General features: G+C 27.2%; 54 protein-coding genes (2 of these 54 cut by a window edge). 51 read left to right on the top strand and 3 right to left on the bottom strand.

The window, feature by feature from the left end; all coding sequences use genetic code 11:
• From RWJ08_RS01295 to RWJ08_RS01265, 7 genes are all read left to right on the top strand, one after another.
• Positions 1–634, top strand: the 3' portion of a protein-coding gene (locus RWJ08_RS01295) for a cyclodeaminase/cyclohydrolase family protein (RefSeq protein WP_009372798.1). The gene continues 5 nt to the left of window position 1, outside the view; 634 of the gene's 639 nt are visible here — the last part of the coding sequence; its start codon lies off the left edge, out of view; it ends in the stop codon at positions 632–634.
• Positions 635–644: 10 nt separating this feature from the next.
• Entirely contained in the window at positions 645–1,496 is an 852-nt protein-coding gene (locus tag RWJ08_RS01290; protein WP_009372587.1) for a bifunctional 5,10-methylenetetrahydrofolate dehydrogenase/5,10-methenyltetrahydrofolate cyclohydrolase, read from the top strand.
• Between the two features lies 1 nt (position 1,497).
• Positions 1,498–2,775 (top strand): folylpolyglutamate synthase/dihydrofolate synthase family protein, encoded by a 1,278-nt coding sequence (locus RWJ08_RS01285; RefSeq protein WP_313960811.1) that lies wholly within the window; start codon positions 1,498–1,500, stop codon positions 2,773–2,775.
• Positions 2,775–3,317: a 5-formyltetrahydrofolate cyclo-ligase gene (locus RWJ08_RS01280; protein ID WP_293439851.1), complete on the top strand. Its 543-nt coding sequence runs from the start codon at positions 2,775–2,777 to the stop codon at positions 3,315–3,317. Before RWJ08_RS01285 ends, RWJ08_RS01280 begins: the two co-directional genes overlap by 1 nt.
• A gap of 109 nt (positions 3,318–3,426) precedes the next feature.
• Positions 3,427–4,311: a DegV family protein gene (locus RWJ08_RS01275; protein ID WP_313960810.1), complete on the top strand. Its 885-nt coding sequence runs from the start codon at positions 3,427–3,429 to the stop codon at positions 4,309–4,311.
• A 33-nt stretch (positions 4,312–4,344) separates the two neighbouring features.
• Positions 4,345–4,728, top strand: coding sequence for a CidA/LrgA family protein (locus tag RWJ08_RS01270; RefSeq protein WP_313960809.1), 384 nt, complete (start codon positions 4,345–4,347; stop codon positions 4,726–4,728).
• Positions 4,712–5,401, top strand: coding sequence for an LrgB family protein (locus tag RWJ08_RS01265; protein WP_313960808.1), 690 nt, complete (start codon positions 4,712–4,714; stop codon positions 5,399–5,401). The genes RWJ08_RS01270 and RWJ08_RS01265 overlap by 17 nt, the downstream gene beginning before the upstream one ends.
• Before the next feature lie 130 nt (positions 5,402–5,531).
• On the opposite strand, the gene RWJ08_RS01260 is transcribed toward RWJ08_RS01265, so the two are convergent.
• On the bottom strand, positions 5,532–6,743 hold the full coding sequence (locus RWJ08_RS01260) for a nucleotidyltransferase family protein (protein ID WP_313960807.1): 1,212 nt from the start codon (positions 6,741–6,743) through the stop codon (positions 5,532–5,534).
• 231 nt (positions 6,744–6,974) lie between these two features.
• Here RWJ08_RS01260 and RWJ08_RS01255 point away from each other — a divergent pair, with 231 nt between their 5' ends.
• The 27 genes from RWJ08_RS01255 (at position 6,975) to RWJ08_RS01125 (ending at position 38,327) form a co-directional block, all read left to right on the top strand.
• Complete coding sequence (locus RWJ08_RS01255; RefSeq protein WP_293439846.1) at positions 6,975–7,406, top strand: macro domain-containing protein; 432 nt, start codon at positions 6,975–6,977, stop codon at positions 7,404–7,406.
• 56 nt (positions 7,407–7,462) lie between these two features.
• Positions 7,463–8,191: a hypothetical protein gene (locus RWJ08_RS01250; RefSeq protein WP_009372728.1), complete on the top strand. Its 729-nt coding sequence runs from the start codon at positions 7,463–7,465 to the stop codon at positions 8,189–8,191.
• A 46-nt stretch (positions 8,192–8,237) separates the two neighbouring features.
• Positions 8,238–9,743, top strand: a complete 1,506-nt coding sequence (gene murJ, locus RWJ08_RS01245) for a murein biosynthesis integral membrane protein MurJ (protein ID WP_313960806.1) — start codon at positions 8,238–8,240, stop codon at positions 9,741–9,743.
• Between the two features lie 25 nt (positions 9,744–9,768).
• On the top strand, positions 9,769–10,281 hold the full coding sequence (locus RWJ08_RS01240; protein WP_313960805.1) for a hypothetical protein: 513 nt from the start codon (positions 9,769–9,771) through the stop codon (positions 10,279–10,281).
• A gap of 307 nt (positions 10,282–10,588) precedes the next feature.
• A complete protein-coding gene (gene aspS, locus RWJ08_RS01235; protein ID WP_313960804.1) occupies positions 10,589–12,361 on the top strand; it encodes an aspartate--tRNA ligase in 1,773 nt (590 codons plus the stop codon).
• The gene (locus RWJ08_RS01230) at positions 12,351–13,064 is read left to right on the top strand and encodes a tRNA threonylcarbamoyladenosine dehydratase (RefSeq protein WP_269722241.1); all 714 of its coding nucleotides are present in this window, start codon (positions 12,351–12,353) and stop codon (positions 13,062–13,064) included. The genes aspS and RWJ08_RS01230 overlap by 11 nt, the downstream gene beginning before the upstream one ends.
• Positions 13,052–13,480, top strand: a complete 429-nt coding sequence (locus tag RWJ08_RS01225) for a SoxR reducing system RseC family protein (protein WP_293439844.1) — start codon at positions 13,052–13,054, stop codon at positions 13,478–13,480. Before RWJ08_RS01230 ends, RWJ08_RS01225 begins: the two co-directional genes overlap by 13 nt.
• Positions 13,481–13,529: 49 nt before the next feature.
• Positions 13,530–13,832 (top strand): SdpI family protein, encoded by a 303-nt coding sequence (locus tag RWJ08_RS01220; RefSeq protein WP_313960803.1) that lies wholly within the window; start codon positions 13,530–13,532, stop codon positions 13,830–13,832.
• A gap of 396 nt (positions 13,833–14,228) precedes the next feature.
• On the top strand, positions 14,229–18,299 hold the full coding sequence (locus RWJ08_RS01215; protein WP_313960802.1) for an FMN-binding protein: 4,071 nt from the start codon (positions 14,229–14,231) through the stop codon (positions 18,297–18,299).
• 53 nt (positions 18,300–18,352) lie between these two features.
• Positions 18,353–19,033: a hypothetical protein gene (locus RWJ08_RS01210; RefSeq protein WP_313960801.1), complete on the top strand. Its 681-nt coding sequence runs from the start codon at positions 18,353–18,355 to the stop codon at positions 19,031–19,033.
• 345 nt (positions 19,034–19,378) lie between these two features.
• A complete protein-coding gene (locus RWJ08_RS01205) occupies positions 19,379–20,626 on the top strand; it encodes an FTR1 family protein (protein WP_313960800.1) in 1,248 nt (415 codons plus the stop codon).
• Positions 20,627–20,669: 43 nt separating this feature from the next.
• A complete protein-coding gene (locus tag RWJ08_RS01200; RefSeq protein ID WP_009372429.1) occupies positions 20,670–21,392 on the top strand; it encodes an iron transporter in 723 nt (240 codons plus the stop codon).
• 108 nt (positions 21,393–21,500) lie between these two features.
• Entirely contained in the window at positions 21,501–22,829 is a 1,329-nt protein-coding gene (locus RWJ08_RS01195; protein WP_313960799.1) for a Fe-S-containing protein, read from the top strand.
• Position 22,830: 1 nt separating this feature from the next.
• Complete coding sequence (locus RWJ08_RS01190; RefSeq protein WP_313960798.1) at positions 22,831–24,111, top strand: ABC transporter permease; 1,281 nt, start codon at positions 22,831–22,833, stop codon at positions 24,109–24,111.
• A gap of 7 nt (positions 24,112–24,118) precedes the next feature.
• Positions 24,119–25,318, top strand: a complete 1,200-nt coding sequence (locus RWJ08_RS01185) for an FtsX-like permease family protein (RefSeq protein ID WP_313960797.1) — start codon at positions 24,119–24,121, stop codon at positions 25,316–25,318.
• A gap of 3 nt (positions 25,319–25,321) precedes the next feature.
• Complete coding sequence (locus RWJ08_RS01180) at positions 25,322–25,999, top strand: ABC transporter ATP-binding protein (protein WP_009354227.1); 678 nt, start codon at positions 25,322–25,324, stop codon at positions 25,997–25,999.
• A gap of 33 nt (positions 26,000–26,032) precedes the next feature.
• Complete coding sequence (locus tag RWJ08_RS01175) at positions 26,033–26,434, top strand: FMN-binding protein (RefSeq protein WP_293439837.1); 402 nt, start codon at positions 26,033–26,035, stop codon at positions 26,432–26,434.
• A gap of 17 nt (positions 26,435–26,451) precedes the next feature.
• Complete coding sequence (locus RWJ08_RS01170; RefSeq protein ID WP_313960796.1) at positions 26,452–26,910, top strand: DUF4418 family protein; 459 nt, start codon at positions 26,452–26,454, stop codon at positions 26,908–26,910.
• Between the two features lie 23 nt (positions 26,911–26,933).
• Positions 26,934–28,142, top strand: coding sequence for an ABC transporter permease (locus RWJ08_RS01165; protein WP_293439835.1), 1,209 nt, complete (start codon positions 26,934–26,936; stop codon positions 28,140–28,142).
• Positions 28,135–28,815: an ABC transporter ATP-binding protein gene (locus tag RWJ08_RS01160; RefSeq protein WP_293439834.1), complete on the top strand. Its 681-nt coding sequence runs from the start codon at positions 28,135–28,137 to the stop codon at positions 28,813–28,815. The genes RWJ08_RS01165 and RWJ08_RS01160 overlap by 8 nt, the downstream gene beginning before the upstream one ends.
• A 179-nt stretch (positions 28,816–28,994) precedes the next feature.
• Positions 28,995–29,270 carry an HPr family phosphocarrier protein gene (locus RWJ08_RS01155; RefSeq protein ID WP_009372558.1) on the top strand — a complete coding sequence of 92 codons (276 nt, stop codon included), beginning with the start codon at positions 28,995–28,997 and terminating at the stop codon, positions 29,268–29,270.
• A 513-nt stretch (positions 29,271–29,783) separates the two neighbouring features.
• Positions 29,784–30,269 carry an NAD(P)H-dependent oxidoreductase subunit E gene (locus tag RWJ08_RS01150; RefSeq protein ID WP_009372536.1) on the top strand — a complete coding sequence of 162 codons (486 nt, stop codon included), beginning with the start codon at positions 29,784–29,786 and terminating at the stop codon, positions 30,267–30,269.
• A 10-nt stretch (positions 30,270–30,279) separates the two neighbouring features.
• Positions 30,280–31,875 carry an NADH-quinone oxidoreductase subunit F gene (locus RWJ08_RS01145; RefSeq protein ID WP_293439833.1) on the top strand — a complete coding sequence of 532 codons (1,596 nt, stop codon included), beginning with the start codon at positions 30,280–30,282 and terminating at the stop codon, positions 31,873–31,875.
• Between the two features lie 25 nt (positions 31,876–31,900).
• A complete protein-coding gene (gene fdhF / locus RWJ08_RS01140; protein ID WP_313961002.1) occupies positions 31,901–34,654 on the top strand; it encodes a formate dehydrogenase subunit alpha in 2,754 nt (917 codons plus the stop codon).
• A gap of 148 nt (positions 34,655–34,802) precedes the next feature.
• The gene (locus RWJ08_RS01135; RefSeq protein WP_009372593.1) at positions 34,803–35,486 is read left to right on the top strand and encodes a response regulator transcription factor; all 684 of its coding nucleotides are present in this window, start codon (positions 34,803–34,805) and stop codon (positions 35,484–35,486) included.
• Positions 35,471–36,949, top strand: coding sequence for a HAMP domain-containing sensor histidine kinase (locus tag RWJ08_RS01130; protein ID WP_009372499.1), 1,479 nt, complete (start codon positions 35,471–35,473; stop codon positions 36,947–36,949). The genes RWJ08_RS01135 and RWJ08_RS01130 overlap by 16 nt, the downstream gene beginning before the upstream one ends.
• Positions 36,939–38,327, top strand: coding sequence for a hypothetical protein (locus tag RWJ08_RS01125; RefSeq protein WP_293439830.1), 1,389 nt, complete (start codon positions 36,939–36,941; stop codon positions 38,325–38,327). Before RWJ08_RS01130 ends, RWJ08_RS01125 begins: the two co-directional genes overlap by 11 nt.
• A gap of 36 nt (positions 38,328–38,363) precedes the next feature.
• Here the strand turns inward: RWJ08_RS01125 and RWJ08_RS01120 are convergent, their stop codons facing one another.
• Positions 38,364–39,296, bottom strand: coding sequence for a selenium metabolism-associated LysR family transcriptional regulator (locus RWJ08_RS01120; protein WP_313960795.1), 933 nt, complete (start codon positions 39,294–39,296; stop codon positions 38,364–38,366).
• Positions 39,297–39,528: 232 nt separating this feature from the next.
• Here RWJ08_RS01120 and glyA point away from each other — a divergent pair, with 232 nt between their 5' ends.
• Positions 39,529–40,767: a serine hydroxymethyltransferase gene (gene glyA / locus RWJ08_RS01115; protein ID WP_313960794.1), complete on the top strand. Its 1,239-nt coding sequence runs from the start codon at positions 39,529–39,531 to the stop codon at positions 40,765–40,767.
• A 57-nt stretch (positions 40,768–40,824) separates the two neighbouring features.
• Here the strand turns inward: glyA and RWJ08_RS01110 are convergent, their stop codons facing one another.
• Complete coding sequence (locus RWJ08_RS01110; RefSeq protein ID WP_313960793.1) at positions 40,825–42,585, bottom strand: glycerophosphodiester phosphodiesterase; 1,761 nt, start codon at positions 42,583–42,585, stop codon at positions 40,825–40,827.
• A 406-nt stretch (positions 42,586–42,991) separates the two neighbouring features.
• On the opposite strand from RWJ08_RS01110, the gene RWJ08_RS01105 reads away from it, so the two are divergent.
• The 16 genes from RWJ08_RS01105 to RWJ08_RS01030 form a co-directional block, all read left to right on the top strand.
• Positions 42,992–43,669 (top strand): phosphoribosylaminoimidazolesuccinocarboxamide synthase, encoded by a 678-nt coding sequence (locus RWJ08_RS01105; RefSeq protein WP_313960792.1) that lies wholly within the window; start codon positions 42,992–42,994, stop codon positions 43,667–43,669.
• Positions 43,670–43,729: 60 nt separating this feature from the next.
• A complete protein-coding gene (purE, locus tag RWJ08_RS01100) occupies positions 43,730–44,209 on the top strand; it encodes a 5-(carboxyamino)imidazole ribonucleotide mutase (protein ID WP_009372825.1) in 480 nt (159 codons plus the stop codon).
• A 15-nt stretch (positions 44,210–44,224) separates the two neighbouring features.
• The gene (gene purM, locus RWJ08_RS01095) at positions 44,225–45,250 is read left to right on the top strand and encodes a phosphoribosylformylglycinamidine cyclo-ligase (RefSeq protein WP_313960791.1); all 1,026 of its coding nucleotides are present in this window, start codon (positions 44,225–44,227) and stop codon (positions 45,248–45,250) included.
• A gap of 17 nt (positions 45,251–45,267) precedes the next feature.
• Positions 45,268–48,936: a phosphoribosylformylglycinamidine synthase gene (locus RWJ08_RS01090; protein WP_313960790.1), complete on the top strand. Its 3,669-nt coding sequence runs from the start codon at positions 45,268–45,270 to the stop codon at positions 48,934–48,936.
• Position 48,937: 1 nt separating this feature from the next.
• Entirely contained in the window at positions 48,938–49,645 is a 708-nt protein-coding gene (gene purC / locus RWJ08_RS01085) for a phosphoribosylaminoimidazolesuccinocarboxamide synthase (protein WP_313960789.1), read from the top strand.
• Positions 49,632–51,077 (top strand): amidophosphoribosyltransferase, encoded by a 1,446-nt coding sequence (gene purF, locus RWJ08_RS01080; RefSeq protein WP_313960788.1) that lies wholly within the window; start codon positions 49,632–49,634, stop codon positions 51,075–51,077. The genes purC and purF overlap by 14 nt, the downstream gene beginning before the upstream one ends.
• Before the next feature lie 18 nt (positions 51,078–51,095).
• Positions 51,096–51,719, top strand: coding sequence for a phosphoribosylglycinamide formyltransferase (gene purN, locus RWJ08_RS01075; protein ID WP_313960787.1), 624 nt, complete (start codon positions 51,096–51,098; stop codon positions 51,717–51,719).
• A gap of 1 nt (position 51,720) precedes the next feature.
• A complete protein-coding gene (gene purH / locus RWJ08_RS01070; RefSeq protein ID WP_313960786.1) occupies positions 51,721–53,250 on the top strand; it encodes a bifunctional phosphoribosylaminoimidazolecarboxamide formyltransferase/IMP cyclohydrolase in 1,530 nt (509 codons plus the stop codon).
• Positions 53,251–53,259: 9 nt separating this feature from the next.
• Positions 53,260–54,501 carry a phosphoribosylamine--glycine ligase gene (gene purD / locus RWJ08_RS01065; RefSeq protein ID WP_293440881.1) on the top strand — a complete coding sequence of 414 codons (1,242 nt, stop codon included), beginning with the start codon at positions 53,260–53,262 and terminating at the stop codon, positions 54,499–54,501.
• Between the two features lie 133 nt (positions 54,502–54,634).
• Positions 54,635–54,919, top strand: coding sequence for a 30S ribosomal protein S6 (rpsF, locus tag RWJ08_RS01060; RefSeq protein ID WP_009372299.1), 285 nt, complete (start codon positions 54,635–54,637; stop codon positions 54,917–54,919).
• 12 nt (positions 54,920–54,931) lie between these two features.
• The gene (locus tag RWJ08_RS01055; RefSeq protein ID WP_009372453.1) at positions 54,932–55,384 is read left to right on the top strand and encodes a single-stranded DNA-binding protein; all 453 of its coding nucleotides are present in this window, start codon (positions 54,932–54,934) and stop codon (positions 55,382–55,384) included.
• 20 nt (positions 55,385–55,404) lie between these two features.
• Positions 55,405–55,629, top strand: a complete 225-nt coding sequence (gene rpsR, locus RWJ08_RS01050) for a 30S ribosomal protein S18 (RefSeq protein ID WP_004833472.1) — start codon at positions 55,405–55,407, stop codon at positions 55,627–55,629.
• Positions 55,630–55,700: 71 nt separating this feature from the next.
• Positions 55,701–56,120 carry a hypothetical protein gene (locus RWJ08_RS01045; protein WP_313960785.1) on the top strand — a complete coding sequence of 140 codons (420 nt, stop codon included), beginning with the start codon at positions 55,701–55,703 and terminating at the stop codon, positions 56,118–56,120.
• A 406-nt stretch (positions 56,121–56,526) separates the two neighbouring features.
• Positions 56,527–57,066, top strand: a complete 540-nt coding sequence (gene rsmD, locus RWJ08_RS01040; RefSeq protein ID WP_293440871.1) for a 16S rRNA (guanine(966)-N(2))-methyltransferase RsmD — start codon at positions 56,527–56,529, stop codon at positions 57,064–57,066.
• A gap of 5 nt (positions 57,067–57,071) precedes the next feature.
• Complete coding sequence (gene coaD / locus RWJ08_RS01035) at positions 57,072–57,551, top strand: pantetheine-phosphate adenylyltransferase (RefSeq protein WP_293440869.1); 480 nt, start codon at positions 57,072–57,074, stop codon at positions 57,549–57,551.
• On the top strand, positions 57,551–57,671 hold the 5' end (the start) of the coding sequence (locus tag RWJ08_RS01030; protein ID WP_009354249.1) for a hypothetical protein. The gene runs 353 nt beyond the window's last position; only the first 121 of its 474 coding nucleotides appear in the window; its start codon is at positions 57,551–57,553; the stop codon falls past the right edge of the window. The genes coaD and RWJ08_RS01030 overlap by 1 nt, the downstream gene beginning before the upstream one ends.

The raw sequence follows: 57,671 nt of genomic DNA, 5'->3' as shown, positions 1-57,671 counted from the left end.
ACAAAAAATGTGTGATAAAACCATAAATTTATTTATTCAAGAATTATCAGATAAACAACCAGTACCAGGGGGCGGAGGAGCATCCGCCCTTGTAGGTGCTTTGGGAGTTGCCCTTTTAAATATGGATGCAATTTATACTACTGGTAATGAAAAATTTAAAGATGTTGAAGAAGAAATTAAAGAACAAATTAAAAAGTATAATGAATTAATTACTTCCTTAAAAGAATTAGTTCAAGGAGACGCGGATGCTTTTTATCCACTTTCTCAATGTTATAAGATGCCAAGAAATACTGACGAAGAAAAAAGATTAAAGAGAGAGGCTTTAGAAGTAAATCTTTATAATGCTGCTATGATTCCATTACAAATAATGGAAAAATCTTATGAGGCACTTTGTCTAGTAGATAGACTTATAAGAATTGGAAACAAAAATCTTATTGGAGATGTTGCAACTGGAGCTGTATTTTTAGAATCCGCTCTTAAAGGAGCAAGTCTTAGTGTCTTTGCGAACACTTCTTCAATGAAAAATGAAGATAATATTAAGATGATAAATGAAAAATCCATGAAATTATTAAAAGACGGAACGAATCTTGCTAACAAGGCGTTTGAAGAAATATTTAATGGATTTTTAAAATAAGGAGACTATTATGACAACAATAATGAAAGGTAAAGAAGTAGCAATTGCTTTAAAGGAAAAGATTAAAGCAGGAGTTGCTGAACTTAAAGAAAAAGGAAAAGTTACTACTTGTGGTTTTATTAGAGTTGGAGATAGAAGTGATTCTATAGGTTATGAAAACGCAGCAATTAAAGTTTTATCTTCTTTAGGAATTGAATGTGTTCAATTTCACTATCCAGAAGATATTACTGAAGCTAATTTTATTTCTGAACTAGAAAAAATTGGAAACGATGATAGTGTTGATGGTTTTTTACTTTTAAGACCATTACCTGCACATATTGACGATGATTTGGTTGGAATGAAAATTAATCCTAAAAAAGATATTGATGGAGTAAGTCCATATAATATTGGAGAAGTTTTCTATCCGAAAGAAGATAGTTTCATTCCTTGTACTGCTGCTGCTGTTATAAAAATGTTAGAATTTTATGATTTAGATTTAAGTGGTAAAAATGCAGTTGTATTAGGGCGTAGTAATGTTATCGGCAAACCTGTTGCAATGTTATTATTGGCAAAGAATGCAACAGTTACAGTATGTCATAGTAGAACTCAAAATTTAAAAGAAGTATGTAAAAATGCAGATGTTTTAGTTTCAGCTATTGGAAAAGCTCATTTTGTTACAAAAGAATTTGTAAAAGAAGGAGCTATAGTAGTTGACGTTGGAACAAATTATGATGAAAATGGAAAGGTAACTGGTGATGTTCATTTTGATGAAGTTTCTGAAATTGCAAGTTATATTAATCCAGTACCAGGCGGTATTGGATCAATAACTACTTCAGTTTTAGCAGAAAAATGTTTAATTGCCGCTAGAAAAAAGGTAAAATAATATGGATTATGAAACTGCAATGATTAAACTCAGAGGAGAAGTTTGCAGTGGAGTTAAATTAGGTTTACAAAATATAAAAAATCTTATGGAAAAATTAGGAAATCCACAAGATAAATTAAAAATTATTCATATTGCAGGAACCAATGGTAAGGGTTCCTGCACTTCTTTTGTAAATTCTGTTTTAGTTTCACAAGGGTATAAAGTTGGGATGTTTACTTCTCCATCTATTTACAATTTTGAAGAAAGAATTAGAATAAATAATAAAAATATTCCAGAAGATAAATTAATAGAATTAATGAATGAGGTAAGAGAAATTGCAAATACTCTTGAAGTTTTTCCGGCCGATTTTGAACTTGTAACGGCTTTAGCATTTTTGTATTTTTACAGAGAAGATTGTGATTTTGCTATTATGGAAGTAGGATTAGGTGGAAGACTTGATGCTACAAATGTAATAAACAAACCTTTAATTACATTAATTACATCTATAAGTTTTGATCATCAACAATTTTTAGGAAATACTATAAAAGAAATATCTCTTGAAAAAGCAGGAATAATTAAAGATGGTGTCCCTCTAGTTCTATATTCCCAAGATACTGAAATTATGGATAATATAATAGGAGTTGCGAAATCTAAGAATTCTAAAGTTATAGTAAATGATTTATCTAAAATTAAAGTATTGGAAAATAAAAAATCAGGGCAAGTTATTGACTATAAAGATTTTAAAAACTTAAAAATAAATTTACTTGGATCACATCAAGTTAAAAATGCTACAATTTCTCTTGAGCTACTTTTAGAGCTTAGAAAAATGGGTTTTGATATTTCAAATGAAAGTATATATAATGGATTTTCAACAGTTGATTGGCCTTGTAGATTTGAACTTGTTTCTAAAAATCCAGATTTTATTTTAGATGGAGCACATAATATTGACGGTATAGAAAAATTTATTTCAAATATGAATTTTTACTATAAAAATAATAAAAAAATTGCAATTTTTGGAGTGTTAGCTGATAAAGATTATAATGAAATGCTAAAGAAAATTATTCCATGTTTTGATGTTTTTCTAACTGTAAGGCCAGATTCAGAAAGAGCAATGGAAGCATTGGAATTAAAGGAGAGAATTGAAGTCCTAACTGAAAAAAAAGTTTATAGTTTTGAAAACTATCAAGATGCTATTGATAAAGCCTTTGAAATTTCAAATAAAGAAGATGTAATTTCAGCATTTGGATCTTTATATTTTGTGGGGGAAGTTCGCAAACTTTTGGGAGTGAGTGATTATTAATGGATAAAAAAATTATAAGAAAACAAATTCAAGAAAAATTAAAAAAAATATCTGAAGAAGATAGAAAAATATTTGAAGAAATTTTATATAAAAAATTGTATGAAAATGGAAATTTTAAAAATGCTAAATGCGTAGCATTAACAATTCCATTTGGAACGGAGATAAACACATACCCTATAATTGAAAAATTATTAAAAGAGGGTAAAACAGTATGTTCACCAATATGCGAAAAAGAAACTAGAAAAATGACTTTTTATAAAATAGATTCTTTGAATGAATTAATTGAGGGTTATTATGGAATTAAAACACCTCCTGAAATTGAAAAAAACATTGTTGAAAAAAATGATATTGATTTAATATTAGTACCTGGAGTAGGATTTGATAAAAATAATTATAGAATTGGCTTTGGTGGGGGATATTATGATAGATATTTAAAAGATTATAAAGGACATACTATAGCTTTGGCATTTAAAGAACAAATTGTAGAGAAAGTTCCGAAAAACGAATTTGATTTGCCCGTGGATTTGGTAATTACAAATTAAATATTAATTTTCAAAAATAGTTTTATTTTAAAACTATTTTTTTCTTGCAAAAAATTCCAAAATAGTATATTATATAGACTAGGTAAGTTTTTTAAAAATGGAGGTAGATATGATAAAGTTATTTTCTGATATGGGAGCTGATATTCCAGTAGAAATTGCAAAAAAATATAAAATCCAAATTTTTAATATGGTAGTTACTGATGGAGAAAATGAATATATTTTAAATCATGATATAGATAAATATAAATTATTTGAGAATATGGCTAAAGGAGTTAATTATAAAACATCCCAGGTATCATATAAAGATTTTTATGATACATTTAAAAAAGAAGTATTAGAAAAAAATGAAATTATTTATATTTCCTTATCTTCAGGCCTTTCCGGAACTTATAATACTGCTAATATGGTAAAAAATGACTTATTAGATGAATTTCCAGAAGCTAAAATTCACATAATAGACAGTTTAGGAGCTAGCTTTGGATATGGAATTCTTGATATAAAAGTTGCTAAAATGATTGAAAACAATGAAGGTATAGAAGAAATATTAAAATATATAGATTTTTATAAAAAACACATTAATTACATTTTTACTGTTGATGATTTAACTTATCTTTATAGAGGAGGAAGATTAAATAAAGCTAAATTTATAATAGGCAATTTATTAAATATTTGCCCTATATTAGATGTTTCGAAAGATGAGGGGAAACTTAATTTTTTTGATAAAGTCAGAGGTCATAAGGCATTTAAAAAGAAACTTGTAGATATAATTAGTAACAGATCAAATGTTTTAGATAAACAAACTCTTGTTATTTTTCATGGAGATTGTGAAGATAAGGCAAATGAGTTAAAAGAATTATTGATGAGTGAATTTAATAATGACGATATTTTAATTAGTGGAGTAGATGCTGTTATTGGATGTCATACAGGGCCAACAGTAGTAGCAATGGTTTATCTTGATGAATTATATGGGAAATATGATAAGTTTGAAATTTAAGGGTTAGAGATAACCCTTAAATTATTTTAGGAGATGATTTTTATTAAACATATTTATGAATTTTTAGTTATTTTAATTTTTTTATTTTTTGGAACTATTTTAGAGGTTATTTTTAAATCTCCTATACCAGCAACGATTTTATCAATGTTATTCTTAGTTACTTTGTTATATTTTAAAGTAATTAATTTAAAGAAAATAGAAAAAGTTTCAGAATTCTTACTTGAAAGTATTACACTTTTTATGACACCATTAGTTATTGGAGTTATAGATAAATTTCATTATTTTAATGGGAAATTTTTACAAATTTTCTTAATCTTATTTGTAAGTGTAGTTGTATCTATGATTATCACGGCTTTTGCTACAACTTTTTTTGTAAAGATTTTTGTAAAAGGAGATAAAAATGGAATTAATAATTAACAATCCACTTTTTGGTATTTTTTTAACTATAATAACATTTGTAATAGGGTATGAAATTCAATTAAAATTAGGATTAAAATTTTTAAGTCCAATGGTTACATCTTCTATTTTAATTATTTTAGTTCTTGTTGTTCTTAATATACCATATTCAAATTATAGGCAAGGAGCCGATATATTAATTTTTTTTGTTGCACCGGCAACTGTAGTACTAGCGGTACCATTATATAAAAATTTAGATATAATAAAAAAATATTTTCTTCCAATATTGTTTGGATGTCTAGTTGGAATAAGCGTTGGAGCAATTGTTGGAATATTTTTATGCAATGTTTTTGGAATAAGTAAAGAGATTTTGCTTTCTATGTTACCAAAATCTGTTACATCTGCTATAGGTTATGAAATTTCAAAGAAAATTGGAGCAATTATGGAAATTTCTATGGTATTTATAGTTATCTGTGGAATTATAGGTTATAGTGTAGGAGAATTAATTTTTAAGATTTTTAAAATAAATGATAAAGTTGCAAGAGGAGTTGCACTTGGTTCTTGCAGTCATGTTCTAGGAACTGCAAAAGCAATGGAACTTGGAGAAATCGAAGGCTCTATTGCTACAGTATCAATTTCAATTTCAGGAATTTTAGCAGTAATTTTAATTCCTGTAATATTAAATTTTATTTAGCAAAAAGCTGATAAAGAATACAATAGTAGTCTTTATCAGCTTATTTTTAATGTTTAATTATTGGAAATTACTAGATAAATATCATACATTTATGATTGTATTATTTTATACAAGACAACTATTATTATATTTATTCATGCAAAAAAGATATAAACTCAGTTTCATTTTTGGTATTTGTGAATAGCTTATAAAGTTTTCTTGAATTTTGTTCAATTTCAAATTTGTTTTTTTGAAAATCCGATAGATTATGTGTGCTTTTGTTTGTTGTTATAATTTCTAAATTAGTTTTATTTTTAATTTCTTTAAGCAGTTCTTGTCCTTTTTTGTTAAATCCTAAAACTGTTATATATTCAATATCTTTAGAATACATTTCCTTTATTTCATTATTTATATTCAATAGATAATTGTAAATAAATCTTTTAATTCTAACTTTTTTATATCTTTTACTCTGTATTTTTTCTGCTAATTCTTCTATAAAGTTTACTGAATAAATATTTTTCTTAATTAAATTTAAAATTCCATTTTCGTAATTTACAATATTTTCAGGATTGATTTGATTTATTAAAATATTGTATTTTAAAATTTCTAAAATAACTTTTTCATTAGGTAAAATATTGTTTTCTACTGAATTTTTTATTTCATAAAAAGTTATTTTATCTAAAAAATTTTCAATTTTTTCTAAATTATTTTCATAAATTGCTTTTCTTATTGCAGAAGCACTTAATTGTTCTTGTGAATTGTAATTCTCATCATTATAATTTTTTCCTTTTCTTTTTATAGGAAAAGGAGTTATTTTAGATTTTGATAATATTATATTTTTAACATATTCAATTGATAGAATATTATTGGAAATAAAAAAGTCATCTTGTATTTCTAAAATCTTATATTTTCTGTTAATTTCTATACAAGCATTTTTATATGCAACTGCATAACTTTTTCCAAGTTTCATTTCATAGCTTAAGATTTTTTCTATTTCATTTTTGTATTGAAGTTGAAATTTTGCAATTTCTATAATATCCTCTTTTTTCTCACATTCGAAACCAAAGCAAAGATAGTCTATGATATCTAGTTTATTTAGAATAGATATTCCACCTTTTGCAAAGTTTTCAGCACTTTGCAAACTGTAGTAAAATGGAAGTTCTATTACGAGATCAACTCCATTATTAACTGCAATTCTAGCCCTTGTGTATTTGTCTAAGATTGAACATTCACCACGCTGAACAAAATCTCCGCTCATTATTGCAATTATATTGGAATTCAATTCATTTTTTATTCTATCTATTTGATATTTATGACCTAAATGAAATGGATTGTATTCAGCAATTATTCCTGAGTTTTTCATAAAATCTCCTTTTTAAAATTATTTAAAGATTATTATATTAAAATATTCGTAATAAAGTAAATAATTTTACTATATACGATTATTATATCATAACATTTTATTAATTGAAAAATAATTAAAAAATATTAATCATAAAATTATCAATTTTATATGCTTATGATTATTGACTAAAACTAAAAAAAAATATATAATAATTGTACTATTTTTATTATAAGCTTTTGGAGGTTTGTTATGGATATTAGAGTAGTTAGCGAAAATATTTTTGATATTGAATCTGACTGCATAGTTTATTTCGTTGATAATTCTTTTTCAAATGATGATACTATGGAAATAATATCTAAGGCCGGAAATAGACTACTCGATGTTTTTAGTAAATTAAGTTCACTAACAACAGGAGAATTTAAAGTTGTTCCGGCGTTTAATCTCAAAGCAACTTATATTGTACTTTGTTCAATTCCACAAAAAATTGAAAAAGAAGAAGATGAAAAATTTTTGGAAGGTATTTTTTCTAATATTTTAATTGAAATTGAAAGACGTGAATTCAATACAGTTGCTGTTGATATTACAAGGCTTTTTAATAGTTATGGATCTAAACATAGTGAAGTTTTTAAAAGATTTTTAAGAAATTTAAATAATGATATAGTAGTTTTTTTGTGTAAATAGCTTAAAACAATGTTTTTTTGAAAATATTAATGATTAAATTAAGGGAGGAGGATAATATGAATGCGTTATTAGATAAAGACACTAGAATTGCTTTAGAATATAATTTTTTATATTTAAAAGATTCAGTTGCCTTTGATATTTTTATTTCCTCACTCTCAATTGAACAACGTGGATTTAATGTAAGATTTAGACAAGCAATTTTTAATAAAATCTCAAAGAGTTTAGACAGCTTCTACAAGAATAGATCTGATAAAGAATATATAAAAAGTGCAGTACAAAAATTGGTTTATGACGATATAAATCGTCTTGAAATTGTTTTAGCTGTAGATTCTTATATATATGGAAAAAAATCAAATGTTTTTGCTAATGAAGTGGAAAATTATTTTTTAGTCAATTATCCTAATTTAAAAATTAGTAGAAAGCAAAAACTTATTGTAAGAAAATTATCATCTAAAGATTATAGATTTAGAAATAGATTAATAAATAATGTTATAGATTATTATAATTTAAATAAAAAATTTGAAGAAAAGACTAATGATTTTTTTGAAAATGTGATTAAGGATTATATTTTTAATCTTAATAATTATATTGTAAAACAATTAAAATTAGAATTTAAAGATAATAATTATTATGTTTTACAAAAAGAAAAATTTTTGACAAAAAAAGATTTAGAGGAACTTTATAATCATATAAATAAAGTTTTTATGGATCATTTACATAAAACTTCAAGAATATTTATATGGTATGGACTTAATGATAAAGTAACAAGTAGATATAAAAACTAAAGTCAAAAACTTATGTTTTTGACCTTTTTTATGATAGGAGAATTTTATGGGTTATACAGCTTTTTTGCTAATGGTTATAAATATTTTATCTAAAATATTAGGATTTTTTAGAGAAATACTATTATCTTATTTTTATGGAACAGGAGAGATAGCAACTGCTTTTCAAATTTCACTTTTGGTTCCTTATACAATTTTAGGATTTGTTATGTCTGGTATTTCAATTAATTTTATACCAACTTACACTTCTTTGGAAAAAAGAGAAGGAAAAGCAACATCTGAAAAATTTACAAGTAATATTTTAAATATAATTTTTATAATTTCCCTTATTGCAACAGTTCTAGCTTATATATTTGCAAGACAAATTGTATTTTTATTTGCAATGGGATATTCTGGAGAAATTTTTGAATTATCAGTTACATTTACTAGAATTACTATACTTGGAATGTTTGCTCAACTACTAAACTCAATCCTTAAAGGATATTTAAATATAAAGGGTAATTTTGTAGTTCCTGGTTCAACAGGATTTATATATAATATTGTAATTATAATATTTTTAATAATAAGTTATAAGATAAATCCAATATTAGCACCAATTGGTGTTGCAATTGCTACAATTTTTCAGTATATACCATATATTCCAGCTATTAGAAGTACGGGATATAAACATAAATTTATTGTAAATTTTAAAGATGAAAATATAAAGAGAATGTTAGTATTAGCACTTCCAATTATTTTTGGGGTTGCTGTAAATCAAATAAATCAACTTATTGATAAAAATTTAGCATCTTTTATTTCTGTAAGAGGTATTTCTGTTCTATCTTATTCAGTTAAATTAAATGAATTTGTATGGGGAATCTTAGTAGTATCTATTGTTACTTCTATTTTCCCAACACTTAGTAAATTAGCTATAGAGTCAAAACAAAAGTTTAAAGTACAGATTGCTAAAACTCTTTCAACTATTATATATCTAGTAACACCTGCTTGTGTAGGAATACTAATTTTTTCAAAGGAAATAGTAACTTTGATATTTAAAAGAGGAAAGTTTGATGAAAATGATGTTATTCTGGTTTCTGGAGTTTTGTTTTATTATGCAATAGGACTTATAGGGTTAGGAATTAGAGATGTACTTTCTAATGCTTTTTATGCACTAAAAATGACTAGAATACCACTTATAAACTCTGTTGAAATGGTAATAATAAATGTAATTATGTCAATTATTTTATCAAGATTTATGGGACTTAATGGTCTTGCATTAGGCTCAAGTATTGCAACTATATTTGGAGCAGTAAATTTATATATTAAACTTGAAAAACAAATTGGAAAGATAAAGTCAAAAGCAATTGTTAATAATGGTATAAAAGTCTTAATTTCTGTGATTTCAATGGCAATTATATCAAAATTAATATTTATTTTACTAAATATTAAGTTGTCTTCAAATTTAAGCTTTTTAGTTGCTTTAATATTCGCAGCTATTATTTATACAATTGTTTCTGTTTTATTGAGAACAAGACAAGCAATAGATATATTAAAAGTTATTGTTAAAAAATTTTAAATAAAAATAATAAAAAGGAGATATTATGAAAAAAGGAAATATTTTATTTGGAACGATTGGTGCAATTATCGGATGTTTACCAGGAGTTGCATTGTATGTAGGAGTGGCTATGTTAAGAGTGTTTAGTTCATGGTCAGGATTTGTTGCTTTATATTGTGCGATTTTTATGTATACTTTATTTTCAAGAAAATTAACGAAAATTGGAGTTATTATATCAATTATTATTTCTTGTGCATCAATGCTTTTAGCTGAGGTAATTGTAACTTCTATAAGTATAGCTAACCGCTATCATTTTACATTTTTTACAGTTTTTAAAAATTTTTTAAAGATATATCCTAAATTAAATAATAAATTTTCATTTTGGATTTATCCTATTATTGCATGTGTATTTGTTGTTATAGGTGGATATGGGTATTTAACTAACAAAAATAAAAATGATGTTGAACTTGTTGATAATAATGAAGTTGAATATGATTATGAAGAAGATGATGAGATAGAAGAAATAAATGATAATATAGAAAAAGAAACTAAAGAATAGTTTTATAATAGGAGCTTATTATATTATTGGTATCTTACTTTTAAGTATTAGGAATTGTGTATAATTCGTTTTGTTGACTTTTTTTGATAATATTGATATAATTACTTAAATTAGAATATTAGGCGATGAAGGAAAAAAGTTTTGTTAAGATTTTTAGAGAGGTAACAATTGGTGAAAGTTACTAATTAAAACAAAACGGGACAATCTGGAGCTATTATTATAAAGAGAGATACCTATAATTAGGGTGGTACCGCGGATTTAATTCGTCCCTGCATTTTTGCAGGGATTTTTTTATAAGGAGGATAATATGGCACAAATGGGAAAATTAAGAAGAACACATATGTGTGGAAATTTAAGAAAAGAAGATATTGGTAAAGAAGTAATTTTGATGGGCTGGGTTGCTAAGGAAAGAAATTTAGGTTCATTAATTTTTATGGATTTAAGAGATACTACTGGAATTTCACAAATAGTTGTGAGAGATACTTTAGGAGAAAGTGTTTTTAATAGTGCAAAAGAAATAAGATCAGAATTTGTTTTAGCTGTTAAAGGAGTTGTTAGTGAAAGAGAAAGTAAAAATTCAAAAATACCTACTGGAGATATTGAAGTTGAAGTAAATGAATTAGTAGTTTTAGACACAGCTCAAACTCCTCCAATTTATATTAAAGATTACGACAATGTTTCGGAAAGTTTAAGATTAAAATATAGATTTTTAGATTTAAGAAAAGAAAGTTTACAAAATAATTTAAAATTAAGGGCTAAAGTATGTAAGATTATCAGAGATTTTTACACTGAAAATAATTTTGTGGAAATAGAAACTCCATATCTTAATAAACCAACACCTGAAGGAGCAAGAGATTATCTCGTACCATCTAGATTAAATCCGGGAAATTTTTATGCGCTTCCACAATCTCCTCAAATAATGAAACAACTTTTAATGATTTCAGGAATGGATAGATATTTTCAAATAGTTAAATGCTTTAGAGATGAGGACTTAAGAGCTAATAGGCAACCCGAATTTACTCAGGTTGACCTTGAAATGAGTTTTGTTGATGTTGAAGATGTTATTGATGTAAATGAAAGAATGTTAAAAAGATTATTCAAGGAAATTAAAGGAATTGATATTGAATTACCTATAAAAAGAATGAAATATGATGATGCAATGGAAAAATATGGAAGTGATAAACCGGATTTACGTTTTGGTTTTGAAATTAGAAATATTACAGATTGTGTTAAGGAAGTTGAATTTGATTTATTTAAAAATGCAATTGCTTCTGGTGGGAGTGTAAGAGCAATTTCAATTGGAAAATATTCAAAGGAATATACTAGAAAGAAAATTGATAAATTAATTGACTCAATTAGAGATTATGGTGCAAAAAATTTATTCTGGATAAAAATAACTGATGGAGAAGTTACATCTTCTATTTCAAAATTTTTAAATGAAGAAATTATCTCTAATATAAAAACAAAGGTAGAAGCTAAAGATGATGATTTGATTTTAATGCTTGCAGATAAAAATGATATTGTTTTAAATTCACTAGGAGCTTTAAGATGTGTTATTGCAAAAGAAATGAATTTATTAAATCCTAATGAATATAACTTATGCTGGATTGTAGATTTTCCACTTTTTGAATATGACGAAGAAGAAAAAAGATATGTTTCAAAACATCATCCTTTTACTCATCCGAAAGATGAAGATATTAAATACTTGGAAAGCAATCCCGAAAAAGTTTATGCAAAAGCATACGACATTGTAATAAACGGAGATGAACTAGGTGGAGGTTCAATTAGAATTAACAATTCTGATTTACAAAATAGAATGTTTAAAGCTTTAGGACTTACTAAAGAGGAAACAGAAATAAAATTTGGATTTTTACTTGAGGCTTTAAAATATGGAACACCACCACATGGCGGTCTTGCATTTGGACTTGATAGATTGATTATGCTGTTAGCGGGTACAAACAATATAAAGGATGTAATAGCATTTCCAAAGACGCAATCAGCATCTGATTTATTAACAGATGCACCATGTATTGTATCAGAAGGACAACTTGAGGAGTTAAATTTAAAAATTGGAAAATAATATTTATTCAAGAACTGAAAGTCTAATAGGGAAGGATTCACTTGAAATTTTAAAAAATTCTAAAGTTATTGTATTTGGAATTGGTGGAGTAGGAAGTTTTGCAGTTGAATCGCTTTGTAGATGTGGAATAGGAGAAATCTCATTAGTAGATTTTGATACTATTGACATAACTAATGTAAATAGACAAATTCATGCAATGTCAAATAATATTGGGAAATATAAAGCAGATGAAATGAAGAATAGAATAGAACTTATCAATCCAGATATAAAAGTAAATATATTCAAAAAAAAGCTAGATAAAAACAATATTGAAAATTTCAATTTGAAATACTATGATTATGTTATTGATGCGATAGATACTATTACTTCTAAAATTTATCTGATAAAATATTGTTATGAAAATAATATAAATATAATTAGTGCAATGGGAGCAGGTAATAAACTGGATCCTACAAGATTTAAAGTAGTGGATATATATAAAACATCATGCTGTCCACTTGCAAGGGTAATGAGAAGAGAATTGAAAAAGCTAGGAATAAAAAAATTAAAATGTGTTTGTTCTGATGAAATTTCTAGTGGAGAAATAATTGAATCTGATAAAATTAGAAAATCATCCCCTTCAAGTATAAGCTTTATTCCTTCAACTATGGGACTAATTATTACATCAGAAGTAGTAAAGGATTTGATATTATGGAACAAGTAGGATATGTAACAAAAATCTTACCTGAAGATAAGTGTAAAGTTTTAATTTCAAGAATAAGTGGATGTAAAGGAACCTGCAAAACTTGTGGAGGATGTCCAACTCCAACAATGCATATTGTTATGAAAAAGACATTAGATGTTTCAGTTGGAGATTATGTAAAAATAGGAGTGGATAGTAATATTGTATTAAAATATTCTATTTTCTTATATGGATTTCCTATTTTAATGTTTATCCTTTCAATATTATTAGTCAATATAGCTCTACCTAATTTAAAAGGAATTGATTTGATTGGATTTGGTATTGGTTTATTTACGATGTTTTTGGCATTTTTAATTGTCAAATTTGTAGATAATAAATATGCACATTTATCAACAAAAGCAATGTATATGGAAGAAATTATTTCAAAAAAAGATTAGATAGTAGTAGATATAATTTATGTTGATAATATAGATTGGAGGTTTTATTATGATTTATATTGTAGCAATCGTATTTATATCAGGAGGGATTATTATGAAGGTATTTCCTCCAAAGTTCGATTCGGGAATATATGGTTTTAGAACTAAAAAATCAAGTAAGAACAAGGAAAATTGGGTAATAGCTCAAAAGAAATCTTCAAACTATATTATATTTTTTGGAATATTTGATTTTGTTTTAACGTTTATAAACGATACTTTTGTAAAAAATAATTTATATTATGATTTACAAGGACTTTTAGTAATTGTTTATTCTATATTGATATATATTTTTGTTCAAAAAAATTTAAAATAAATAATTGTTACTGAGAAAAAATTATTTTTTAGGCATAGTTTCAAATACTTGATTGAAACTATGCCTTTTTTTTGCTAAATTTTTAATTAAAATTATTAATAAATAAAAATCTATAATAAATTAAGTACAATTACATTTAATAACAAATAAATTTGATAAAAAATATTAAAATATGAAATGTTTTTAGAACATAATCAATGAAGTAATTAGAAAAAATATGCAAATAAAGATATTTTATACTTACATCAGATTAATAGATAAGAAATTTTAATATTAAAATTGGTGTTTTTTATTGAAAAAAATAATTAATTTTAGTAGAATTGATAATGCCTATTGTTATTTTTATAAATAAGTGACAAATTTATAAATATAACAAAATAAACAAAGGAGGGATATATGAAAAAAAATAGTGTTATTGCAGGTTTATTTGTTTTTTGTATTACAACTGCAGGAATAGGTTACACTGTTTATAATAGTGTTTATTCTGATAGACAAAAACACAGAGCAAATGAAACTACAAAGCTCGACAGTGCAAAGGCTCCAAATGAATTGAAAGATGGAGAATATATAGCAAGTGCTGAGGGATATGAAGGTCCTATAACGGTAAAAGTTGTAATTAAAGAAGGTAAAATTTTTTCTGTTGAAGTGCTTTCACATAATGAAACACCTGAATACTATGAAATGGCAAAAAAAATTTTACAAACCATTGTAGAAAAGAATACATTTAATGTCGATTCAATTTCTGGGGCAACAGTTACTTCTGATGCTATTAAAGTTGCTGTTTACAAGGCGCTTGTTCAAGCTGGAGCAAAAACAAGTGATGTAGCTGAATATCTTGAAAAGGAAAATCAAGAACTAAGAGATAAAGAGAAAGCAAAATTGTTAGCAAAGCAAGCTTCAGCTGTTGCCGGTAAAATTGGATTTAACAGAAATAATCTTAAAGATGGTACATTTATTGGCGTTGGACGTGGATATAATGGACCAATCAAGGTTTCTATTTCTATAAAAAATGGAGTAATTTATGATGCAAGAGTTATAAGTCATAGTGATGACTATCCATATTTTACTTGGGCATCCAGTGTACTTAATAAAGTTATAAGAGGAAATACTAGTATTGATACAGTCTCAGGAGCAACTGTATCAAGTAGAGGGATATTAAATGCTGTAAAAGATGCCTTACGAAAGGCTAGTAATGGTAATAATAATTTAGATATTAATTCGCCTGAAGGAACAGAGCAAAGTATTCCTAGACAAAATAGACGACAAATAGAACAATTAAAAAAATATTTTAAAGGTTTAAAAGACGGCATTTATTATGGCAAATCAAATGGATATTATACAAATTCAATTGAAGTTAAAGTAACTGTTAAAGATGGTAAAATAGCTAAAATAGAATTGATTAAAAATAAGGATGATGAATCATATTTTGATAATAAAAAAGCAGGGATATTAGGAGAAAGAATTATTTCAAGCCAATCTACAAATATAGATACAATTTCTGGAGCTACAACATCTTCAAAAGGTTTTATAAATGCTGTTGTTAATGCCTTAGAAAAAGCAGTTGATTCTAATGGAAGTGATGCTGATAAATATATTTATTCCCCTAAGACTATAATTGCAACTGTAGGGGAAATTATTGGATTACAAAAGATAAGAGATGCATTAGAAAAATTGCCAGATGATGCACAAATTAATATAAAAAGTAATGCAGATACAAGTTCTGAAGGTAAAACTAAAATTATAGTTGAACTTATATTCAAGGATAATAGTAAAAAAATTGTAGAAATTCCTGTATTGGTAAATGTTAAAGTGAATGGAAGTTATAAATTTTTATCAGCAGAAGAAGTTAAAAATCTTGACAAAAATGTAAATTACCCTGACGGAGTTTACTATGGTGACAGTTATGGATTTGTTTCTAATAAGCCTATACCTGTAAAAGTTACTATTAAGAACAATAAAATTGAGAATGTAGAGCTTGTTAAAGAAGAATTAAATAGATTAAAAGGATTAACATCACCTGGGAATATAGATGATGGTGGAATATTCCAAGAAAAATTTTATACTGTAATTGATAGGATTAAAAATATGCAAAAGTTTGAATCCTTGATATATAAATTTCAGGTATTAAGAGATGCGACTAATAAGGTTATGGAAGAAGCTCGTGGTAAAGAACAAACTGTAGAAGTTTATAGAGACGCATTGGATAAAGTAATTGGAAAACATAATTTTGGTAAATGGAGATTAACTATAGATCAGTCAGATATAAAAGGTGAGAGAAATATTCATGATAGAATATTTACATTGTTAAAAATATATGTTAGAGAGGAACTGGGCTATGATGGTGACGATTATGATGCAGTAAGTGGTGCTACGTTCACTGCAACAGGGACTGCTACATCTATAAAAAATGCATTATTAAAAGCTAAAAACTTTGATTTTTATGATATGAGAATTGACGATAGCAACTTTAAAACTTCATATAAAGAAGGAGATAAACTTGATTTAAAAGACTTAAAAGTTACTATATATAAAAAAAATAATCAAAAAATTACAGTCTCTTATTCTGACTTCGACAAATATGGATTGAAGGTAATTGATGAGTATAAGAAGGAACTAAGAGATGGATTAGTTTTAAATAAAGAAAACTTGGGCTACAGTGTTACAGATGGATTGAGATTTAGAGTGGTTCATAAAGAAAGTAATAGCTTTAAATTTTTAAATACAATTCTTATATCCAAAAATAGGACTAAGAATTTTGAAATTTCTGGAATTAAGATAAAAGCCAAGAATGAATCTGAGTGGTATGATACCAAGGGATATAATACTGCAGATTTTATTCAAAATATTACTGTTTCTAAAGCAGTTGCAGAAAAACTTAATGGTAAAGAAATAGAGTTTAAGATAATTGCCAAGGATAAAAATTCTTCTGATGAAATTGAAATTCCTTTAAAACAAGCACAAAATAAGACTTTAATTGGAGATTTTGTTAGTGGAGAATATACATTAGATGTTATTGAAAAATATAAAGGTGTATTATTTAATAATACTTTCCGTATTAAAACAAAAGTTGATGGGAAGATTCCAAAAGCATTTTTATACAAAGAAATACCAGAAACTTTGATTATACCAAAAGGAACAGAAATAACAGAAGATAAAATAAGAAATGTTCTTAAAAATTTACCTGATGAAACTAAAATTTCAGTTTTAAGTCAAGTTGATGTAAACAAAGTAAATGAGAATATCCCTCAAAAGCTTTTAATTAAACTTAAATTTGATGATGGTAGTGAAAAAAAATTAGAAATAGATGTTATTGTAAAAGAAAAAGTTACTTCTATGGCTGACAAATATGTTTATAAACCAAAAGATTTGATTACAATTAAAGGTAAAGAAGTAACGTTAAGCCATTTGAAAAATCACCTCGATGACTTGCCAGAAGGTACAAAAATTGAGATTATTTATGAAGCTGATGTAACTGAAGTGAATGAAGAGGGTACTTCAATGGAAGTAAGGCTTGAATTTGCAGATAAAAGTATAAAGGATATATCAATTAATGTTATAGTAAAAGATACCGCTCCAAATAAAGCTGAAGAATTTAAGATTTTATATCCTGAAATAAAAAATGAAATAGTAAATGTAGTTGTAAAAGACTCTAAATATGGAAATATGAAAAATTTTGCCGAAACTGTTAAATGGGGTTCCTTTTCAGACTTTGCTATAAATAGAGATTTAAAACTTAAATCTCGTTCTGCAGATATTTCACGTATTGAAGTATTAAAAGAACCAGACAGATCGAAGTTAGGAGATCAAAAAGGTAAGATAAAATTAAGCTTTAAGGATGGTTCAAAACTTGAACTTGAAATATCAGTAAAAATAGTACCATATCCAGTATATAGAATATTTAGATTAACTTCAAATAAAACGCAGTATAAGTTAGAAGATAGATTTAATTTGAATGATTTAAAAGTAACATTATTTATTTCTAATAAGTTGGAAAATGAGTCAGATTGGGCTACAACCGGAACACCTATTCAAAATATTCCTTATTCTGATTTTCATTTATTTGGAATTAAAGTTGTAGATTTAGATTCAAAAAAAGAAATTGAAAATAACAGTATAATAAGTACACTTGTTAAAAATAACAAATTATCAGTTGGAGCATATTGTGAAAATCTAATTCAAAATAATGATTACGAAAGTGGAAAAAAACTGGTAGAAATTTTTAATATAAAAATAACAAATATTGATAAATTGATAGAATCTAAAAAAAATATTGTAGAAGTTAAAGATGAGAAAGATGTTAACGAAGTAGATGACTCTAATAAATCAGGAAAAGTTATAGAGTCAAAAAAAGATATTAAAAATGTTGATAATATAAATAATACTTCAAAAGAAATTAAAACTATTGAATCTGAAAAAAAACTAAGGACAATGTTCAAAAAAAAGATTCGAGTAGTGGAGGGAAAATAACTTATGACTCATCAGAAAAACAAAAAGTAAAAACTAATGAAAGGGAAGAATAGATGAATTTAATAGTAGGATTAATTGCAATAACATTATTTTACATTTTATTTGCAAATATTATAAAAAAATATCCAGTGCTATTTTATATGGCAACTTATATTTTGATAATTCCCGTTGTTTTATATTATGAAACAAAGTTTTATAGAGAAATGCCAATCTGGTTTACAAAATATGTTATGGACATATTCAGAAGAGGAATTTTCTCGACAGTAACATTTATGATAGTAATGTTTCTAGGAGTAGTTACAACTCATAATAAATATACTAGAAAACTTATGAGTATAAGAGGAGAAATGTCAATTATAGGATGTTTTGCTGCGCTTTGTCATAATGTGGCTTTTGGAATAAGATATTTTGTAGAATTTTTTACAAATGCATCAAAAATGAATGTATATACTAAGACGGCAACAATAATAAGTTTAATTCTTATAGCTATGATGATTCCGCTTATGATAACTTCATTCAAGTGTGTAAGAAAGAAAATGAAAGCTAAAAATTGGAAAAATTTACAAAAATTAGCATATCCGTTTTTTTACTTGATATATGTTCACTTGATGGTTTTGTTTATGCATAAACCTGAAAAACATATACTATCAATAGCATTATATACTTTTATTTATTTGCTATACACAATTCTAAGATTAAGAAAATATCTACTAATTAAAAAAAGGAAAAACTAAATTTTAATAATACTATTGTAATCTTGATTACAATAGTATTATTTTTTTGTAGATATAGTATAAAACAAAATAATGATTTAATTTATGACGTTTAGCTTTTATAAAATATGAATAAGATGTTAATTAAAAATGAAAATTTTTATTAATTTCTTGAAATTTTTTTCTGAATATGATAATATATATTTGATAAAAATAATAATAAGTATAAGGCATTGATTGATTTGTAATTAGTGCTTAACTTTTTAGTAATTATATGATATATATTATCTTTATCATAAATTGTTTTTAGGGAGGTGCTAAGTTATAAAAAAGATATTTTCATTTTTTCTAATACTTTGTAGTGTTTTGCTTGTTTGTAACATAGGAAATGTAGAAGCTAAATCTGAAAAGAAAAAGTACTCTAATTGGCAAGAAGTAGCTAAAGATATGCATTTAAAATTTACAGAAGCAAAAGAGTATATTGATAAAAAAGATTATCAAAATGCTTATAAATCAATGGATTCTGCATATTTTGATTACTATGAAGTTCAAGGTTTTGAAAAAAATGTTATGGTTGCAATATCTAATAACAGAGTAAATGAAATTGAGGCTGCATTTAGAGAAATTAAGCATACTCTTTTAGGAAATACAAGTGATTCTGTTGAAAAAATTAAGGCATCAATAGATGAACTTGATATGAAAGTTTATAGAGATGCACTTGTTTTGGATAAAGTAATTTCAAAAAATGCACCGGATTCTGAAGGTAAAGCTGTATTTGGAGATACTGAAATTAAACAGGGAGATGAGAAAGCTAAAAATATCCAAGATTTTTTAACATCATTCGGATTGATGCTTAGAGAGGGATTGGAAGCAATTCTTGTTTGTGTTGCAATTATTGCTTATCTTGTTAAAACAGGCAATAAGCATCTTTGTAAGTCAGTTTATTTGGGAATGGGTGCTGCCGTTGTATGTAGTTTTGGTTTAGCCATAATAATAAACTATTTATTAGGAGGAGTTGGACAGGAACTACTTGAAGGCTGGACTATGTTTTTAGCGGTTATTGTTTTATTCTATGTTAGTAACTGGATTTTATCTAAATCTGAAGAAGAAGCATGGGAAAATTATATTCAATCTAAAGTTCAAAAATCAATAGATAACAGAAGTAAGTGGACTTTGGTTTTTGCTGCTTTTTTAGCTGTACTAAGAGAAGGAGCAGAGCTTATTTTATTTTATAAGGCCTCATTTTCGGGTGGAGGTAAGATTTTGTATCCAATGGGAGGGCTTGTTGCAGCCTCTGTTGTTTTGGTTATAATATTTTTACTTTTTAGATTCACATCAGTTAAATTACCGCTTAAACCATTTTTCTTGTTTACAAGTATATTATTATATCTAATGTGTATCTCGTTTATGGGAAAAGGGGTTATTGAGTTAACTGAAGCCGGAGTTATTTCTGGTTCAACAGTTATACCTGCAATGCAAGGTTGGAGTATTCCAATTTTGAATATCTATGATAGAGCCGAAACTTTAATTCCACAAATTATGTTGGTAATAATTACTGTTTGGATATTGTTAGGTCACTATTTAAAATTAAGAAAAATAAAAAAGGAAAGTTAAATTTCTATTTTATTAAAGTTAAAAAATTAGGAGGATTTATTTTATGAAAAAATCAAAAATGGTTGTAACATTAGCATTATTAGCGTCAGTAGGTTTAGTTGGCTGTCAAAAAAATGACACAGCAAAAATAAATGAATTGCAAAAATCAATTGAAGAAAAAGACAAAAAAATTGCTGAATTAAATGATAAATTAAAAGAAGCCGGTGGCGACGATGAAAAAGCTGAAGATGCTGAAAAACCAGGTGAATCAGGATTTGAAGAAATAAAAATTGGAGAAGAAAAAATTGTAGGTCCTTTCCAAGTTGCTACAGTTTATTTTCAAGGAGTTGATATGATTCCTGAAGGAAGACAACCTAGTGCTGCAGAATCAGATATGCACTTAGAAGCTGACATTCATTTGACTAAAGAAGCTGGTAAAAAATATGGTTTCGGTAGTGGAAAAGATATTTGGCCTGCATATTTAACAGTAAATTATAAAGTATTATCAACTGATGGAAAAGAAGTTACTTCAGGATCAATGATGCCAATGAACGCTGATGATGGGGCACATTATGGAACTAATATTAAAAAGAATGTTCTTAAAGTTGGTAAATACAAATTAGTTATTGAAATTCAACCATCTGCAGATTATTTACTACACACTGATGAAGAAACAGGTGTTCCTGCTATTAAAGATGGCGGAAAAGAAGCCGCTTCAAAGTACTATGAAAAACAAACTGTTGAGTTTGAATGGAATTATACTGGAGAACAATTACAAAATAAATAATATTGATTTTTAAATTAGAATATTAGTATTCAATATATGACAAACGGATAAATCCTCTCTTATTATTTTAAGAGAGGTTTTGCCGTATTTTAGAAGTGAGGTTTTATTTTGGGAAAATTTTATGTTGATGTAATTTTTACTATATGTACATTTTCTTTTTTCTTTGCATTGGTGTTATCTTTTTTAAAGAAAAATTCAACACTGATTAATAAAATAATTTCTTTTTCAATTTTAGTGATAGGAATTTTTTTAGGTTTTTATATACATATTCTTAGAGTAAAAAATAAAAAGGAAATGATACATACAGTTACAAAATTAAATAGATATGTTTTTGCATTATGTCTTTTTGTTTTTATTTTAATGAGTATTACATTGATTTTAGGAGTTATAACAAAAAATAAAAATAAAATATATAATTTTATTACTTCTATAAATTTAGGTTTTATGTTTATAACTATCTCGTTTATGCTATATTTGCTTATTCCTAAACTTTTAACTCAAGCGATGGAATTTATTGCATTTGGAGAAGATTCTGTAAGTACTGTGACTCTATTTAGAGTAAGTGGATTTATTCTTGGAATCTTAACCGGGATATTATTAGTATTAGCATTTTATAAGTTTCTAGTTAGATGTAGCAAAAAACAATATATTATAATGTTTATCGCTATATTTATTAACACATTTTTAGAATATGCTTTAAAAGGAATAACATCAATAGTTAGACTTAAGGAATATCTAAAGAAAGACTTTAATATGGCTCCAATTTTAACTGAAAAGAGCAATATTTTTGGAATAAAGGTTTTTGACTTAATGATTATAGAAGATAAAAGTGAAACATATTTTATTTCTATCGCTTTTATAATAATTTTATTAGGTATGATTTTTTTTGTATCTAAAAATTTAAGGGTAAAGGAAAAATTTGATAATAATGCAAGTTTAAGAAAAGAAAAATGGAGATTGATAGTAAATAGAAGATGGGCTTATTTTACTACAGTATTATCATTTGTAATGTTGTTTTCTGCGACTTACTTAAATTATCAACTTACAAAACCGGTTGAATTAACAGCAGCACAGCCATATCAAGAGGAAGGAGATAAAATTATTATTCCTTTATCTGATGTTGATGATGGGCACTTGCATAGATTTTCATATAAGAAAGATGGTCATGATATTAGATTTATAGTTGTTAAAAAGCCTAATAGTACTTCTTATGGAGTAGGCTTAGATGCTTGTCAAATATGTGGAGTTGCAGGATATTTTGAAAGAAAAAATGATATAGTGTGCAAAAGGTGCGATGTTGTTATGAATAAAGCAACTATAGGATTTAAAGGTGGATGTAATCCAATTCCTTTTGATTATAAAATTGAAAATTCAAAAATAATAATTGATAAAAAAGTTTTAGATAAAGAAAAAGAAAGATTTCCAATAGGAGAATAGTATGTTTTGGAGAATGGTTTTTGGAACTTTAATCAGACAACGAAAAAAGATGTTTATGATAGCTTTTACTGTCGCACTTGGTGTATCTCTTGCTACAGGAATGTTAAATGTAATGCTTGGAGTTGGTGATAAAGTAAATAAAGAGCTTAAAACTTATGGGGCAAATATAAATGTAGTTTCTAAGGATGCTTCATTAATTTCTGATTTGTATGAATTAGAAAATTCTGAAACTACAACAAATGATAAATATTTAAAAGAAGAAGATTTACCTAAAATCAAACAAATTTTTTGGGGGTTTTCTATAGTTGATTTTACTCCTTATCTTGAGAAAACTGCAAAAGTTAATAATCAAAAAACTAAATTAATAGGTACATGGTTTTCTAAACACATGGATTTAACAACTGGTGAACAAATTGATACTGGTATGAAAAACTTAAAAAATTGGTGGAAAATCACTGGAGAATGGTTAAATGAAGATGACGATAATAGTATTATGGTTGGAAGCTTGTTTGCGGGAAAAAATGGAGTTAAAGTTGGAGATAAAATAGAAATAAGTAATGGTAAAAATACTAAGATGTATAATGTTAAAGGAATATTTGAATCTGGTGGAAATGAAGATTTAAACGTTTTTTCTACTTTGAAGTCAGTTCAAAACTTATATGGAATTGAAGGAAAAATTTCTAATATAGAAGTTTCGTCACTTACTACTCCTGATAATGAATTAGCAAAAAAAGCAACTAGAGATCCAAATAGCTTAACACCTACTGAATATGAAACTTGGTATTGTACAGCTTATGTTAGTTCTATTTGTTATCAAATACAAGAAGTTGTTGAAGATAGTGTAGCCAAACCTATAAGACAAGTAGCAGAGTCAGAAGGAAAAATATTAGATAAAACGAAATTACTTATGATTCTAATTACAGCATTAGGATCAATTGGTTCTGCACTTGGAATTTCAAATCTTGTTACTGCTACTGTAATGGAAAAAAGTCAGGAAATAGGTCTTATAAAAGCAATTGGAGGTTCTAATCTTAGGATAATGTTGCTTATTTTAACAGAAATTGTATTAACTGGTATCATAGGTGGAATAGCAGGATATTTTATTGGCCTTGGATTTACACAAATAATAGGAATTACTGTGTTTGGATCTTATATAGAACCAGCGGTAATGGTTATTCCTATTGATATTGCTCTGGTAATTGGAGTTTCATTAATTGGAAGTATTCCAGCTATACATTATCTATTTAAACTTAAACCGACAGAAGTTCTTCATGGAAGGTAGGATTAAAATGAGTAAGAGAAAAATGTATTTAAAAATGATTTTAAGTTCTTTCATAAGAAGAAAGTCAAGAATGGTAGTAGCTTTATTAGCTGTAATAATAGGAGCTACTATTATGTCTGGTCTTATTACTATATATTTTGATATTCCAAGACAGTTGGGTAAAGAATTTAGATCATATGGCGCTAATTTTATATGTCTACCTAGTGAAGGAAAAATTACTGAAGAAGAATATAAAGAATTTAAAGAAATTATAAAAAATATGAATGTTGTAGGTATAGCTCCATACCGATATGAGACGACAAAAATTAATCAAAAGCCATATATTCTTGCGGGTACTGATATGGATGGAGCAAAAAAAAATAGTCCTTTTTGGTATGTTGAAGGAGAATGGGCAACAAATAGCGATTCAAATGAAGTTATGGTAGGAAAAGAAATTGCCAAAACTTTAGGACTTTCAGTAGGAGATAAATTTAAAGTTAGTGGAGTAAAACACGGGAAAAGTGCAATTGCTTCAGATGTGAATGATTCTGCAGAGAAAAGTAAAAATAAAGATACAGGTGATGATTTTTACGACGTAACTTTAATAGTAAAAGGAATAATTACAACTGGGGGTAAAGAAGAATCCTTCATATTTTTAAATATAGACAAACTAAATGAAATAGTTGAGGATACAACAAAAATTGATTCAATTGAATGTAGTATAGAAGCTAATCACAATGAATTAGATACTTTCGCAAAAAATTTGAGTAATAAATTACCTAATGTTATAGGTTCTGCTGTAAAAAGAGTTACTCAATCTCAAGATACTGTATTAAATAAATTAACTGCTTTAATATTATTAGTTAATATAGTTATATTAGTTTTGACAACAATTTCAGTTTCGACAACTATGATGGCGATAATTGCTGAAAGAAGAAAAGAAATAGGATTAAAAAAAGCACTTGGGGCACATAATAAAGAAATTATAATGGATTTTATAGGAGAGAGTGTATTGCTTGGACTAATTGGAGGAGTTATTGGTGTTATATTTGGGTTTATATTTGCTCAAAGAGTAAGTCTTAGTGTTTTTGGTAGGACAATTACATTCCAATATATATTAATTCCTGTAATTGTTGTTATTTCAGTATTAGTAACTACTGCAGGTTGTATTTTACCGGTTAAAAAAGCTGTTGACATTGATCCTGCATTAGTATTAAAAGGAGAGTAAAATATGGATAATGATAAAGTAATATTAGAACTTAGAGATGTTTCTAAAATTTATGAATCAGTTAATGCTCTTAGTAACATTAATTTAAAGGTTAAAAAAGGTGACTGGATTGCTATAATGGGCTCATCAGGTTCTGGAAAAACAACTATGATGAATATAATAGGATGTATGGATAGACCATCAAATGGACAAGTATTAATTGATGGAATAGACATTTCAAAAGAAAGTCAAAAAAATCTTACTAATATTAGAAGAGAAAAAATTGGTCTTATATTTCAACAATTTCATTTGATTAGTTATTTAACCGCTCTTGAAAATGTAATGGTTGCTCAGTATTATCATAGTATGATTGATGAAAAAGAAGCTTTAGAAGCACTTAAAAAAGTAGGTCTTGGTGATAGAGCAAAGCATTTGCCAAGTCAATTATCTGGTGGAGAACAACAAAGAGTATGTATAGCAAGAGCTTTAATAAATAATCCTGAAATAATATTAGCTGATGAACCAACAGGAAATTTGGATGAAGCAAATGAAATTATGGTAATAGAAATTCTAAAACAACTTCACAAGGAAGGTGCTACTATAATTGTTGTTACTCATGATCCTGAAGTAGGAGATGAGGCTATGAGAAAAATAATATTAGATTATGGAAAAATTGTAGATGATAAATTATTGACAATATAAATTATAGATGTTATAATGTTTTTGGTGGTATATATGAAAAGGAAAAATTTTAATTTTTTTATTATTCTAATTTTATCTATGATATTTGTTACTTCATGTAGTTCAAAAAAAACATTAAAAGATGGAGTATATGAAGGATATTACAAAGATGAAAGTTCAAATGTTAAAGTCGTAATTACTGTTAAAGATAAGAAAATTGTAGATTGTGTTAGAGAAGAGAGAGAAAATAAGAATAATAAGATAAAAGACGAAAATTATGGTAAAGATGATGCTGATTTTAATTATAAGCAAGCACAAAAAGCTGTAAAGAATAGTGAAGGATATGCAAAAAAGTTAGTTGAGGTTCAAGATATTGATAAAGTTGACTCAGTTAGTGGAGCGACAATTTCTTATAAAAGATTTAAAAATGCGGTTAATAATGCTTTAAATAAATAATTTTTAGGAGGATTTTCGTGAAAATATTAAAGAAGAAAATTGTTAATATTATTATTTTACTATTAGGGACTGTACTTGCATTAACACCATTTGTAATCGCACCTGTTTGTCCTGCAATGGCTAATGGGTCAAGAATGAGTTGTTATTATAGCGGTCTATTAGCAACTTGTGTTGGTATAGGAATTGTTATAATTTCATTAGTATCTGTTTTTGTAGATAATAAAATTTCAAAGATTATTTTTAATATTATTAATATATTAGCAGGAATTAGTGTTCATTTAATACCAAATAAAATAATTAAGGTTACTATTGGTGCCGGAAAAGATGGAGCTCCTAGATTCATGGGATATTGCATGAAAGATTCTATGGATTGTATCAAACATAATACATTTACAATAGTTTCTATTTTAGGAATTGCAATTGCTCTTATCTCAATTTTTTATTTGATTTATGTTTTGATAAGAAAAGAAAATTAATTCATTAAAGAAAAGAGAAAAAAATGACTAATAAGAAAATTGATATTAAGTTTTTAGCGAAAGAAAACATAAGAAAAAAACCTCTTAGAAGTATTTCATTAATTAGCATTATTGCTATTTTTGTTTTATTTTTGTTCTGTGGTACGATTTTATCATCAAGTATTTCTGGTGGAGTTAATAATCTGTCAAATAGACTTGGTGCAGATATTATTGTTGTTCCAGAAGGTTATAAGGCAAATATTGAAAGTGTATTACTAAAAGGAGAACCTAGTGAATTTTATCTTCCTAATGATTCATTAGAAAAGATAAAAAAAATTGAAGGTATAGAATCAGCAACACCTCAGCTTTATGTTGCAACACTTTCTGCATCTTGTTGCTCGTACCCCGTTCAAATTATAGGAATAGATTATGATACAGATTTTTTAATTAAGCCTTGGCTTCAAAAAACACTTAAGAGAGAATTAAAAGATGATGAAGTAATTGTAGGAAGTAATATTGTTGGTGAAAAAAATTCAAAAGTTAAATTTTTTGAAGAAGAGCTTGATATAGTTGGAAAACTCGAACAAACTGGTATGGGTTTTGATGCAACAGTTTTCGTTAATATGAAAACTGCTAGAAAACTTGCAAAAGCAAGCGAACGAATTCAAAAAAATCCAGCTTCTGAAGGCGAAAAAATTTCTACAATTTTATTGAAATTAAAGCCAAATTACAGTGCTTCAGAAGTATCTAATAAGATTATGAAAGAATATGCTAAAGATGGAATTTTTGCTATGTTTAGTAAAAAATTTGTAAATGAAGTATCTTCAAATTTAAAGGTTATTTCAAGTTATATATATATTTCAATAGCTGTAATATGGGGAATGTCAATGATTTTATTGGCAGTAGTATTTTCTGTAATACTTAATGAAAGAAAAAAGGAATTAAGTATTCTTCGAGTGTTAGGAGCGTCTAAGAAAAAGTTATCTAAGATTATTATGTATGAGTCCTTATATATAGGTTTTTATGGATCAGTTCTTGGAATAATTATTGGCATTATAGCTGTGTTTTCAATAATTCCAATTATTCAAAAAAACTTAAATTTACCGTTCTTAACTCCTTCAATACCAAAATTAGTTCTAGTTTCATTGTTTAGTTTATTAGTTGGAACAGTAATTGGATGTTTATCATCATTAAATGCTGCTAGAAAAATCAGTAGAACTGATGTTTATTTGACTATGAGGGAGAATGATTAGAATGTTAAAAGTAGAACAATTATACAAAACATATGTTAGAGCGAAAGAATTTAATGCATTAGATGATGTTAATTTGGATATTAAGAGCGGAGAATTTGTTGCAATAGTCGGAAAATCTGGAAGCGGCAAATCTACACTTTTAAATATCATATCTGGAATATTAAGTCCTACAAGTGGGAAAGTGTCATTGGATAATAAAGAGATAAGCTCTCTTTCTGATGATGAAAAATCTTTTATAAGAAATGACTTAATGGGATTTGTTCCACAATCTACAGTAGTATTGTCAACACTTAACATTCTAGATAATATTTGTTTACCTTTTTATCTAAGTAAAAGAGAAGGAGATCCTGTTGGTCGCGGAAAATATTTGTTAAAAGAATTAGGTTTAGAACATTTAGAAAGTTCATATCCTAGAGAATTATCAGGGGGAGAACTTAGAAGAGTTACAATTGCAAGAGCACTGATGAATTATCCTAAAATAATTCTTGCAGATGAACCTACTTCTGATTTGGATGTTGAAAATACTAAGGAAGTATTAGAAATAATGAAAGATATTAATAAAAAAAATAATACAACAATTGTACTTGTTACACATGACCTAGCATGTCTATCATATGCAGATAAGGTTTATACTATGATTTCTGGAAAAATTTCGGAAGGTAAGAATATATAATTTTGTAAAACTGGTTTATTTTTAGTAAATCAGTTTCTTTTTATATAATGTGAAAACATTATTTAATAGGTTATTTAATAATTTAAAAAAAATCTTTTTAAAAATTATTTTTAAATATGGACAATTATAGATTGTTTTGATATAATATAGATTAAGAAAGAAAAATAAAGGAGGCAAATATGTTAAAGGAAAAGGTTGTAGTCAAATCGGAAATTGGCCTTAATGCCAGAGTAGCTTCTATGTTTTTAAGGAATTCAGTAAAATTTAATTCTGATATTATATTAATAAAAGATAATAATAGATACAATGGAAAAAGTATTTTAAGTATTTTATCAATGCAGGTTGGAAATGGTGAAGAAATAGAAATTGAAGTAACAGGAGATGATGAAAATGTGGCTATGGAAACTTTAATTTCATTTTTTGAACAAGACTTAAAAGAATTTTATACAATATAATAAAATGTTTTAAAAAATTCTCTAAAAGAGAATTTTTTTTATTGCGAAGCAACAAGTTTCCCAGGTACCCACACGAAGCGAAGCATAGAAAAGGGGTGGGGTTCTTATTATAAGTAACGTCAAAAAAACATAACATATGGAATAGAATTATTTTTTAAGATTAAAATGGATATAATTTAAGAAAATAATTAGATTAATTATATTGTTAATTATATAGATAAAATTAAGTATTAAATAAAATATTTTTTTTGAAAATCTATCAAAATTTTTAATACTTAAAAGCTAAAATGCTTGAAAAAATTTGCTGATTTTGCTATACTCTAAGTATGATGTAGTATTGTATTTCGCTATATTATAACTAGAATAACTATATGATGGTTATATACTAAAATAGTACATATTAATGGATTAGAGTATTGTTATCAATGTTTAATGTTTTAAATAAGTAATTTCTTGTTTTTTATTATATAATTACATATGGTTCTTCTAAAAAATTTTACAAGGAGGCAAATTATGGCTTTTGTTTTTAATGTTGAAGAAAATCAAGACAAAATTGATGAGCTTTGTGAATTTATTGATAAGAAGAAAGATATTCCGGGAGCATTAATGCCAGTTTTACAAGAAGCACAAAGTATTTTTGGGTATCTTCCAGAAGAGATTATGGATTTGATAGCAAAAAGAATGAAAATATTCCCTGCTAAAGTATTTGGTGTAGCTACTTTCTATTCACAATTTTCATTTATTCCAAAAGGAAAATATCAAATTTCTGTATGTATGGGAACTGCTTGTTACGTAAAAGGAGCTCAAGAAATTTTAAATGAGTTTTGTGACAGAGTAGGTGTAGATGTTGGTGGAACTAGTGAAGATTTGAAGTTTTCTGTTGCTCAAACTCGTTGTATTGGTGAATGTAATTTAGCACCTGTTGTTACAATAAATGAAGATGTTTATGCTCATATAAAAAAAGCAGATATCAGAAGAATAATGAGAAAGTATAAATAGAGGTGATCTTATGATAAAAACTGAAGTTGATTTTAAAATATTAGATACTATTAAAGAAAAAAACTATCCTCTATTAATTGAAAGGTTAAATCAAGAACCTGATAAGTACATAATTGACGAAAATGGTATTCGTCTAAAAGGAGAGTTTTTTGAAAAACAAACTAGAATTGCATTAAAGAATTTTGGAATAGTTGATGAACATAGTGTTAATGAATATGTTGCATTAGGTGGATATTACGCTTTAGCGAAAGTAATAGGAAGTCTTACTCCTGAAGAAGTTGTAAATGAAATGAAAAATTCAGGACTTAGAGGCCGTGGTGGTGCAGGTTTCCCAACAGGGAGAAAATGGGAAGGTGCTATGCAACAACCTGCGGGCCAAAAATACGTAGTATGTAATGCAGATGAAGGAGATCCAGGAGCGTTTATGGATAGATCTATACTTGAAGGAGATCCACATTCTGTATTAGAAGGAATGGCGATTTGTGGCTTTGCGATTGGAGCTGATAGAGGTTTTATCTATGTTAGAGCTGAATATCCTAAAGCTGTCATAAATTTAAGAGAAGCAATAAAGAAGGCAGAAGAAAAGAATCTTCTTGGTGATAATATTCTAGGAACAGATTTTAGTTTTCATGTTGAATTAAGGCTTGGTGCTGGAGCATTTGTTTGTGGAGAAGGCACAGCACTTATAGAATCTATAGAAGGTAAACGTGGTATGCCTAGAACTAAGGTTTATAGAACAACAGTTAAAGGCCTTTTCCAAAAACCTACTGTTTTAAATAATGTTGAAACATTTGCAAATGTACCGCAAATTATGTATAAAGGTTCAGATTGGTATAAATCAATTGGTACAGAAGATAGTTCTGGAACTAAAGTATTTGCCCTTGTAGGTAAGGTTGCCAATGCAGGACTTGTTGAAGTTCCTATGGGAACTACAATAAATGAAATTGTATATGACATTGGTGGTGGTACTGGTAATGATAAAAAAGTAAAAGCTGTTCAAACTGGTGGACCTTCTGGTGGTTGTATTCCTACAGATTATTTTGATACACCTGTAGACTTTGGATCTTTAGCTAAGATTGGTTCTATTATGGGATCAGGTGGAATGGTTGTAATGGATGAAACAGATTGTATGGTTGATATTGCAAGATTTTTCTTAGATTTTACTGTTGAGGAATCTTGTGGTAAATGTGTTCCTTGTAGGGAAGGTACAAAGAGAATGTTAGAGTTATTGGAAAAAATAACTTCTGGGAAAGGTGAAGATGGTGACATTGAAAGACTTGAAGATCTTTCCGAAACAATAACTGTTGCATCACTTTGTGGACTTGGACAAACGGCTGCAAATCCAGTAGTAAGTACTTTACATTATTTTAGAAATGAGTATGAAGCTCATATTTATGATAAAAAATGTCCTGCGGGAGTTTGTCAAGCTCTTCTTGAATTCTTTATTACAGATAAGTGTATTGGTTGTACTAAATGTGCTAAGGCTTGTCCAGTTGATTGTATTACAGGAGTTCAAAAGCAATTACATGTTATTGAACCATCTAAGTGTATTAAATGTGGATCTTGTGAAGCTGCGTGTCCAGTTAATGCTATAATTAGAAGATAGGTTCTGGAGGTATATTATGTCTAATATGATTAATTTAACTATAAATGGAAAGAATGTTAGTGTTGAAAAAGGAACTACTATTATTGAAGCTGCTAAAAAGGTTGGAGTAGATATTCCAAATCTATGTTATGAAAAAAGTCTAACTGCATTTGCTGGATGTAGAATGTGTGTTGTTGAAATTGAAGGAAGTAAAAAACTTGAAACAGCATGTTCAACACTTGTAAAAGAAGGAATGGTTGTAAATACTGAAAGTGAAAAATTAACAAAAATAAGAAGAAATATTCTAGATTTATTGTTTTCTAATCATCCAAGTGATTGCTTAACTTGTGATATGGTTGGTAATTGTAAATTGCAAGAATATTGCTATAGATATGGAATGAAGAAGGGTACATGGATTGGTGAAGTCCAAAATCATGAAATTGATGCAAACAACCCTGTTATGATAAGAGATCAAAACAAGTGTATTTTATGTGGTAAATGTGTTAGAGTATGTCAAGATGTACAAGTTACAGGAGCTATAGATTTTGTAGAAAGAGGATTTAATGCTTATATTGGAACTCATAAAAATCTAGATTTAAATACTGATAACTGTAGATTTTGTGGGCAATGTATTAGTGTTTGCCCTACAGGAGCTTTACTAAATAAACAATTAATGGGAACTAGACCTTGGGAAATAAAAAAAGTGAGAACAACATGTCCTTTCTGTGGTACTGGTTGTAATTTTGATTTAAATGTAAATGTTAAGACCGGAAAAGTAATTGGAGTTACTCCAAATGAAGATTCTCCAATTAATGGAACTCAGCTTTGTGTTAAGGGGCGTTTCCATACTGACTTAATTAACAGTCCTGATAGACTTACTGATCCATTGATTAAGAGAAATGGTGTATTTGAAAAAGCAACTTGGGAAGAAGCTTTAGATTTGGTTGTTTCTAAGTTAAGTAGCACAAAAGAGACTTATGGTCCTGACTCAATTGCAGGTTTAAGCTCTGCTAGAACTTGTAATGAAGACAATTTTGCTTTTCAAAAGATGATGCGTGTTGCCATTGGTACAAATAATGTTGATCACTGTGCGAGAACCTGACATGCTCCTACAGTTGCAGGTCTTGCAACAACATTAGGTTCTGGAGCTATGACAAATTCTGTTAACGAAGTTTTTAAGACTGATTTAATGTTTGTTATAGGTTCAAATACAACTGAAGCTCATCCAATAATTGGAAATAAAATGCAACAGGCTCATAGACAAGGTAAAAAGCTAGTAGTAGTTGATCCAAGAAAAACTGAATTAGCAAGAGAAGCTGATTTGCACATTTCATTGAAATCAGGAACAGATGCTGCTTTAATTAATGGTATCATGAATATAATAATAACTGAAGGTTTATATGCTAAGGAATATGTTGAAAATAAAGTAGAAAGATTTGAAGAAGTTAAAGAACTTGTTTCTAAATATACTCCAGAATTAGTTAGTAAAATTACTACTGTTCCTGTAGATCAAATTTATGAAGCTGCAAGAATGTATGCTTCTGCAGAAAGAGCTGGAATTTTCTATACTTTAGGTATTACTGAACATACAACTGGTACATCAAATGTAATGAATCTTTCTAACTTAGCTTTATTATGTGGAAATATTGGAATTGAAGGTGGTGGAATTAATCCTCTTCGTGGACAAAATAATGTTCAAGGTGCTTGTGATATGGCAGCTTTACCAAATTATTTTCCGGGATATCATAAAGTATTGGAAGAAGATAATGTTAAATTGTTTGAAAAACATTGGAATTGTAAATTAAATAGAAAGATGGGACTTAGAATCCCTGAAATGCTTGATGGAGCAGCAGAAGGTTCAGTTAAAGCTATGTACATTATGGGTGAAGATCCTGTACTTTCTGATCCAGATGCCAACCATGTTAAGCATGCATTAAGTAGTTTAGATTTCTTAGTCGTTCAAGATATTAACTTAACTGAAACTGCTAAACTTGCAGATGTTATTTTGCCAGCCACATGTTATGCTGAAAAAGATGGTACTTTTACAGCATCTGAAAGAAGAGTTCAAAGAGTTAGAAAAGCTGTTGAAGCTCCTGGACAAGCAAGATTGGATTGGGCTATTTTAGCGGATGTCTCAAAACGTCTTGGAGGTAAGGGATTTGATTGGAAGACATCAGAAGATGTTTTTGATGAAATTAGAAAGTGCATGCCAACTTATAGAGGAATTACTTATGATAAAATAGATAAGTTGAATGGAGTTCAATGGCCATGTACATCAGATGATCATTTGGGTACAAAATATCTTCATGAAGGTAAATTTACAAGAGGAGATAAAGCTCTTATGATACCTGTTGAATATGAAGGTCCAAAAGAACTTGAAAATGAAGAATATCCAATAATCTTATCTACTGGTAGAGCATTATACCACTATAATGTAATGACTAGATATTCTGATGCGCTTGATGGAATTTTACCATATGAGTTAATTGAAATTTCAGCAGAAGATGCACAAAAATATGGATTAGAAGATGGAGATTTTATGAGAGTTACTTCTAGAAGAGGTAGTGTAGTTGGTAGAACAAAAATTACTGACAAAGTAAAACCAGGATTAATCTATATGACATTCCATTTTGCTGAAACACCAGTAAATCAATTGACTAGTGCACACTATGATCCTATTACTAAAACTGCAGAATATAAGGTAACTGCTGTAAATATTAAGAAGGTAAACAAACTAGATAAAGGATTAAAAAGTGAAAAGTTTGTTGACTTAAATGAATTAGTTGATGAAACAGTTTAGTTAAATAGTTACTATTGTTTAATTAATTAGATTGGGAAGTCCAAAGAACTTCCCAATTTTTTTTTGTGTATTTTTAACATTATTATTGAAACTTAATTAAATTTAATATATACTTATAGTAGTTTATTTATTTTTTTAGGAGGTTACAATGAGTAAAATTTTATTAGTTGAAGATGAAGAAAATATTAGATTGTTTACAAAAATTAATCTTGAAAGAGAAGGTTTTGAAGTTCTAGAAGCTGAAAGTGGAGAAATTGGAGTAGAACTTGCCTTAAAATATAATCCTCAAGTTGTTATTTTAGATGTAATGCTACCAGGAATAGATGGCTTTGAAGTATGTAAGATTCTTAGAGAAAAACTTCCTAAAATTGGGATTATAATGCTTACTGCTAAAACTCAAGATGTAGATAGAATTAATGGATTAGAAAGTGGAACTGATGATTATTTAAGTAAACCATTTAATCCTGTTGAACTTATTTTAAGAATAAAATCTCTTATTAGACGTCTTGTTTCAATTCAAAATAGTAGTGACTTGATAAGTATATATCCTTTTAAATTAGATTTATATTCTAAGAATTTTTATAAAGATGGAAAAGAAATTGAACTTACGCCAACAGAACTAACTATTATTACAATATTTATGTCAAATCCTGGTAGAGCTTTTTCAAGAAATGAGCTTTTAAATATGACATGGGGAGAAGAATTTGATGGAGACATTAAAATCGTAGATGTTAATATTAGAAGACTAAGAGCTAAAATTGAGGACAATTCAAGTAAACCAAAATATATTGAAACAGTTTGGGGGACTGGATATAGATGGAATTCAAACTAAAGTACAATAAACTAGTTGATAAATTTAATGAAATAAAAGATTTGATTTTAAAAAAATCTTTAAGAACTAGAATAATGACTCAGTTTTTTATGGTTATAGTTTTAATAGTAGTATTCTTTGAAATTTTTTTGATTTTTACAATAAAAAACTATTATTATTCTGGTGTTACTGGAATAATACAAAATCAGGCTAAGTATAGTGCAAAGCTATATGAAATTCATTTAGCCAATTCAAGTTTATCTGAGCTTGTATTAGATGATATTGAAGAGTTTTATAGTGAAGTAAATGCACAGGTGCAAATTCTAAATAATTCGGGAAAAGTTTTACTTGATACAGTAAATGGAAATCAAATCGGTAGTGTATTATCTTCAAATGACGTTACATCAGCCAAAAACGGAAGTAATGGTTCAACTGTATATAAAAATCCTATTTCAAATAAAAATGAATTGGCTGTAACGATTCCTCTTAATAATGGGAATGAACAAGTTGGCATAGCAAGGTTTATAATTTCTATGGAAAATATTGATAGTATGATTGCGCAACGTTATCTTGTTTTCTTTTTATTTGGTTTTTTTGTTATAATAATAGGGATGAGTATAAGTATATTTATGAGTAATAGAATTGTCAATCCTATTGAACGATTAACTAATGTCGCATTAAAATTAGCTGATGGGCAATTAAATGAAAAAGCAGATGAGGTTGGAGATTTTGAGATTTCAAAGCTTGGTAGTACAATGAATTTAATGAGTGAAAATTTGGTAAAAAAAGAGCAATTAAAGAAGGATTTTATTTCAAGTATTTCTCATGAATTAAGAACACCCCTTACTGTTATAAAGGGATGGGCTTTTACTTTACAACCAGAGGCTAAAAATAATAAACTTTTAGAAGATGGTTTAAGTATTATAGAAAAAGAAAGTGATAGATTAGGGAATATGGTTACTGAGCTTTTAGATTTTTCTGAACTAAGTAGCGGTAGACTTATAATGAATAAAGAACTTTTTGACCTTAATGAGCTTGGAATTTTTATTAACAAACAATTAATGCCTAAATCAAGTTCTAAGAAAATAGATATGATTCTAAATTATGATGAGACAAAAAGAGTTATGGTAATGGCTGATAGAGATCGAATCAAACAAGTGTTCATAAATATTTTAGATAATGCTCTAAAATTTACTGATGAAGGTGGAGTTGTTTTAACAGATATTAAAATTGAAAATGAAAGAGCTGTTGTTGAAGTCATAGATAATGGTTGTGGAATTTCTGAAGATGAAATATCTTTAGTTACTGGTAAATTTTATAAAGGTTCTAATAGTAACTCACATACAGGTCTTGGTTTGTCAATTTGTGAGGAAATTGTAAAAGCTCATAATGGGAACTTGATAATAAGAAGTGTTTTAGAGAAAGGTACTGTTGTTAGAGTTGAATTGCCAATTGAAAAAGGAGATATTCAAAATGAGACATAGAAAAATTATTTTAAGTAGTATTGGAATAAGTTTAGCGTTTTTAATAATTTTATTGTTTTTTGTCTTAAGAGGAAATTTTTTTAGATATACTGATATTAATTCTATGATATTAGAGCCAAAATCAAATTCGCTGTTAATTTCTGGAACTTGGAAATTGACTTCTATAACATCATTGAGTGATGGAAGTGAAGAAAAAAGTTCTGATGATAAGTGTTATATTAACGAAAAATTTGTTTACTTTGAAAAAACAAGTACATCAAATCCAAATTTTAAGTTTAGGCAACTCAATTTTAAAAATTATTTGTTGTATAATGGCATCATAACTGATAAGATTAGTATTGATTCTGATGAGGTGATAGTAGTTTCTATAAAAGATGAGAGAAATTTTTATAAAGAATTTATAATTTTGAATAAAAATAAAATTGCTACAATTCATCACAAAAAGTATTATGTTTTTGAAAAAATTTCAGATGATGTAGATAATGATGTTATTGATAAGTTAAAACTTAATGAAAGTTCTAATAATACTAAAAAAGATATTTCATTTTTAATTGGAGTAAAAAGTGTTGGAACAAAGGATGTTGATTATGAAACTTTTTTAATAAGAAAAAATGGAAATGATAAACCTACTGCAAACAAGATAAATGGGCTCTTTGTCAATAATCAAAACAAATTTTTTCTTGTAAATTCTACCAAGGATAGTATTTATATAACAAATGACTATATAAATAACACAACAAAAAATATATTAGATATAAAGAATGCTACAATAAATTTTTTGAGTAAAAACTATATTAGTATTGAATCATATAATTCAGAAACAAATAAAAAGAATTATTCTATTTATAAAATTGGAAATTTATCAGAAGAGAGTAAAATGTCTATTAAAGATATTGCCGGAGATAGAGGAGAGAAGGCATATTTTAACAATATTAGAAAACTTGGATATTCAAGTGAAAATGTTAACTCATATGATATGAAGAATTTTGGGGTAAAGAGAAACAATTTTAATTGGTTTTTTAAGGGAATATTAAGTAACTATTCAAACGATAATTTTGTTTCTAGTGAGATTGATTTAGATTTAATTCCTAATGTAGATATTTTTACGAATAAATCAAGTAAAATTTCAAAATTAAAAGTAAAAGAAAAAGTACAAAATGTGTTGGATTATTTTGTTTCTCCAGATGAGAGTATGATAGTTATTTTAACTGCTGATGATATTTCAATGTATGAAATAAAAAATAACGAAATTGGAACTTTACCAATATTTAATACAACTTTGAAAAATCGAAGAGAGGTTGTAACTTTTCAATGGACTAACTCAATTAGTAGTGAATTGACATATACTGAGTTTATGAAAATAAAACAGGTAAATTAAATAGAAAAATCTCTATGCATTCATAGAGATTTTTCATTATATAGAATTTATATCTAATTCTTTTTTTAATTCATTAATTTCATCTATCATAAAATCTTTGAATATTTTATTGATGTTAGAAAATTGTAAATTTTTATTGTATACAAAATAAAATTTACGATTTAAATAAAGATTTTTTATATTCAATATTTTAACTTTATCTTTAAATGGAGATATATTTAACATTCTTTGAGATACAAAGCCAGTCCCAACTCCTTTTGTGATAAGTTCTAATATTGTGTTAGTATCATGTATTGTAGCTACACTATTAGAAATTACGTTTAAAGAGTTATTTCTTTTTAATTCATCTTCTACAATTTGTCTTGTACCCGAACCAATTTCTCTTAGTATAATTTTATCATTACTTAAATCTTCAATATCTATAACTGAATAGTTCTTTAGGTCAGGATAATTATCCTTATTTACAACATAAACAATATGATCATCCATAATTTGAGTATATATCAATTTAGGATTAGAAATCTTTAATCCTACAATACCAAAGTCAGTTTCTCCTACCAAAATACTGTCTATTACAGTTCTTGAATCATCATTACTAATATTAAAAGATATATCAGGAAATAAATTTGAAAATTTTTCAATCAAATTTGGTAAAATTATTTTTCTTGGAACGGAAGAAACACAAATATTTAAAGTTCCCTTTAAATTTTGAGAATATATGTCCAAATCCCTTATTATTTCATCATAAGAAGCTAAGATATTAAGCGCATGTTTATATACGATGCTACCCGCTTGTGTCAGTGTTACACTTCTTCTAGTTCTTACAAATAAAGAAGTATTTAGTTCAGATTCAAGAGCTTGTATATGATTAGTAACAGATGGTTGAGTTATATATAACACATCTGCTGTTTTTGTAAAAGATTTAGTTTTTACAATTGTAATAAAAGTTTCTAATTGTTTAAAGTCCATAAAATCCTCCATATTTATAATTAAGACAATAAAATGTAATTTTTATATATTTTTTAATATTATAACATTTTTTTAACAAAAAGTAAATATTAATAAAATATTATAAATTTAAATGAATTGTCTTTAATAACCTGGTAAATAGCGAAATAAGTTTGAAAATAAAAAATTTTAGAAAACGTGTTGACTTAAAATATAAAATATGATAATATATCATTGTTAGGGGGTAATAGAAATGTTTTCAAATGAGAATATAAAAAAAGTTGATCCAGCTATAGCTGAAGTGTTGGATAAAGAATTAGAAAGACAAAATAGCCATATTGAATTAATAGCTTCTGAAAACTGGGTAAATGATGCGATTTTAGAAGCAGCAGGAAGCATATTAACTAATAAATATGCTGAAGGATATCCTGGAAAAAGATATTATGGTGGTTGTGAAGTTGTAGATGAAGCAGAAAAATTAGCTATTGAAAGAGTTAAAGAACTTTATGGTTGTGAATATGCAAACGTTCAACCTCATTCAGGCTCTCAAGCTAACTTTGCTGCATTTTTTGCTATTTTAAAACCAGGCGATACTTATATGGGTATGAACTTAAACCATGGTGGACATTTAACACATGGAAACCCTATTAACTATTCAGGTAGTATATATCATCCAGTTCCATATGGAGTAGATGAAAATGGATTTATAGATTATGAGGAAGTTTTGAAAATTGCAAAAGAATGTAAACCTAAATTAATTTTGGCAGGTGCATCTGCTTATGCAAGAAAGATAGATTTTAAGAAATTTAGAGAAATTTGTGACGAAGTAGGTGCAGTATTAATGGTAGATATGGCTCATATTGCAGGTCTTGTTGCTGCAGGATTACATGAGTCACCAATTCCTTATGCTGATGTAGTTACATCTACAACTCATAAGACATTAAGGGGACCAAGAGGCGGACTTATTTTGTCCAATGCTGCTGCAAACGAAAAATTTAATTTTAATAGAGCAGTATTTCCTGGATCACAAGGTGGACCATTGCTACACATAATAGCTGCAAAGGCTATAGCTTTTAAACAAGCGTTAGAGCCTGAGTTTAAAGAATATCAAAAACAAGTTTTGAAAAATGCTCAAGCATTAGCAAAAGGATTAATGAATAGAGGAATTAAACTTGTATCTAATGGTACAGATAATCATTTAATGCTAGTTGATTTAAGAGATTATGATATGAGTGGTAAAGAACTTGAAAAGGCATTAGATTCCGTTCGTATTACTTGTAATAAAAATACTATTCCAAATGATCCAAGATCACCATTTGTTACAAGTGGTATAAGACTTGGAACTCCAGCAATTACTACTAGAGGATTTAAAGAAGAAGAAATGGATTTAATAGCTGAAGCAATTGCCGAAGTTATAAAGAATGGAGAAGAAGGTAAAGAAAAAGCATTGAAAATAGTTGAAGAATTAACTAAGAAAATTCCTTTAAAATAGTATTATTTAATATTTATAAAAAAAAAAAAGACGTCAGCACATTTTACTGACGTCTTTTTATGGAATTAATGATATTATCTTATTAATTATTAATTGTTCGAAATTAAAATTATTTTTTTCTAATTCTAAAATTTCTTTTGAAAGAGTAACTTCATCTGTTATTATTCCGTCTGCACCACTAGAGTATGCCTTTGTGATATCTTCATGAGTATTCGCAGTCCAGATATATACTCTTTTTCCATTTTTTTGAATTTTTCTTATCATTTCGTTCGTTACTATTTCTTTTTCTATGCAGAAAAAATCTACAAATTTCATGTTGTAAAAATTGCCATAACTAAAAGCTAAAATTAGTCCCGTTGGAATATTTGGCTCTATATCCTTGACTTCTTTTAATGCTTTAGGAGATAATGAAGAAACAATTACATCATAAGGTTTATCTTTGATTAATTTTGTAACTTCTTTAGCTAAATTCTTTTCATTATTCTTAAAAGGTTTTAATTCTATATTTAATTTTATCTTTCCTGAAGTTTTTTCAAGAACAGTTTGTAAATTAACAAAATTATATTCTTTAGAATTTTTTTTATCAATTATTTTATATTTTTTTAATTCTTCAAAAGTTAAATCTTCAATATTAACTTTTTTTCCAGTAAGTCTTTTCAAGTTATGGTCATGCGATAAAACAACTACATTGTCTTTGGTTAATACAACATCAATTTCTGCAAATTCTGCTTCGTTTTGTATAGCTTCATTTATAGATTCCAATGTGTTTTCAGCAGAATTTTTTGTGCTTCCTCTATGAGCCATAATATCCGGTTTTAAATTTCTAAAAGTATGATAAAATTTAATTTCTTCATTTGAGTTTCTGTATTTACTAAAAATTCCGGCAAAAATTAGAAATATTATTACAAGAGACATCTTTAGTTTAATTTTATTTGTAGGATAGACTATGTTACTAAATTCAACATTGGTTGAAGTTTTAAAATAAAATTTTGATAAATCATAAAAGGTAACAGTATTTGATAAAACATTTGTGAAAATTTTTAAAATTGTTGCTATAGATAAATAAGCTATTATTCCAATATTACTTAATGTTTTATTACTTGTTTGCATATAAAATATTAATATTATAACAAATAAGAAGATAAATTTTACTATTTGAATTAGTAAATTTTTTATTCCTATTATTAATAGTACTTTTATACTTTTGAAGATATTTTGTTTAATTCTCTTAAAACTTATTTTTATGCTTTCTATAAAATTTTTATTTTCTAAAAAAAATATATGGTAAACAAACAATAAAATTATTGAAAAAATTATTGCTAAAATAATTATGATAATAAATAAAACTATGCCTGTAGTCGAATTTAAAATATATTCAGTAATAAAATTGGGAATTTTAATTCCTTTATGAATTGATGTTGATATTGGTATGTTTATGGATACTAATATCAAAATTAAGTAATTTTGTATTTTTTTTATTTTAGATTTAACTAGTTTATATGAATTATTAAAAATCTCTAAAATAGAAACTTCATTTCCAAGTCTTATTTGATTTGTAGTAAATATAAACCCACTTACTTCAAATAATTTAACTATGGAAAATGAAAAAATAATTATTAAAATAGACCATATTTTTGTTGGAGATTTTGCAAAAATACTAGGACTTTCTATATAGAAAAAGCCAAATTTAGTTAATTTTAAAATATATGAAAAAAATTCTTTTGCAAAAGGCAATAAAATAACAATAAAAGCCAGTTGATATAATAAGTCAAAAATTAATAAATTTTTAAAGCTTTTTTTTCTTAACAGTTTAAGCATATTATCTCCTTTCTAAAAAATATATAGATAATGATAACATAAATTAGAAAAAATATAAAGAATTATAGCTTTAAATTTTAAGTTTGTCATTAATTTAATCAAAATTTAAATTACTTTATAGATAAAAAAACTCATTTGATTTTTAATAAAAATATTTTTTAAAGTCATATTGACAAAATACAATTTTCTTGCTATCATTTAGTTGTAAGTTAATTACGATTACTAAAATGAAATAAAATCTATGAGAGAAAGAGTATCTAGGGTTCCGAATTTTGTTGCTGGTCCGAGCGATACGAATACTTTTTAAGTATTACACCTAAGGGAGAAAAGCCCAGGAGGTAGGTTTCGCTTGAAGCCTACTTGCTGGGCTTATTTATTTCTTATGTTTAATTTTAGGAGGTATTTTATGGAAAAAATTTACACTGGAAAGACAAAAGATATTTACAAGAGCGAAGATGGAAATTACGTTTTAAAGTTTAAGGATGATGTTACAGGAGAAAATGGAGTTTTTGATCCTGGTGCTAACACTGTTGGTTTATCAATTGAAGGTGTAGGACACGAAGGATTAAAAATTACTAAATATTTCTTTGAAATATTAAAGGAAAAAGGAATTAGAACTCACTACATAGATTGTGACTTAAATGAAAATACTATGACTGTAAAGCCTTGTGAAGTTTTTGGTAAGGGATTAGAGGTAATTTGTAGGTTTAAAGCTGTAGGTAGTTTTATAAGAAGATATGGTTTATATGCAAAACCTAATGATGATTTAGATACTTATGTTGAAATTACATTAAAAGATGATGAAAGATGTGATCCTTTAATTACTAAGGATGCACTTGTTATGTTAAATATATTAACAGAAAAGGAATATAAAGACTTAGTAGCACTTACTAAAGAAATTTGTACTATTATTAGAGATGTTTTAAAAGAAAAAGGACTTACTTTATACGATATTAAGTTAGAATTTGGTAAAGTTGATGGAGAAGTTGTATTGATTGATGAAATATCTGGTGGAAATATGAGAGTGTACAATGGAGATAAAATTGTTGCACCAACTGATTTATATTCTTTTTTGGTTAAGTAATTGTACCCGGAAGAATATTTCCGGTTTTTTTTATATTAATAAAATTTTTTGGAGGTTATTATGAAGGTTGCTGTTATTATGGGCAGTATTTCTGATAAAGATATTGCTAAAAAAACTTGTGATATTTTAAAAAAATTTGGGATAAAATATGATGCTAGAGTTATCTCTGCTCACCGTTCTTTAGATTTTGCTATCGATTTTGTTAATAAAATGGAAGAAAATAATATTGAATTAATTATTGCATTTGCCGGAAAGGCTGCACACCTAGCAGGAGTTTTAGCTGGGATTTCGACTGTACCTGTTATAGGAGTACCTGTTAAAGCTTCAACTCTTGACGGATTGGACGCATTACTTTCAACTGTTCAAATGCCTAAAGGGGTGCCTGTTGCAACTGTTGCTATTGATGGAGCGGAGAATGCTGGTATTTTAGCAACACAAATTCTTTCAATAAAATATGATGAATTAAAAGTTAAACTTAAAGAATATAAGCTTGAAATGAAAGAACAAGTAAAAAAAATGGATAATGATTTAGATATATAAATGGAGGATATTTTAATGGCATTAACATATGAATCTGCTGGAGTAAATAAACATGAAGGATATAATGAAGTAAATTTAATAAAAAAATTTATTAAAAACACATATACAAAAGGGGTTCTTTCTGATTTAGGCGGTTTTTCAGGACTTTTTGAACTTGGAAAAGAATTTAAAAATCCTGTTTTGGTTTCCGGAACTGATGGAGTTGGAACGAAAGTAAAATTAGCTCAAATGATGGATGTTCATAATACAGTTGGAATAGATTGTGTTGCAATGTGTGTTAATGATATTTTATGTCAAGGTGCTAAACCTTTATTCTTCTTAGATTATATTGCTACCGGAAAACTTGTTGCAGAAAAAATGGCAAGTATTGTTGAAGGTGTTGCAGAAGGATGTATTCAATCAGGAAGTGCTTTAATTGGCGGAGAAACTGCTGAGATGCCAGGAATATATAAAGAAGAAGATTATGATATTGCAGGTTTCTGTGTAGGTGTTGTCGAAAAAGATAAAATAATTGATGGTAAGAAAAATGTAAAAAAAGGAAATGTTATTTTAGCATTACCATCTTCAGGGGTTCATAGTAACGGTTTTTCTTTAGTCAGAAAGATAATTTTTGATTGTAAACACTTTTCATTAAACGATATGATAGAAACAGGAAAAACTTTAGGGGAAGAACTTTTGACTCCAACTAAAATTTATGCGAAATCAATAGTTAATTTGTTAGAAAAATTTAAGGTAAATGGTCTTTGTCATATAACAGGTGGAGGAATTTATGAAAATGTACCAAGAGTTTTAGGTGATGATGTTGATGCTAAAATTATAGAAAAAAATATTCCTCAAAAAGAAATTTTTTCACTTCTTCAAAGATGGGGAGAAATTTCAAAAGAAGAAATGTATGGCACTTTTAATATGGGAATAGGAATGTTAATTTTTGTGGAAAGAGAAGATGTTGAAGGAATAAAAGGCTTATTTAAAGAAATGAATGAGGAAATTTACGAAGTTGGAGAAGTTGTAGAAGGAAATTCTAAAGTAATTTTATGTTAGTAAATTTTGGAGGAATTATGGATAAGAGAATTTTTGTTAAGAAGAGAGATGGATATAATAAAGAAGCTTTAGATCTTAAAGACAATTTAAATATAGAATATAATTTAGGAATAAAAGATTTAGAACTTTATATTATATATGACATTTACAATATCAATGAAAAAACATATGAATTAGCTAAAAATTCAGTTTTCTCAGAAATAATGATTGATGAAGTAATTGAGGACATAATACTTCAAGATGGAAGATATTTTGCTTATGAAACATTACCAGCACAGTATGATCAAAGAGCTGATAGTGCTGTTCAATGTGTATCTCTTTTAGATAATAATTCAAAAATTACTGTAAGAAGCGGAAAACTTATAATTTTTGATAGAGTTTTAAATCAAGATGAAATGGATAAAGTAAAAAAATATTTGGTTAATCCTATTGAATCAAGAGTTAAAGATATGAATGCTTTGAGTTTTTCAATGAGTTCAGAAATGAAAAAAATGAAAGACTTAAAAGGCTTTTCTTTCTTTTCAAAAGATGAATTAATTGATTTAAAAAATGAAATGTCTCTAGCGATGAATATTGAGGATTTAATTTTCATTCAAGATTATTTCAAAAATGAAGGAAGAATACCTACTGAAACTGAAATCTACGTTTTAGACTGTTATTGGAGTGATCATTGTAGACATACAACTTTTGAAACTGTGTTAGATGATATTAAAATTGAATCTGAGCTTTTCCAAAAAGAAATGCAAAGTGCTTTTGATATTTATTTAAATGTTAGAAAAGAATTAAATATTACTAAGCCTATAACTCTAATGGATATGGCAAGTATATTTGGGAAATATCACAAAAGAGTATTAAATGATAAGAATATAGAGGTTAGTGAAGAAATTAATGCTTGTTCATTTTTTACTGATATTGAAAATAATGGAAAAATAGAAAAATGGTTAATTCAATTTAAAAACGAAACACATAATCACCCTACAGAGATTGAACCTTTTGGTGGAGCGAGTACTTGTGTTGGTGGAGCAATTAGAGATCCATTGTCCGGAAGAAGTTATGTTTATCAAGCAATGAGAGTAACAGGTTGTGGAAATATTTTACAAAAAAGAGAAGAAACTTTGAAGCATAAATTACCTCAAGTTGATATTTCTACAAAAGCTACAAGCGGCTACTCATCTTATGGTAATCAAATTGGACTTGCAACAACTTATGTAAAGGAACTCTATGATGACTCTTATGTTGCTAAACATATGGAAGTTGGAGCGGTTGTTGGAGCAGTCAAATACGGAGATTTCAAAAGAGAAACTCCTGTTAAAGATGATATTGTAATCTTAATTGGAGGAAGAACAGGTAGAGACGGTATTCAAGGAGCAAGCGGTTCAAGTTTAATTCATACAAATGATTCTCTTGAAACAGCATCAAGTCAAGTGCAAAAAGGAAATGCCATTGAAGAGAGAAAAATTCAAAGATTATTTAGAAAACCTGAAGTTACAAAATTGATTAAGAAATGTAATGATTTTGGTGCTGGTGGTGTTTGTGTTGCAATCGGAGAATTATCTGATGGAATTGAAATTCATTTAGATAAAGTTTTATTGAAATATGAAGGGTTAAATCCAACAGAAATTGCCACAAGTGAGTCACAAGAACGTATGGCAGTTGTAATTTCACCAAGTGATTATGAAATTTTTATAAAAGAATGTGAAAAAGAAAATATAGAATATTCTAAAGTAGCAACTATAACTGACAGAAGAAGACTTGAGATGTATTATTATGATGATAAGGTTATGGATTTAAGTGCAGACTTTTTGGCAACAAGTGGAGTAAGACAACATTCAAAAGCAACACTATGCGATAATGATGGTATCAATCCTTTTGAAAATAAGATTGTTTCTAAAGAAAATGTATTAAATGAATTATCTTCATTAAATGTGGCTTGCCAAAAAGGAATTGCTCAAAGATTTGATGCTTCAATAGGTGCAACTACTGTATTAATGCCTTTCTCAGGTAAAAATCAATTAACTCCGGTACAAGCTGGTATTCAGGCATTACCTACAATTCACTCAACTAGTGATACAGCTACAATTTTGAGCTATGGATTTATTCCAAAGATATCTCATTACTCTCCATTCTTATCATCTATTTATGCTGTTTTAGAATCTGTTGCCAAAGTTTATGCTGTTGGTGGAGATAAAAGTAATTTATATTTTTCATTCCAAGAATATTTTGAAAAACTTGGAAAAGACAGTAAAAAATGGGGAAAAGTTACCCAAAGTTTACTCGGAACTATTTATGCTCAAAATGAGATAGGTTGTCCAAGTATCGGAGGAAAAGATAGTATGTCAGGAACATTTAATGACTTAAATGTCGTTGAAACTTTGATATCTTTTGCATGTACTCCTGTTAAAATTAAGAATGTAATTTCTCCGGAATTAAAAACAATTGGAAATTATATATATTATATTCCCATTGTAAAAAATTCGAAAGGATATCCTGAAATTAAGGAAACATTAAAAAGTTATGAACTGATAAATGAATTTATAAAATCAGGTAAAATTTTATCTGCATATGTTCAAGAAGAAGGTAGTATAGTAAGTTCTCTAGTAAAAATGGCAGTTGGAAATGGTTTAGGTTTTACAGTCAATAGGGAAAATATTTTAAATTTTGATCCTTCATCAATTGTTGTAGAATCAAATTGTGAATTACCTTTTGAAAAAATTGGAATGGTTAGTGAAGAAATTTCGATAAATGGAATTAAATTTGATTATGATGAAATATATAATGCATATACAAAAACATTAAATAAAATTTATCCTTTATATCAAAATTTAAATTGTGAAAATTGTGAAAATTTATCTAATTATAAAACTGGAAAAAAATATTACAAAGAATATATTGAAAATGTAAATGTCTTAATTCCTGTATTTCCTGGAACTAATTGTGAATATGACATAGAAAAAGCATTTATTGATGCAGGAGCTACAACAAAAACTATTATTTTTAGAAATAAAAAAGAAGACGATATCGAAAAGTCAATTGAAGAATTAGTAAATGGAATAAAAGATGCTCATATTATTATGATACCAGGAGGATTTTCTAGTGGAGATGAGCCTGATGGAAGTGCAAAGTTCATAGTAAATGTTTTGAAAAATGAAAAAGTTAAAGAGGCAATTCACAAACATTTAGATGATAAAAAATTAATTTTAGGTATTTGTAATGGATTCCAAGCGTTAATTAAGTCAGGACTGATACCTTATGGAAGAATAAAGTCCTTAACTGAAGATGACTTGACACTATACAGAAATGACAGTTATCATCATATTTCAACAAGTGCTATAACTCGTGTTGCAAATTTAAATTCTCCTTGGACTCAAGATTTTGAAATTGGACAATTGCATGAAATTATGTTTAGTCATGGTGAAGGAAAACTTGTTGGAAACAATATTGAGAAATTTAAGGATTTATGTGCTTTTCAATATTGCGATTTTGAAGGTAATGCAAGTAGCAATGGAAAGTTTAATCCTAATGGTTCACTATATGCAATCGAAGGTATGATAAGTGAAGACGGATTGATTTTAGGGAAAATGGGACATAGTGAACGTTATGGAACAAATTTGTATAAAAACAAAACTATAACAGGAATTCAAAATATATTTAGAAATGGTGTAAATTATTTTAAAGGAGAAAAATAATATGAAACTTTTATATGAAGGCAAGGCAAAACAATTATTTCAATGTGAAAATAATGAAGAAATATATATTCATTATAAAAATAGTGCAACTGCATTTAACGGAGAAAAAAAGGAGGAATTTGATAAAAAAGGTATTTTAAATAATACAATCACCTCATTCATTTTTGAGTACTTAGAAAGAAATGGAATAGAAACTCATTTTATTAAAAAAGTGAATGATACCGATCAAATCTGTAAACATGTTAAAATTATTCCTTTAGAAGTTATTACTAGAAATATAGTAGCGGGTTCTATGGCTAAAAGATATGGTTTAGAAGAAGGTATGAAATTAAAAAAGCCAATTTTTGAACTGAGCTATAAAAATGATGAACTCAATGATCCTCTAATAAATGATGAGCATGCAATAGCTTTAGGAATTGTTTCAGAAGAAGAACTTTCTTTTATAAAAAAAGAAACTGAAAAAATCAATGAGCTTTTAAAAGTATTTTTTTTGAAAGCTGGATTAATTTTAGTTGATTTTAAAATTGAGTTTGGAAAAACAAGTGGCGGTAAAATAATTTTGTCAGATGAAATTTCTCCTGATACTTGCAGATTATGGGACGTAAAAACAGAAAATAAACTTGACAAAGATCGTTTTCGTAGAAACTTAGGTTCGGTTATGGATGCATATGAAGAAGTTTTAAGGAGAATAACAAGTGCGTGGAATTAATGAAGAATGCGGAGTTTTTGGTGTCTGGAATCATAAGGAAGCTTCGAAGTTAACATATTTTGGGCTTCATAGTTTACAACATCGAGGTCAAGAAGGTGCAGGTATCATAAGTTCAGATGGAGAAACTTTATATAGTTATAGAAATCTAGGATTAGTTTCTGAAGTTTTTAAAGATAAAGAAATTCTCTATAATTTAGTTGGAAGTTCTGCAATAGGACATGTAAGGTATGCAACTGCAGGAGATAATAGTGTTAGAAATGTTCAACCATTTTTATTTGACTTTTATGATATGAGTATTGGTATTTGTCATAATGGAAATTTAGTAAATGCTAAAACTTTAAGATTGGAATTAGAAAAAAATGGAGCTATTTTTCATTCTTCTTCAGATACTGAAGTTTTAATTCACTTAATCAGAAGAAGTAAAAAAGAAACTTTTGAAGAAAAATTAAAAGAGAGTTTAGGTAAAATTAAAGGAGGATTTACTTATTTGATTTTAACTAAAGATACTTTATATGGAGCTGTTGATCCTAATTCTCTGAGACCGCTAGTTATTGGAAAAACAGAAAATGACACCTATGTTATGGCAAGTGAAACTTGTGCTATAGATAATATAGGAGTTGAATTTCTTTGCAATGTAAAAGCTGGTCAATTGGCTATAATCGATAAAGATGGTCTTAAAATTGAAAATTATACTACTCCTGAAAGGATTTCTATTGCTGCTATGGAATATGTTTATTTTGCAAGACCAGATTCGAATATTGCGGGAGTAAATGTTCATACTGCAAGAAAAAACACAGGCAGAGCTCTTGCAAGAGAATGTCCTGCGGATGCAGATATAGTAGTTGGTGTACCTAATTCTTCGCTTTCTGCAGCAAGTGGATTTGCAGAAGAAAGTGGCCTACCTTATGAAATGGGATTGATTAAAAATCAATATATTGCAAGAACTTTTATTCAACCTACTCAGGAACTTAGAGAGCAAGGTGTAAGAATGAAATTATCTGCGGTAAAAGGGGTTGTTAAAGGAAAAAGAGTTGTTATGGTTGATGATTCAATTGTTAGAGGTACAACATGTAAAAGAATTGTTAAACTTTTAAAAGATGCAGGAGCATCTGAAGTTCATGTTAGAATTGCATCTCCTCCTTTTGCGTTTCCTAGCTTTTACGGAATTGATATTTCTACTTCAGGAGAACTTATTGCAGCCAATAAGACATTGGAAGAAATAAAAGAAATAATAGAAGCAGATTCATTAGGATATTTGAGTGAACAAGGACTTGTAGATTCAATAGGTCTTAAATTTGATGCTCCATATAACGGATTATGTATGGATTGTTTTAATGGAGACTATCCAGCTGGATTGTATGATTATGAAGAGGATTTTAATAATTCTTTAACTGATATTCAAAGAAGAATTTTAGAAAGAAAAAATAAATAATATTAGGAAAGGTAAATTATGTTGAATATAGCTGTTTTTATTTCTGGTGGAGGAACAAATTTACAAGCCATAATTGATGCTGTTAAAGAAAATAAAATTAATGGAAAGATTAAATTGGTTTTTTCAAACAGAAAAAATGCTTATGGACTTATGAGAGCACAAAATGAAAATATCGATACATTTTATTTGAATAGAAAGAAATTTTTTTGTAATGAAGAATATGATGAAAGAATACTTGAAGAGCTAGAAAGAAAAAATATTGATTTGATTGTACTTGCGGGTTATTTGAATATTTTATCTTCAAAATTTGTTTCGAAGTATTCTAATAGAATTATAAATATTCACCCATCTTTAATTCCTTCTTTTTGTGGAGACGGGTTTTATGGAGAAAATGTTCATAAGTCAGTTATAAAATCTGGTGTCAAATTCACCGGAGCCACAACACATTTTGTTGATGAAAAAGTAGATACCGGAGCCATAATCTTGCAAGATGTTGTTCCTGTTTATATAAATGATGACTTTGAAACTGTTGCTAAAAGAGTTTTAGAAATAGAACATGAAATATTGGTGAAGACAGTAAAGGCATTTTGTAATAATAAGATTGTTTTTAAAGATAATAGAGCATTCATAGTGGAGGAATAAGATGTCAAAAAGAGTGTTAATAAGTGTTTTTGAAAAAGAAAATATTGTTGAATTTGCAAGTGAACTTGTAAAATTAGGATGGGAAATTATTTCAACCGGTGGAACTTATAAAATTTTAAAGGAAAGTGGACTTAATGTTATTGAAGTTGATGAAGTAACTAATTTTAAGGAAATTTTAAATGGTCGTGTTAAGACTTTACATCCTTATATTCATGGTGGAATTTTATATAAACGTAATGAACAAAATCATGTTGAAACAGTTGAAAATCTTGGTATTTCTTCAATAGATATGGTTGTAAACAACTTATATCCTTTTGAAAAAGTTTTAAATAGTGATAATAAAACACATGAAGATTTAATTGAGAATATTGATATAGGTGGACCTTCTATGATTAGAGCAGCAGCTAAAAACTATAATGATGTATCTATTGTTGTTGATCCTAAAGATTATTCTGAGATTATTGAAAGATTGAAGGAAGGTAAATTGGATAAAGATTTTAGATTGTATCTATCTTGTAAGGCTTTTAATTATACTGCATATTATGATGCATTGATTTCATCTTATTTCAATGATTTATTAAATATTGATTTTCCTGAAAAACTAACAATGACTTATAAAAAAGTTAATAATTTAAGATATGGAGAAAATCCTCATCAAAATGCTTCTTTTTATGAAAAAGTTTATATTAAGGATGATGAAAAAACGGATTTTAAGCAATTACACGGAAAAGAATTGTCATATAATAATTTAACTGATATGTACTCAGCTATTAAAATTGTGAAAGAATTTGATGAACCTTGTGTAGTTGCAGTTAAACATAATAATCCTTGTGGACTTGCAATTTCAGATTATATTGATGATGCTTATGATAAGGCTTATGCTTGTGATTCAGTTTCAATTTTCGGGGGAATTATAGCTCTAAATAGAGAAGTGACAAAATATATAGCAGAAAAGATAAATAGTTTTTTTGTAGAAATTGTAATTGCAAATAAATTTTCTAAAGAAGCCATTGAAATTTTAACTCAAAAGAAAAATATTAGATTAATTGAAGTAGGAAATATTTCAGATTTTAAACTTCCAAAAACAACAGTAAAAGAAGTTTTAAATGGTATTGTTGTTCAAGACTACGATAATATTTTATTTAAAGAAGATTTAAAAGTTGTTACAAAGAGAAAACCAACAGAAGAAGAGTTTAAAAATTTAATTTTCGGTTTTAAAGCTTGTAAAACAGTATGTTCAAATGGAATTGTAATTGTAAAAAATAATGCTACTATTGGAATAGGACAAGGAGAAGTTAGACGTTCTTGGGCAGTTGAAGAAGGATTAGAAAGAGCAAAAGAAAATTTAAAAGATGCAGTTTTAGCATCAGATGCATTTTTCTTCGAAGATACTGTCGAACTATTAAAAGAAAATGGAATTAAAGCAGTAATTCAACCGGGAGGTTCTATAAAGGATGAGAACGTAATAAAATTATGTGATGAATATGGGATAGCGATGGTATTTACATCTACAAGACATTTTAGACATTAGGAGGAAGTTATGAAAGTTTTAGTTATTGGTAATGGTGGAAGAGAAGACGCTATTTGTAAAAAAATATCTGAAAGTAATAAATGTACTGAACTCTTTTGTTCAAAGGGTAATGCAGGAACTCTTAGATATGCTAAAAATGTCGAATTGAATAGTAACGAAGAAATTTTTGAGTTTTCAAAGAACAATAATATTGATTTAGTAGTTATAGGACCAGAAGCTCCGCTTTGTGAAGGTATTGTTGATTTTTTTAAGGGTAGTAATATACGAGTTTTTGGAGCGGACAAAAAAAGTGCAAGACTTGAGGGTAGTAAAGACTTCGCAAAAGAATTTATGAAAAAATATGATGTTCCAACTGCAAAATATGAAACTATAAAATCGATAGAAGAAGGAAAAAAAGCTATTGAAAATTTTTCGTATCCAATAGTTATAAAGGCTGATGGACTTTGTGCAGGAAAAGGTGTTAGAATTTGTAATACCGAAGAAGACGTTTCAGAATATTTTAAAGAACTTTTTGAAGATAAAATTTTTGGAAAAGAAGGGACTACAGTTGTTATTGAAGAATTTTTAAAAGGAAAAGAAGCTTCTTTACTTTGTTTTGTGTCTAAAGGAAATTTAATTCCTATGGAAAGTGCAAGAGACTATAAGAGAATTTTTGATAATGATGAAGGTGAAAATACAGGAGGCGTAGGCTGTTATTCGCCAAGTGAGTTATTTAATGAAGAATTAAAATTACAAATTGAAAAAATTTTAGATAAAATTTCAAATGGATTAAAAAAAGAGAATTTAGAATATTCTGGCGTGCTTTTTATTGGATTTATGATAGATGAAGATGCTAAAGTATTAGAATTTAATGTAAGATTTGGAGATCCTGAAACGGAAGTAGTTTTACCTAGAATGGAAAGTGATTTACTCTTAGCTATAGAAAAATCTTTAGATGGTAGTTTAGAAAGAGAAGATTTAAAGTGGAAAAAAGAAAAATGCCTAACAGTTATTTTAACTTCCAGAGGTTACCCTAAAAATTATGAAAAAGGAAAAGAAATAACAGGCATAGATTCTGTTGATAAGGATATCTATATTTATCATAATAATACTAAGATTAATGGAAATAAAATATTGACAGATGGAGGTAGAGTTTTATCTATTACAGCACTTGGTAACAGCTATGATGAAATCAGAGAAAAAGTTTATAGAAATATTGAAAAAATATCATTTGAAACAAAACAATATAGAAAAGATATTGGAAAAATGTAATATTCTATAAATCTAAGTGAAGTGTATGTAATTTTTTACATAAAAACTTTACATATATTTTTTTGTGTGATATAATATATCAGTAAATCCTTGCTCAATAAAAAGAGCCAGAGACCATAAGGAGGTGAATATAATGAGAAAATATGAAGGGGTTTTTATTTTTAAACCAAATCTAGAGGATGAAGTAAGAAATCAAGCTTTTGATAAGATTAAATCTGCTATAGAAGCTAATGGTAGTATTACTGAAATTAATGAATGGGGAAATAGAAAACTTGCTTATGAAATTAACTACATTAAAGAAGGATATTATATCATAGTTAATTTTGAAGCAGCAGCTGAAGTAGTTGCAGAAGTAGAAAGAAGATCAAGAATATCTGATGCTATCATTAGATATATGGTTGTTAAGCAAGAAGCTTAGTGGAGGAACTTTATGAATAGTGTAATTTTAATAGGTAGATTAATCAAGGATCCCGAATTAAGATATACTCAGACATCTAGTAGTAGTTATGCTAGATTTACCATTGCAGTAGATAAGGGAATGTCTAAAGAAAAAAAACAAGAATTAGAAGCTAAAGGTCAACAAACAGCTGATTTTATAAATATAGTTGTTTGGGGCAAACAAGCTGAAAATTGCCAAAAATATTTGCAAAAAGGTAGAAATGTAGCAATTCAAGGAAGACTTCAATCTGGAAGTTATACTGCTCAAGATGGAACTAGAAGATTTGTCACAGAAGTTTGGGCTGAAAGAGTTCAGTTTATTGACTGGGGTGATAGAGCTCAAAAACCTGCTGCAACACAAGGATTTGGTTCATTTGATACAGGAATGGATGACGGATTTGATTTACCTTTTCAAGATGCATCAGATGAAGAAATTCCATTTTAATTTTTAAAGGAGATAACAATATGCAAAGAAAATTTAGACCAAGAAAAAAAGTTGTTGCATATTTCTCAGATAACAGTAAACCACTTGATTATAAAGATGTAAATACTCTAAAAAAATTTATTAGTGAAAGAGGTAAGATTTTACCAAGAAGAGTGACTGGTGCTACTGCTAAACAACAAAGAGAAATCACAGCAGCTATTAAAAAAGCTAGACAAGTTGCATTATTACCATATAGTGCAGAATAGTTTGTAACTAACGGGAGAGAAATCTCCCTTTTTTAGTTTGATAATAGCTTTTTAAATTATTAGGAGATAGTATGAATACTAAAAAAAGAAATTTATTTATTTTTGCTGGATTATTATGGCTATTTGCTGGAATAATGGTTATGAATGTTGGAATACCATTTTTAATAAATGATGATAAAATGTTTATATTTGGGTTTCTAGGTGCAATAGCAATATTTTTAATATTTTATATAATGATATTTTCTAAATATGTACATAAACATAAAAATAGGATTTTAAATGATAAAAGAGAACAAATGAAAATTTGGGAGTTTTTTGATAAATCAAGTTATATTTTAATGTTTTTTATGATGACTTTTGGAATAGCATTAAGATTTAGTGGATTTTTACCGAATTTTTTCTTTGAATTTTTCTATTCTGGATTAGGATTCGCATTATCTTTAAGTGGAGTTTCATTTTTGATATTAGCATTTAAATATTATAATTTTTAAATATTCATTTTTAACTGAGTGTAATATATGGTATTAATATTAACAATTTGCTTAGTTATTAGCGAAACAATCGCAAAATCAAGTAGTTTTTGATTGTTTCCTTTTTTATATAATGTAATTTTGATTTTATAAAATTATACTAATATTTACTAAAATTTTAATTAAATTCCTGTTATAAAAAATTTTTTAGACATAATATTCCAGATTAAGTATATTAATAAATAGTATGTTATAATTTTATTTGTATAACATTATTTCTAAAATATTAAATGTTAATTTAAATTTTGAATAAAATATTGATAATTTAATAGTTTTATGATACAATTTATTATGAATATATTTGAGTAGATTATATTTTTTCTTTTACAAATATTATAACTAAAAATATTATTATTAAGGTAAAAAAATGAGAATTATATCGGGTGAAAAGAGAGGATTAAAATTATTATCGCCTATAGATTATAGAGTAAGACCAACTACTGATAAAATTAAGGAGTCTATTTTTAATATTCTATCAGAAATAGATGAAAATTCAATAGTTTTAGATTTATTTTGTGGTAGTGGTGCTATTGGCATAGAATTTATTAGTAGAGGAGCCAAAAAAGTATATTTTTGTGATTTTTCAAATGATAGTATTAAAGTTACTAAAAAAAATATAGAAAGTACTAATTTTGTAGAAAAATCAGTTATTATAAAAAATGATTATATGGAATGTTTAAAATATTTTTTCAAAAATAACTTAAAATTTGATTATATTTTCCTAGATCCTCCATATAAAAATAATTATATTGAAAATACATTGGAATTTATATGGGATAATAATATTTTAAATGAAAATGGAATAATTATATTAGAGACGGATAAAAACATAATAATAAAAAATTTTATTCCAATAAAAGAAAAAAAATACTCTAAGATAAGAGTAATATTTCTAGAAAGGAAATAATATAAATGAAAGTAGTTTTTCCGGGTAGTTTAGATCCTTTAACTATTGGACATAAAAAAATTATTTTAAAAGCCTTAGATATTTTTGGCTCTATAAATGTTGTAATTTTAAATAATATAAATAAAAAACCTCTTTTATCACTTGAAGAAAGAAAAGATGTTATCTCAAATGTATTTATGGAATATACAAATGTTAGTGTTGATGTTTATTGCGGGTTATTGAGCGATTATATTATGCATAATGATGTCAATATTATTGTAAGGGGTGTTAGAAACACTTTAGATTTTGAATCTGAGAAGATTAATGCTAAAGTAAATCAAGAGCTTTGTGGGGTGCAAACAATTTTATTCTTTTCTGAATCTTCAGAAGAACATATTAGTTCAAGTGTTGTTAAAGATATATTCTTTAATGGTGGAAATATTGAACCATATGTAGATAAGATTGTTTTAGATATATTAAATAAAAAATTTAGGAGGAATGGATAATGGAAATTTTAGAATTAATTGATCGTATTGAAGATTTGGTGGAAGAAAGTTCAAGTTTACCTTTTTCAAAGAAAGTTATGGTTGATTCAGAGGCTTTGTTTTTCATTTTAAAAGAAATGA

The organism is uncultured Parvimonas sp., from assembly GCF_963524015.1.
Classification (GTDB): domain Bacteria; phylum Bacillota; class Clostridia; order Tissierellales; family Peptoniphilaceae; genus Parvimonas.
Note: the sequence above shows the minus strand (reverse complement) of the source record. Positions and strands in the feature narration are given on the sequence as shown.

Coding starts and splice junctions, on each gene's coding strand:
- RWJ08_RS01290 (WP_009372587.1), top strand. CDS start 645: ATGACAACAATAATGAAAGGTAAAGAAGTAGCAATTGCTTTAAAGGAA.
- RWJ08_RS01285 (WP_313960811.1), top strand. CDS start 1,498: ATGGATTATGAAACTGCAATGATTAAACTCAGAGGAGAAGTTTGCAGT.
- RWJ08_RS01280 (WP_293439851.1), top strand. CDS start 2,775: ATGGATAAAAAAATTATAAGAAAACAAATTCAAGAAAAATTAAAAAAA.
- RWJ08_RS01275 (WP_313960810.1), top strand. CDS start 3,427: ATGATAAAGTTATTTTCTGATATGGGAGCTGATATTCCAGTAGAAATT.
- RWJ08_RS01270 (WP_313960809.1), top strand. CDS start 4,345: ATGATTTTTATTAAACATATTTATGAATTTTTAGTTATTTTAATTTTT.
- RWJ08_RS01265 (WP_313960808.1), top strand. CDS start 4,712: ATGGAATTAATAATTAACAATCCACTTTTTGGTATTTTTTTAACTATA.
- RWJ08_RS01260 (WP_313960807.1), bottom strand. CDS start 6,743: ATGAAAAACTCAGGAATAATTGCTGAATACAATCCATTTCATTTAGGT.
- RWJ08_RS01255 (WP_293439846.1), top strand. CDS start 6,975: ATGGATATTAGAGTAGTTAGCGAAAATATTTTTGATATTGAATCTGAC.
- RWJ08_RS01250 (WP_009372728.1), top strand. CDS start 7,463: ATGAATGCGTTATTAGATAAAGACACTAGAATTGCTTTAGAATATAAT.
- murJ (WP_313960806.1), top strand. CDS start 8,238: ATGGGTTATACAGCTTTTTTGCTAATGGTTATAAATATTTTATCTAAA.
- RWJ08_RS01240 (WP_313960805.1), top strand. CDS start 9,769: ATGAAAAAAGGAAATATTTTATTTGGAACGATTGGTGCAATTATCGGA.
- aspS (WP_313960804.1), top strand. CDS start 10,589: ATGGCACAAATGGGAAAATTAAGAAGAACACATATGTGTGGAAATTTA.
- RWJ08_RS01225 (WP_293439844.1), top strand. CDS start 13,052: ATGGAACAAGTAGGATATGTAACAAAAATCTTACCTGAAGATAAGTGT.
- RWJ08_RS01220 (WP_313960803.1), top strand. CDS start 13,530: ATGATTTATATTGTAGCAATCGTATTTATATCAGGAGGGATTATTATG.
- RWJ08_RS01215 (WP_313960802.1), top strand. CDS start 14,229: ATGAAAAAAAATAGTGTTATTGCAGGTTTATTTGTTTTTTGTATTACA.
- RWJ08_RS01210 (WP_313960801.1), top strand. CDS start 18,353: ATGAATTTAATAGTAGGATTAATTGCAATAACATTATTTTACATTTTA.
- RWJ08_RS01200 (WP_009372429.1), top strand. CDS start 20,670: ATGAAAAAATCAAAAATGGTTGTAACATTAGCATTATTAGCGTCAGTA.
- RWJ08_RS01190 (WP_313960798.1), top strand. CDS start 22,831: ATGTTTTGGAGAATGGTTTTTGGAACTTTAATCAGACAACGAAAAAAG.
- RWJ08_RS01185 (WP_313960797.1), top strand. CDS start 24,119: ATGAGTAAGAGAAAAATGTATTTAAAAATGATTTTAAGTTCTTTCATA.
- RWJ08_RS01180 (WP_009354227.1), top strand. CDS start 25,322: ATGGATAATGATAAAGTAATATTAGAACTTAGAGATGTTTCTAAAATT.
- RWJ08_RS01175 (WP_293439837.1), top strand. CDS start 26,033: ATGAAAAGGAAAAATTTTAATTTTTTTATTATTCTAATTTTATCTATG.
- RWJ08_RS01165 (WP_293439835.1), top strand. CDS start 26,934: ATGACTAATAAGAAAATTGATATTAAGTTTTTAGCGAAAGAAAACATA.
- RWJ08_RS01160 (WP_293439834.1), top strand. CDS start 28,135: ATGATTAGAATGTTAAAAGTAGAACAATTATACAAAACATATGTTAGA.
- RWJ08_RS01155 (WP_009372558.1), top strand. CDS start 28,995: ATGTTAAAGGAAAAGGTTGTAGTCAAATCGGAAATTGGCCTTAATGCC.
- RWJ08_RS01150 (WP_009372536.1), top strand. CDS start 29,784: ATGGCTTTTGTTTTTAATGTTGAAGAAAATCAAGACAAAATTGATGAG.
- RWJ08_RS01145 (WP_293439833.1), top strand. CDS start 30,280: ATGATAAAAACTGAAGTTGATTTTAAAATATTAGATACTATTAAAGAA.
- RWJ08_RS01135 (WP_009372593.1), top strand. CDS start 34,803: ATGAGTAAAATTTTATTAGTTGAAGATGAAGAAAATATTAGATTGTTT.
- RWJ08_RS01130 (WP_009372499.1), top strand. CDS start 35,471: ATGGAATTCAAACTAAAGTACAATAAACTAGTTGATAAATTTAATGAA.
- RWJ08_RS01125 (WP_293439830.1), top strand. CDS start 36,939: ATGAGACATAGAAAAATTATTTTAAGTAGTATTGGAATAAGTTTAGCG.
- RWJ08_RS01120 (WP_313960795.1), bottom strand. CDS start 39,296: ATGGACTTTAAACAATTAGAAACTTTTATTACAATTGTAAAAACTAAA.
- glyA (WP_313960794.1), top strand. CDS start 39,529: ATGTTTTCAAATGAGAATATAAAAAAAGTTGATCCAGCTATAGCTGAA.
- RWJ08_RS01110 (WP_313960793.1), bottom strand. CDS start 42,585: ATGCTTAAACTGTTAAGAAAAAAAAGCTTTAAAAATTTATTAATTTTT.
- RWJ08_RS01105 (WP_313960792.1), top strand. CDS start 42,992: ATGGAAAAAATTTACACTGGAAAGACAAAAGATATTTACAAGAGCGAA.
- purE (WP_009372825.1), top strand. CDS start 43,730: ATGAAGGTTGCTGTTATTATGGGCAGTATTTCTGATAAAGATATTGCT.
- purM (WP_313960791.1), top strand. CDS start 44,225: ATGGCATTAACATATGAATCTGCTGGAGTAAATAAACATGAAGGATAT.
- RWJ08_RS01090 (WP_313960790.1), top strand. CDS start 45,268: ATGGATAAGAGAATTTTTGTTAAGAAGAGAGATGGATATAATAAAGAA.
- purC (WP_313960789.1), top strand. CDS start 48,938: ATGAAACTTTTATATGAAGGCAAGGCAAAACAATTATTTCAATGTGAA.
- purN (WP_313960787.1), top strand. CDS start 51,096: ATGTTGAATATAGCTGTTTTTATTTCTGGTGGAGGAACAAATTTACAA.
- purH (WP_313960786.1), top strand. CDS start 51,721: ATGTCAAAAAGAGTGTTAATAAGTGTTTTTGAAAAAGAAAATATTGTT.
- purD (WP_293440881.1), top strand. CDS start 53,260: ATGAAAGTTTTAGTTATTGGTAATGGTGGAAGAGAAGACGCTATTTGT.
- rpsF (WP_009372299.1), top strand. CDS start 54,635: ATGAGAAAATATGAAGGGGTTTTTATTTTTAAACCAAATCTAGAGGAT.
- RWJ08_RS01055 (WP_009372453.1), top strand. CDS start 54,932: ATGAATAGTGTAATTTTAATAGGTAGATTAATCAAGGATCCCGAATTA.
- rpsR (WP_004833472.1), top strand. CDS start 55,405: ATGCAAAGAAAATTTAGACCAAGAAAAAAAGTTGTTGCATATTTCTCA.
- RWJ08_RS01045 (WP_313960785.1), top strand. CDS start 55,701: ATGAATACTAAAAAAAGAAATTTATTTATTTTTGCTGGATTATTATGG.
- rsmD (WP_293440871.1), top strand. CDS start 56,527: ATGAGAATTATATCGGGTGAAAAGAGAGGATTAAAATTATTATCGCCT.
- coaD (WP_293440869.1), top strand. CDS start 57,072: ATGAAAGTAGTTTTTCCGGGTAGTTTAGATCCTTTAACTATTGGACAT.